44 protein-coding genes, 1 tRNA gene and 5 pseudogenes (1 of these 50 cut by a window edge) are annotated in these 57671 nt (G+C 47.5%); 21 read left to right on the plus strand and 29 right to left on the minus strand.

Annotated elements, in window-relative coordinates; all coding sequences use genetic code 11:
* Positions 1–340 precede the first annotated feature (340 nt).
* Complete coding sequence (locus tag ACIDITHRIX25_RS75580; RefSeq protein WP_349632152.1) at positions 341–1738, minus strand: MFS transporter; 1398 nt, start codon at positions 1736–1738, stop codon at positions 341–343.
* A gap of 1129 nt (positions 1739–2867) precedes the next feature.
* Here ACIDITHRIX25_RS75580 and ACIDITHRIX25_RS75585 point away from each other — a divergent pair.
* A pseudogene (locus tag ACIDITHRIX25_RS75585) lies at positions 2868–3967 on the plus strand (IS630 family transposase).
* Here the strand turns inward: ACIDITHRIX25_RS75585 and ACIDITHRIX25_RS000000104290 are convergent.
* The 3 genes and pseudogenes from ACIDITHRIX25_RS000000104290 to ACIDITHRIX25_RS000000104300 all read right to left on the minus strand — a co-directional run.
* The gene (locus tag ACIDITHRIX25_RS000000104290; protein ID WP_502756203.1) at positions 3906–4214 is read right to left on the minus strand and encodes a DDE-type integrase/transposase/recombinase; all 309 of its coding nucleotides are present in this window, start codon (positions 4212–4214) and stop codon (positions 3906–3908) included. The pseudogene ACIDITHRIX25_RS75585 and the gene ACIDITHRIX25_RS000000104290 overlap by 62 nt on opposite strands.
* A pseudogene (locus ACIDITHRIX25_RS000000104295) lies at positions 4188–4280 on the minus strand (IS3 family transposase); the annotation flags it as partial. The gene ACIDITHRIX25_RS000000104290 and the pseudogene ACIDITHRIX25_RS000000104295, both read right to left, overlap by 27 nt.
* 303 nt (positions 4281–4583) lie before the next feature.
* Positions 4584–4797: pseudogene (locus ACIDITHRIX25_RS000000104300) on the minus strand (transposase); the annotation flags it as partial.
* A 90-nt stretch (positions 4798–4887) separates the two neighbouring features.
* On the opposite strand from ACIDITHRIX25_RS000000104300, the gene ACIDITHRIX25_RS75595 reads away from it, so the two are divergent.
* Together ACIDITHRIX25_RS75595 and ACIDITHRIX25_RS75600 are read left to right on the plus strand one after the other, a co-directional pair.
* The gene (locus ACIDITHRIX25_RS75595) at positions 4888–5124 is read left to right on the plus strand and encodes a hypothetical protein (protein WP_201732899.1); all 237 of its coding nucleotides are present in this window, start codon (positions 4888–4890) and stop codon (positions 5122–5124) included.
* A 301-nt stretch (positions 5125–5425) separates the two neighbouring features.
* A complete protein-coding gene (locus tag ACIDITHRIX25_RS75600) occupies positions 5426–5821 on the plus strand; it encodes a hypothetical protein (protein ID WP_201732900.1) in 396 nt (131 codons plus the stop codon).
* Positions 5822–5834: 13 nt separating this feature from the next.
* On the opposite strand, the gene ACIDITHRIX25_RS75605 is transcribed toward ACIDITHRIX25_RS75600, so the two are convergent.
* The 5 genes from ACIDITHRIX25_RS75605 to ACIDITHRIX25_RS75625 all read right to left on the minus strand — a co-directional run bounded on the left by ACIDITHRIX25_RS75605 (position 5835) and on the right by ACIDITHRIX25_RS75625 (position 15104).
* Positions 5835–6170, minus strand: coding sequence for a transposase (locus ACIDITHRIX25_RS75605; RefSeq protein ID WP_201732901.1), 336 nt, complete (start codon positions 6168–6170; stop codon positions 5835–5837).
* A 288-nt stretch (positions 6171–6458) separates the two neighbouring features.
* Positions 6459–7688, minus strand: coding sequence for an MFS transporter (locus tag ACIDITHRIX25_RS75610; RefSeq protein WP_201732902.1), 1230 nt, complete (start codon positions 7686–7688; stop codon positions 6459–6461).
* Between the two features lie 360 nt (positions 7689–8048).
* Complete coding sequence (locus tag ACIDITHRIX25_RS75615) at positions 8049–9980, minus strand: alkyl/aryl-sulfatase (RefSeq protein ID WP_201732903.1); 1932 nt, start codon at positions 9978–9980, stop codon at positions 8049–8051.
* Positions 9981–10072: 92 nt separating this feature from the next.
* Positions 10073–11044: an alpha/beta hydrolase gene (locus ACIDITHRIX25_RS75620; protein ID WP_052606400.1), complete on the minus strand. Its 972-nt coding sequence runs from the start codon at positions 11042–11044 to the stop codon at positions 10073–10075.
* Between the two features lie 322 nt (positions 11045–11366).
* Positions 11367–15104: a bacteriohemerythrin gene (locus tag ACIDITHRIX25_RS75625; protein WP_201732904.1), complete on the minus strand. Its 3738-nt coding sequence runs from the start codon at positions 15102–15104 to the stop codon at positions 11367–11369.
* An 821-nt stretch (positions 15105–15925) separates the two neighbouring features.
* On the opposite strand from ACIDITHRIX25_RS75625, the gene ACIDITHRIX25_RS75630 reads away from it, so the two are divergent.
* On the plus strand, positions 15926–17518 hold the full coding sequence (locus ACIDITHRIX25_RS75630) for an FAD-binding oxidoreductase (protein ID WP_201732905.1): 1593 nt from the start codon (positions 15926–15928) through the stop codon (positions 17516–17518).
* A gap of 259 nt (positions 17519–17777) precedes the next feature.
* Here ACIDITHRIX25_RS75630 and ACIDITHRIX25_RS75635 read toward each other — a convergent pair whose 3' ends face one another.
* The 9 genes and pseudogenes from ACIDITHRIX25_RS75635 to ACIDITHRIX25_RS75675 form a co-directional block, all read right to left on the minus strand.
* Positions 17778–18290, minus strand: coding sequence for a hypothetical protein (locus ACIDITHRIX25_RS75635; protein WP_201732906.1), 513 nt, complete (start codon positions 18288–18290; stop codon positions 17778–17780).
* Between the two features lie 98 nt (positions 18291–18388).
* Entirely contained in the window at positions 18389–18706 is a 318-nt protein-coding gene (locus ACIDITHRIX25_RS75640; RefSeq protein ID WP_201732907.1) for a hypothetical protein, read from the minus strand.
* A 300-nt stretch (positions 18707–19006) separates the two neighbouring features.
* A pseudogene (locus tag ACIDITHRIX25_RS75645) lies at positions 19007–19090 on the minus strand (ATP-binding protein); the annotation flags it as partial.
* 237 nt (positions 19091–19327) lie between these two features.
* Positions 19328–19405: transfer RNA gene (locus ACIDITHRIX25_RS75650), tRNA-Pro, on the minus strand.
* A gap of 21 nt (positions 19406–19426) precedes the next feature.
* The gene (locus ACIDITHRIX25_RS75655) at positions 19427–20803 is read right to left on the minus strand and encodes a glycosyltransferase 87 family protein (protein WP_201732908.1); all 1377 of its coding nucleotides are present in this window, start codon (positions 20801–20803) and stop codon (positions 19427–19429) included.
* Positions 20804–21025: 222 nt separating this feature from the next.
* A complete protein-coding gene (locus ACIDITHRIX25_RS75660; RefSeq protein WP_201732909.1) occupies positions 21026–22222 on the minus strand; it encodes a methyl-accepting chemotaxis protein in 1197 nt (398 codons plus the stop codon).
* A gap of 835 nt (positions 22223–23057) precedes the next feature.
* On the minus strand, positions 23058–24566 hold the full coding sequence (locus ACIDITHRIX25_RS75665; protein WP_201732970.1) for an acyl-CoA carboxylase subunit beta: 1509 nt from the start codon (positions 24564–24566) through the stop codon (positions 23058–23060).
* Positions 24567–24680: 114 nt separating this feature from the next.
* The gene (gene der, locus ACIDITHRIX25_RS75670; RefSeq protein ID WP_052605680.1) at positions 24681–26000 is read right to left on the minus strand and encodes a ribosome biogenesis GTPase Der; all 1320 of its coding nucleotides are present in this window, start codon (positions 25998–26000) and stop codon (positions 24681–24683) included.
* 61 nt (positions 26001–26061) lie between these two features.
* Positions 26062–27474, minus strand: a complete 1413-nt coding sequence (locus ACIDITHRIX25_RS75675; protein WP_201732910.1) for a DUF512 domain-containing protein — start codon at positions 27472–27474, stop codon at positions 26062–26064.
* A gap of 37 nt (positions 27475–27511) precedes the next feature.
* Between ACIDITHRIX25_RS75675 and ispH the strand changes: the two genes are divergently transcribed.
* The 3 genes from ispH (at position 27512) to ACIDITHRIX25_RS75690 (ending at position 29982) form a co-directional block, all read left to right on the plus strand.
* The gene (gene ispH / locus ACIDITHRIX25_RS75680) at positions 27512–28537 is read left to right on the plus strand and encodes a 4-hydroxy-3-methylbut-2-enyl diphosphate reductase (RefSeq protein ID WP_052605678.1); all 1026 of its coding nucleotides are present in this window, start codon (positions 27512–27514) and stop codon (positions 28535–28537) included.
* A 225-nt stretch (positions 28538–28762) separates the two neighbouring features.
* Positions 28763–29377: an HD domain-containing protein gene (locus ACIDITHRIX25_RS75685; protein WP_201732911.1), complete on the plus strand. Its 615-nt coding sequence runs from the start codon at positions 28763–28765 to the stop codon at positions 29375–29377.
* Positions 29378–29550: 173 nt separating this feature from the next.
* Positions 29551–29982: a hypothetical protein gene (locus ACIDITHRIX25_RS75690; protein ID WP_052605676.1), complete on the plus strand. Its 432-nt coding sequence runs from the start codon at positions 29551–29553 to the stop codon at positions 29980–29982.
* 397 nt (positions 29983–30379) lie between these two features.
* Here ACIDITHRIX25_RS75690 and ACIDITHRIX25_RS75695 read toward each other — a convergent pair whose 3' ends face one another.
* Positions 30380–31081 carry a lysophospholipid acyltransferase family protein gene (locus ACIDITHRIX25_RS75695; protein WP_052605675.1) on the minus strand — a complete coding sequence of 234 codons (702 nt, stop codon included), beginning with the start codon at positions 31079–31081 and terminating at the stop codon, positions 30380–30382.
* A gap of 129 nt (positions 31082–31210) precedes the next feature.
* Complete coding sequence (cmk, locus tag ACIDITHRIX25_RS75700) at positions 31211–31855, minus strand: (d)CMP kinase (RefSeq protein ID WP_201732912.1); 645 nt, start codon at positions 31853–31855, stop codon at positions 31211–31213.
* 199 nt (positions 31856–32054) lie between these two features.
* Here cmk and htpX point away from each other — a divergent pair, with 199 nt between their 5' ends.
* Together htpX and pspAB are read left to right on the plus strand one after the other, a co-directional pair.
* Positions 32055–32969, plus strand: coding sequence for a zinc metalloprotease HtpX (htpX, locus tag ACIDITHRIX25_RS75705; RefSeq protein ID WP_249685664.1), 915 nt, complete (start codon positions 32055–32057; stop codon positions 32967–32969).
* Positions 32970–33469: 500 nt separating this feature from the next.
* Entirely contained in the window at positions 33470–34042 is a 573-nt protein-coding gene (pspAB, locus tag ACIDITHRIX25_RS75710; RefSeq protein WP_052605672.1) for a PspA-associated protein PspAB, read from the plus strand.
* A 253-nt stretch (positions 34043–34295) separates the two neighbouring features.
* On the opposite strand, the gene aroA is transcribed toward pspAB, so the two are convergent.
* The 6 genes from aroA to ACIDITHRIX25_RS75740 form a co-directional block, all read right to left on the minus strand.
* Positions 34296–35627, minus strand: a complete 1332-nt coding sequence (gene aroA / locus ACIDITHRIX25_RS75715) for a 3-phosphoshikimate 1-carboxyvinyltransferase (RefSeq protein ID WP_201732913.1) — start codon at positions 35625–35627, stop codon at positions 34296–34298.
* 217 nt (positions 35628–35844) lie between these two features.
* Positions 35845–36225 (minus strand): chorismate mutase, encoded by a 381-nt coding sequence (gene aroH / locus ACIDITHRIX25_RS75720; protein WP_235347737.1) that lies wholly within the window; start codon positions 36223–36225, stop codon positions 35845–35847.
* Positions 36218–36994 carry a pseudouridine synthase gene (locus ACIDITHRIX25_RS75725; RefSeq protein WP_201732914.1) on the minus strand — a complete coding sequence of 259 codons (777 nt, stop codon included), beginning with the start codon at positions 36992–36994 and terminating at the stop codon, positions 36218–36220. The genes aroH and ACIDITHRIX25_RS75725 overlap by 8 nt, the downstream gene beginning before the upstream one ends.
* Before the next feature lies 1 nt (position 36995).
* Positions 36996–37562, minus strand: a complete 567-nt coding sequence (gene scpB / locus ACIDITHRIX25_RS75730; protein WP_052605669.1) for an SMC-Scp complex subunit ScpB — start codon at positions 37560–37562, stop codon at positions 36996–36998.
* Positions 37563–37739: 177 nt separating this feature from the next.
* On the minus strand, positions 37740–38477 hold the full coding sequence (locus ACIDITHRIX25_RS75735) for a segregation and condensation protein A (protein ID WP_052605668.1): 738 nt from the start codon (positions 38475–38477) through the stop codon (positions 37740–37742).
* 236 nt (positions 38478–38713) lie between these two features.
* Positions 38714–38878, minus strand: coding sequence for a hypothetical protein (locus ACIDITHRIX25_RS75740; protein ID WP_201732915.1), 165 nt, complete (start codon positions 38876–38878; stop codon positions 38714–38716).
* A gap of 135 nt (positions 38879–39013) precedes the next feature.
* Here ACIDITHRIX25_RS75740 and ACIDITHRIX25_RS75745 point away from each other — a divergent pair, with 135 nt between their 5' ends.
* The 3 genes from ACIDITHRIX25_RS75745 (at position 39014) to ACIDITHRIX25_RS75755 (ending at position 41184) form a co-directional block, all read left to right on the plus strand.
* Positions 39014–39223, plus strand: coding sequence for an acyl-CoA carboxylase biotin carboxyl carrier protein subunit (locus tag ACIDITHRIX25_RS75745; RefSeq protein WP_052605667.1), 210 nt, complete (start codon positions 39014–39016; stop codon positions 39221–39223).
* 346 nt (positions 39224–39569) lie between these two features.
* The gene (locus ACIDITHRIX25_RS75750) at positions 39570–40031 is read left to right on the plus strand and encodes a SixA phosphatase family protein (protein ID WP_201732916.1); all 462 of its coding nucleotides are present in this window, start codon (positions 39570–39572) and stop codon (positions 40029–40031) included.
* 229 nt (positions 40032–40260) lie between these two features.
* A complete protein-coding gene (locus tag ACIDITHRIX25_RS75755) occupies positions 40261–41184 on the plus strand; it encodes a cytochrome c oxidase assembly protein (protein WP_201732917.1) in 924 nt (307 codons plus the stop codon).
* 971 nt (positions 41185–42155) lie between these two features.
* Here the strand turns inward: ACIDITHRIX25_RS75755 and mtnN are convergent.
* A complete protein-coding gene (mtnN, locus tag ACIDITHRIX25_RS75760) occupies positions 42156–42941 on the minus strand; it encodes a 5'-methylthioadenosine/S-adenosylhomocysteine nucleosidase (protein ID WP_052605663.1) in 786 nt (261 codons plus the stop codon).
* 221 nt (positions 42942–43162) lie between these two features.
* Between mtnN and trpS the strand changes: the two genes are divergently transcribed.
* The 7 genes and pseudogenes from trpS (at position 43163) to ACIDITHRIX25_RS75800 (ending at position 54759) form a co-directional block, all read left to right on the plus strand.
* Positions 43163–44146 (plus strand): tryptophan--tRNA ligase, encoded by a 984-nt coding sequence (trpS, locus tag ACIDITHRIX25_RS75765; protein ID WP_201732918.1) that lies wholly within the window; start codon positions 43163–43165, stop codon positions 44144–44146.
* An 815-nt stretch (positions 44147–44961) separates the two neighbouring features.
* Positions 44962–47889 carry a sensor domain-containing diguanylate cyclase gene (locus ACIDITHRIX25_RS75770; protein WP_201732919.1) on the plus strand — a complete coding sequence of 976 codons (2928 nt, stop codon included), beginning with the start codon at positions 44962–44964 and terminating at the stop codon, positions 47887–47889.
* Between the two features lie 115 nt (positions 47890–48004).
* Positions 48005–48538 (plus strand): hypothetical protein, encoded by a 534-nt coding sequence (locus ACIDITHRIX25_RS75775; RefSeq protein ID WP_052605660.1) that lies wholly within the window; start codon positions 48005–48007, stop codon positions 48536–48538.
* 153 nt (positions 48539–48691) lie between these two features.
* A complete protein-coding gene (locus tag ACIDITHRIX25_RS75780; RefSeq protein WP_201732920.1) occupies positions 48692–50995 on the plus strand; it encodes an HAD-IB family hydrolase in 2304 nt (767 codons plus the stop codon).
* On the plus strand, positions 50992–52197 hold the full coding sequence (locus ACIDITHRIX25_RS75785) for a zinc-dependent alcohol dehydrogenase (RefSeq protein WP_201732921.1): 1206 nt from the start codon (positions 50992–50994) through the stop codon (positions 52195–52197). The genes ACIDITHRIX25_RS75780 and ACIDITHRIX25_RS75785 overlap by 4 nt, the downstream gene beginning before the upstream one ends.
* Positions 52198–53786, plus strand: a pseudogene (larAH, locus tag ACIDITHRIX25_RS000000104305) (NPN-dependent hydroxyacid isomerase, LarAH14/15/16 family).
* Positions 53787–53823: 37 nt separating this feature from the next.
* On the plus strand, positions 53824–54759 hold the full coding sequence (locus tag ACIDITHRIX25_RS75800) for a lysophospholipid acyltransferase family protein (RefSeq protein ID WP_052605656.1): 936 nt from the start codon (positions 53824–53826) through the stop codon (positions 54757–54759).
* A gap of 374 nt (positions 54760–55133) precedes the next feature.
* Here the strand turns inward: ACIDITHRIX25_RS75800 and ACIDITHRIX25_RS75805 are convergent, their stop codons facing one another.
* Together ACIDITHRIX25_RS75805 and ACIDITHRIX25_RS75810 are read right to left on the minus strand one after the other, a co-directional pair.
* On the minus strand, positions 55134–55925 hold the full coding sequence (locus ACIDITHRIX25_RS75805) for a GntR family transcriptional regulator (protein WP_349632153.1): 792 nt from the start codon (positions 55923–55925) through the stop codon (positions 55134–55136).
* Positions 55926–56411: 486 nt separating this feature from the next.
* Positions 56412–56690, minus strand: a complete 279-nt coding sequence (locus tag ACIDITHRIX25_RS75810; protein ID WP_213333421.1) for a hypothetical protein — start codon at positions 56688–56690, stop codon at positions 56412–56414.
* Positions 56691–56696: 6 nt separating this feature from the next.
* Between ACIDITHRIX25_RS75810 and ACIDITHRIX25_RS75815 the strand changes: the two genes are divergently transcribed.
* Both ACIDITHRIX25_RS75815 and ACIDITHRIX25_RS75820 read left to right on the plus strand, forming a co-directional pair.
* Positions 56697–57077 carry a hypothetical protein gene (locus tag ACIDITHRIX25_RS75815; protein WP_201732923.1) on the plus strand — a complete coding sequence of 127 codons (381 nt, stop codon included), beginning with the start codon at positions 56697–56699 and terminating at the stop codon, positions 57075–57077.
* 36 nt (positions 57078–57113) lie between these two features.
* Positions 57114–57671: the 5' portion of a hypothetical protein gene (locus ACIDITHRIX25_RS75820; RefSeq protein ID WP_201732924.1), read on the plus strand. It continues 183 nt past the right edge of the window; the window shows 558 of its 741 coding nt (coding positions 1–558); its start codon is at positions 57114–57116; its stop codon lies off the right edge, out of view.

A 57671-nucleotide genomic window follows, 5' to 3' on the forward strand; every position in this document is an offset into this window, starting at 1 on the left:
TTTCGTTATTGCCCGCCTGTCAAGAATTTCCAAAAAAAACAAGGCTATTCAACCCCGCATAAAAATTGGCCAAACTCCCGAATAAGAAGCATCATCTTTTAGCTCGAGCTACAACGAGTCGCGTACCCCGACCTGTATCCCTGACTTGTATCATTTGAATACTGTCGTCCTTTCTTGCTCGACCGTAGGTGACCCTATAGGGGATGACCAAACGAGAAAGCAACTATAAAAGAGATCGGAGTTACACCCAAATCGGCCTAACAAGATCTCCTTTTTAAAAGAGTTCGTCCATCTCGCCTGATAGGTGATAGATCGCATAAAAGCTATTGGCCATTTGCGCTTACTCGCTTGAAAATGAAAAAATTGAGGCGACATTCGCTACGCTCGCCTTGGCAAATCCCGAAGTCATTATCAACCCCAAACAAAATATCGTGGTTCCAAAGCCAACCAAAAGCCACCAACTCGAATGGCTAGCACCTGCAAGGTTACCATTTAGGTTTCCACCCATTGCAACCGATAACATGGCCCCCACTATCGCGACACCAAGGGATTGGCCAACCTGACGACTTGTGGATGCAACGGCGGCGGCTACACCAGCCTGTTGCCTGGGCATTCCAGAGACAGCGGCATTAGTAATTGGGGCATTCACTAGCCCAAAGCCAATTCCAAAGACTAAATAGGCGCCAAAGAGCCACGAAAAGGGAGTAGTTGCGCTAAGACCAGTCAAGGCAAGGCTACTTAGCCCAATTCCGAGGCCACCAACTAGCAAAGGGACCCTCGGCCCATAGCTTCCCACTATTCGACCAGAGAGAGGGGCCGCAAAAATTGTCATTATCGCCATTGGAAGAGTGTCAATTCCGGCCGAAAGTGGAGATAATCCTCTAATATTTTGGAGATAGAGGGTATTCATAAATAAAAAACCACCCAAGGAACCAAAGGCTGCTATCGCAACGAGAGTTGCTCCTGAAAAGGGGATACTCCTAAAGTATCTAAGGTCTATCAATGGTTCATTTCTACGGGGTTCGTAGATCAAAAGCAAGACAAGAGCGATGGCCGCAACACTAAAGGTGGTTACGATCTTCACGGATCCCCACCCAGAGGCCGGCCCTTCAATAATTCCAAAGGTAGCCGATGCCAAAAAAGTCAATATCAGAAGCTGTCCAATTGGATCTAGCTTACGTGCGTGGTCGGCACGCGACTCCGGAATAAACTTCCCTGCTAAGACAAAAGCAGCAATTCCAATTGGTACGTTGATCCAAAAGATCGAACGCCAACCCACCGAATCCACTAGAGCACCTCCCAGGATTGGACCAAGTGCCATAGATACTCCAATCACGGCGCCCCAAATTCCAATGGCCTGGGCCCGCTCTTTGGGTTCAGTAAAGGTGTTGGTGATTATTGAGAGTGCTACAGGGTTCAACATAGAGCCACCAATGGCCTGCAACATTCTAAAGGCCACTAAAAACCCTAGATTTGGGGCGAGACTGCACAGCAATGATCCCATTGAAAAGACGGTCAACCCTATCTGGAAGGTCCTACGTCGTCCAATTCGGTCCCCAGTGGAACCAGAGAGCATCAAAAGACTGGCCAAGACTAGGGTATAGGCGTCTACGGTCCACTGTAACCCAGAAACACTCGCCCTTAAATCTCTCCCCATCGAAGGAAGTGCCACATTTATAATCGTGTTATCAATTCCAACGATAAACAGGCTCATTGAGCAGATAGCCAAAACGGCCATGCGACGCGACTTACCGAGATTGTTCAATGAAATTCCATTTGAAGCCAATAAAACCTCCTCAGAGTATTCAACGAGCCCATTACGCTCTCCTTTAAAACCAGCTGGAGTTCATACACAAAACTTCAACCTGGTCCAAAATATAAATGACCAGATCAAAGATAAAAAACTCAAACCTCTAGCTCTAGCCATGAAAAATCCACGTTGCCAAAAAAAACAAAACACAGACTGATGATCCAACCCACAAAGCCGCATTAACTAACTATCGAATCTTATTTAGCCATGATCAACTATAACTAGGTTGCGCTCTAAATAAAGTCCGGATCTTTAAATAAGTAGTTGAAGAGACTGCTCCAAAAACAAGGCTCCCCTAACATAGATATGGATCAAGCAACACTCTCATAGGCTTCATCGGGATTAAGCCGAGATTTTCATTAAGGCGAGAAATCGTGATTTGTGCACTTCACGTGGCTTAATTATCATTATTCCTCGGCTAACATTTCAGTACTAACGCCGCCTATACGGGACCAGAAGTCCATCCTAGGTGAGGATCTTCCCGGCGGGAATCTGGTTGCTGGAGTAGTCGTCTTCAAAGTGAGCACGGCGCCTGACGGTGGGAGTAGACACGTCCCTGTTTGTCGACGAACGCAGCCAGAGTCCTGATTATCTTTATCCACTTGCCAATTGTCGAGTTTCAAAAATGAGAATCGTGAAGTTCTGGAACGGTAGATTGCCAATTGGCACAACCTTGGCATCTATACCTGTCCCTTTCTATAAACATATAGATACAACGAATAATAACGATAATCAACTGAAACATTAAGCCGAAGAATTGTTCAGTAAGCCACGACTACGCTGGAATAACTATGATTTCTCGGCTTAATGAAAACCTCGGCTTAATCGCTATGATGGACAAGGCCTGGCTACACCGCCCTTTGGTGAATAGCCATCTCAAGGGCATCGGTTGCCAAGTTTGCCTTAAGCGATGGCGATACCTTCCATCCTAGTGTCCCCTCTCATAATTTCCCTGAAACTGAGGAATTAATCCCTTCGTAAGGTTGTTCTCCTTGGTAAGGACATAACCTTGCAAGGGAGAACGATGCTAAGTCACACCGTTTCAGAGGAGCCAAACATTGATGCCAACCAGAGCAAGCCGCCCAAGAAGAGATCTGGACGACAAGCTTCGGTGGTTCCGCTCAGTCCCAAAGAACGTAGCGAATTAGAAGCAGTGGTAAGAAAGTCCACAGCTCCCATAGGACAGGTGGCAAGGGCCAGCATTGCCCTATGGAGTAACGAAGGGGTTGGAACCAACGAGATCGCGCAAAGACTTCAGATATCTACAGAGACGGTATGCAAATGGAAGCGGCGTTTTATCAACTACGGAGTGGAACTTCTCGATGACGCACCGAGAAGTGGAAAACCGAGAAGCATTGATGACGAAAAGATCGCCGAGATTCTAAGGATCACTTTGGAAGAAGAGCCCCCGCTTGCTACCCAGTGGTCGACGTCTTCAATGTCCAAGCGGATCGGGGTATCACCAGCGAGCATCTCACGTATCTGGAGAACCTTTGGCCTCAAGCCCCATGTCTTGGGATACTTCAACATCAGTACCGATCCGGCCTTTACCGAAAAGTCCGCGACATAACTGGGATCTATCTCAATCCCCCTGATGCTGCACTGGTACTATGTATTGACGAAAAGACACAGATCCAGGCGTTGGATAGAACCCAGCCACTGCTTCCCATGAGACCTTTTGTTCCAGAGCGGCAAACACATGACTACAAACGCAACGGCACAACAAATCTCTTTGCAGCACTTGATGTTGCCTCTGGCAAGGTGATCACCAACACCACAAAGGCTCATCGGGCGATCGAGTTCATAGCCTTTTTGGATCAGGTGAAAAAAGAAGTTCCAAAAGAACTCGAAGTCCACGTCATCCTGGACAATTATGCAACGCATAAAACCGATGCTGTACGGGCCTGGCTCATAAAAAACCCCAGATTCCACTTCCATTTTACACCCACCTACTCCTCGTGGATGAACCTGGTTGAGAGATGGTTCTCGGAACTGACTACCAAAATGCTCCACACATCCACCCATAAGTCACAAAAGCAACTCGTTGCTTCGATCAACACCTGGGCAGAGCGCTGGAACCAAGACCCAACACCATTTAGGTGGGTAAAGACAGCTGACGAGATATTCGCATCGATGGCAAAGTATCTGGGGAACTAGAACTCAGGGAACTTATGAGAGGGGACACTAGGATCGTCCTTGAAAATACGTCTGTAACGAAGGCAACGTAGGCCCAGCCAATCTTTGTCTTGACGTAAGTGATATCCGCCACCCACAAGTTGTTTGGCTCATTAGACGTAAAGTTCCTGTTTGCCAGGTCTTTCGGGCGTTCTACGAGCTCATTCGCGACGGTGGTTACGACGTAAGTCTTACCACGTCTCACCCCAGAAATACCGAGCTCAGCCATCAAACGCTCTGTTGTGCAGCGCGCGATGTCGATACCTTCGCGCTTAAGCGCACACCAGAGCTTCCTAAGCCCATATACGAAAGTAGTTGTCCTTGTGAATTTTACTTATCTTCGTCTTGAGAGATTTATCACGAATAGATCTCACTGAGGCAACTCGTGATTTATTAGAGTAATAAGTCGAGGAAGCGAACTGTAAGACCCTACAGATCGGCTGGACTCCCCACTTTTGCTTATTGCAATCTATAAAAGCAATTACTTGCTTCGCTTCGCGCTTTGACCGTCCAACTCGGTCGCAAAGAAAATCGAGGCCGCACGTAAAATCTCATTAGCTCTACGAAGCTCTACGACTTCTCGCTCTAGTTGACGGGTGCGCTCTCTCTCATTGAGTAGTTGTTCCTTTAGTCTCACCGACATCTATCGAAGCCTGACGTACCCAAGTACGTAGCGTCTCGGGCGTCATTTACAGCTTCTGAGCAACAGATTGAATAGCTGCCCACTGTGGGGGATACTCACCTCGATGGTCCGTGACCATTCGTATTGCTCGATCACGAACTTCGGGTGAATACTTCTTTACTCTTGCCATAATGATGACTCCTTAACTGAAAGACTAGGAGTCTCCAAGATTTCCGGGGCGTATCACTGGTCTGGTTAGCTCTGGTCTGGTTAGTTATTGGTGCAATTGCACACAACCTGGCACGGTGCAACTGCACACGACCTGGCACGAATAGGTGCTATTGCAGAAACTGTTATCACCACACCAAAGCTTCGACGTTGTTACTTTCAGATCGCAGGACATATCACTCGTTCAGCTAGAAAAGTAATACTCCATCTTGAAGAACACTGGCACTATAAGGATAAGTTCTTAGAGGCTCTTGATCGGATCAGAAAGTTTGAGATCGCCATCACCTGAAGATCTGGTTACCTAACACACTGAATATTACTTGAAGGAACTGCTCTAGAAGACAAGGGATTAGGTCACTATGGCCAAAATGAGATTTCACAATCTCAAAAATGACCAAAAAGGCTCAATCACAAAGCGAATAGGTCATATTTGGCACTCTGAAACCAGATTTAAGCCATAGACCCTCCGTCAAACCTAAATCAGTTCCGAAAAACCGACTCAGAGTCACACCGAAGGGCTCAAGCTGGTCCATTTCTGTGGATTCGGGGTTAGTGAACTCGAAGGCCAGATTGGCGCGCTCACCGAGAAGGTGACGACTCTCGCAAAGCTCGTCTTTGGCACCTCGTCGGAGAAGAGTAAGTCAGTCGAGCCTAGAAGAGGCAAAGACGATATCACAGGTGAGAAACGCCCCCGTGGTCAACAACCAGAGAGTCCAGGGCATGGCCGACGGGACTACTCGGCCCTTGAAACCGTCGAAGTGATCCACGACGTACCAGACAACGAGCGAATCTGTTCGGGTTGCGGGGCACCTTATGCCGCCTTCGGCGAAGAGACCTCCTACCAGATCGACTGGCAAGTACACATCGTGCGACACCGACATCGCCGCCCTACCTACCGCCCTACCTACCGGCGCACCTGCAAGTGTCAGACTCGGGGCATGCTCGTCGCACCGGTCCCGGCCAAGCCAATCCCCACTTACGGTTAAGTCTCTTGACAGATTAGTCCCGTATAGCAAAGCCTTCATTTATCTCAGCCTTACGCCATGTTGGTCTCTTGAAGTGATCTGGTCTTCCCCACCAGTTTTGAAAAGCACGGTCTAAGTCTCTCAAGGCTTGTTGCTGGATAGCAGCAGAACCCTCTTCTAACCAAGTCTCCTTGCGGGATTGGGTGAGTTCCTTGGCTTGGGTATTGTAGGTTATCTTTTGTGATCTACCCGTAACCCATAAGTTGCGTTGTTCGAGACCAAGATTCCAAACAAAACGAGCATCAGAGCAGTGTTGTACCAGAATGGGTAGTTCTTCATCCCTTGGGTATAAGCGCTCTCGAATACTCATATCTATACCTATCCACTCAATACACGCTGGACTTTAGTTGGACTTGTCAACATACAGATTGAGTACTTTAAGAAAAGAGAACTGCGCCTATCCATCCCCGCCCTTACGGACGGGGTTTTCCGGCGCTCTGATAAATTCATAGGCAGAGATGGTCACTCCGTCCTTCATATTCCTAGCTTAAATCGTTGAAGTTAGGGTGTCAAGTATATAAATCCCAAAAGATACCACTACAGATGGTCTATTCGATCCCGAAACCTTCTTACATAGTTTCACCGAAGGTACCCAAAATTAAGCCAACCGGAGCGAGAGTGAAGCATGTCTACCTAAAAATGCCGCCACAAGCTGAAAGATTGCTGCCACACAGAGCACGACCAAGATTGAAGCCGTCACACTCAAAAACCACATGAGACCGATAAGAAGCGAGATGGCGACGATACGGCCTACGTTGGTCGCTATCTCTCGAGAGAGCACATACTCGCCCCTCAGTTGCGCTGCGGACGGATCGGAAGCTATAACGTCCAAGACAACACTCGACAAAGAGACCATAAGGCCCGGATAGGCAAAGCCTGAAACGAGTCCATAAACCAACAAAATGGCGAAGTTAGCCCCAAATAATAATAAGATCAGAGCCATCCCGTATCCAAGGGCTCCAATCCACATTGTCCTGCCTCTAACTAAGGGCGGCAAGCGCCCAGCAATAACTGAACTAGCAACTCCGGCTAGCGAAGCGATTGAGACATAGATACCCTGATCACTTGAGCTGTGTGTTGCAAGTTCGACCAAAACAATCATCCCCAGATCTGCACCGCCCTGTTTGAATCCGTGAAGGGCGATTGCGATCCAAATAAAGCTCCAGCCTCTTTGGCGGGGTGGGACGATTAGAGCATGACGCATTGAAACTGCTCCAACCCCGGTGCTAGTTTGCAACTTTCGCGAGGTCCACCATGCTAGACAAAAGCTCACTAATGAAACCCCAAAGACACAGACATAGCCAAGTTCACCGCCAACACGCGAGATTATCAATCCCCCAGCCAAGGGCATCGCCACATTGAGAATGCTCATAATTGCGAAGCTCAAACCATAGTAGTGGCTTCGCTCATCTGGACTAAGGACGTCAAAAGCCAATGTGTTATTGCCAAACCAGTAGATCCCAGCAGCAGCTCCATTGAATAACCCGAGTGGCACGACCAAACCAACCGCACTTGTCCTCAGTACGATAATGAGGAGATAGAAGGCTGCCGTCAAAATTAAGCCGATCCGAAAGAGCTGCCTGGGTGAACTTTGCGGAAAAACCTTAACGATTATCCCCGATATGATAATAAGGCCGACATATCGCCCCAGCCCATAGAGGGCCATCTCATCTACGCTTCCACTGGCCACATAAAAGAACAGCGAGACAAAGACCGTCGATGTCGCAAAACCACCAAAGACAAGACCAGAGCTAGCAAGCAGGCGCTGTGCCGGCCGGCCGATCTTTAACAATGACGCTAACTTCGAATCGCTATTCTTTCCAGTCAATCGTTCTCCGGACTATATTTGTCAAATCGCAGACCTATCTCATAGGAGACTTTATCGACAAAGTTGCACCACCTTGAACAAATCCGCCGAGGTGAGAGGCTAAAAATTCGACTCTTGCCCAAAGGGCAAACCAAATGAGTTGGCTTTCTCGAAGGCCTGCCAACTAAACACCTTAATTTTCAAGTTACAAAAACTACGATAATAAAGTGATCTTCAAAAGTGGCAACTGCGCCAAAGAGCTCTCTTCTGATTCTATCCTTGATAAACCTAACAAACCCGGAAAACGCCATTTATGAACAAAAGGCTGTTCACACACAGAGGCAGCCCCTAGTGGCACGAAGAGACTCTCTCAAGCGCCCGCTAAGGCAGTGCGATATTAAAGTCCACTTCGAAGTTGTCCAAAAGGCTAAAAAAGTCAATCAATGCGCCAACGTCGCCATCTATGATTACCTGCTTGGAACCTATAGCATCGATCATGGCAAGCTTTTGGCTAAGGACCAGATCCAGCACATGGCGATCTAATCGAATGGTAGCTGTAGCCTCGAGATCATGGCGGCCTAGGTAACTAAGCGCACTATTTTCTAACCACAGGACCCACTTCTCGCCGGTATCAGGAAAGTCCCAATTTATAGCCATATTGCGCCCCTGCGCATTTGGACCATTGAGACGGACTCCAAAAAGATCAAAGATCATATCGATAGACATCGAAGAGAGAACTTCAAAATTTGCCCCAGGTCGGGCCGTGGGAACAAATGAGACCTCCGAGCGAAGCTCTAGCGCTCCACAAAGGTAGAAGTTACGCCAGGGACCAGATTCAGCCTGATAAGCAAGCTGCTCATATGTCGAAGCAAGAAGTTGACGGGCAGCGATATTCTCTGGTTCGCTAAAGACCAAATGAGTCAAGACTTGGCTGACCCACCTATATTTTCCAAGGCCATAGTCGCGCTGTGCTCGTTCTAGTAGGGCCGCAGCTCCACCCATGTATTCAACATAGGCCTCACCGGCCTCGCTTGGCGGAAGAGGATTGAGATTGGAGGGATTGCCATCAAAAAATCCTAAATATTTCTGATAAACCGCCTTCGAGTTGTGACTTAGCGTGCCATAATATCCTCGATTAGAAAACTCCTTGGCAAGGCTGTCGGGTAGCTCAAGCTTCTCAGCAATCTCCAAAGGCGTAAATCCATGATTGGCTAGGCGCATGGTCTGATCATGAATAAAGCGATAGGTATCACGCTGACACTTTAGATATTCAACCAAATCGTCCTGCCCAAAATGGGGCCAATTGTGACTGTTGAAGAGCACGTTTACTCTTCGTCCAAAGAGTTCAAGGGCTTCGTTTATGTACTTCGACCAAGCTAGGCTGTCGCGCACCTGCGCCCCTCTAGGCGTATAGACGTTATGCATAACGCCACTACAGTTCTCGGCCATACAAAGGGCTTCGAGTTCTGGGAAAAAGAGAGCCATCTCTGCTGGAGCTTCAGAGTCGGGAGTGTACTGAAATACGATCCTCACACCATCGATGGAGAGCTCCTGCCCGGTCTGCGAGATAAGAACGCTAGGAGCTACCAGACTTATATTTCCGCTGGGAACGCTCTTGCCCAGCCCACAGTCGATCTGTCCATCGGGCCCTTTATCAAGGATGTTGCCATACATATATGAAGCACGTCGCAACATCGCGTTGCCTGCGATGACATTCTCAAAGACCGCTGCCTCCATGAAACCGATCGGAGCAATGATCGGAATAGATTCTTGCGCGATCTCTTGGCGAGATGCTACCCCGCAAACGCCCATAAAATGATCCGCATGACTATGGGTGTAGATGATTGCCTTTATCGGCTTGGCCCCTAGTTCGCTCTCGACCAAAGCCATTGCCGCTCGGGCAGTCTCACTTGAGGTCAACGGATCGATAACGATCCATCCCGAATCTCCTTCGATAAAACTAATATTCGAGATATCAAAGCCCCGGACCTGATAGATACGTTCCGTTACTTTAAAAAGCCCGTAAATCCCATTCAACTTGGCTTGACGCCAGAGACTCGGATTGACAGTATCTGGCGCTTCCCCTTCAACAAACCTGTATGCATCCATATCCCATACAATGCGTCCGATAGATTGATCGTGAAAGACCACCAACGAGTCAAGCGAGTCAATTCTTCCCCTAGTTGCCCTCTCAAAATCTCTTTGATCATCCAAACTGAGCTTGCTGGCAAATTCTTCATTTGCGCTGCGGGTAAAGTTTGACGCATAGGTTCTACCCGTCTCGCTATTTACGGACGGAACATTTGCACTCAAAATATCTCACATTCATTACTAAGTAGAAGGTAGAGCGCTTAGGACTACCCTCACAAACCTAAAACCACCAAAAATTAGGGAAAGATCTAGTTTCACCCCTTGAAAAGGTTCTCCAACCATCGAAGCCTTGATTGAATCATGAGTTTGGCGATTCGGGAGTCTGGAGCAAATCCATCACATGCATGAAAGCCACCAGGCCAAACGTGCAACTCAGCGACTCCTCCATGGGCCCAGATTCTCATTGCGTAATTGACGTCTTCGTCTCGGAAAACCTCAGCCGAGCCTACCTCGATGTAAGTTGCTGGTAAATTTCCCAAATCGCTTGCGCGTCCAGGTGCTGCATAGATCGAGACCTCATCACTACCCCTTCGATCGCCAAGAAGGGCATTCCACCCGGTATCGTTGCTACCTCGATCCCAAATCCCAATTCCGTCAATTTGGTGGCTCGAAATCGTCTCGTTCCGATCATCTAGCATCGGATAGAGCAGTAGCTGTCCACAAAGCTTCGGACCGGACCTATCGCGAGCCATAAGTGCGACACCAGCTGCCAATCCACCACCGGCGCTCCCACCAGCAACCAACAGTCGATCCGGGTCAAAACCCAGCTCAGAGGCGTTATGGGCCATCCAGGTTAACCCGGCATAGCAGTCATGAACAGGCGCTGGATCTGGGTTTTCCGGAGCAAGTCTGTATTCAACGGTTATGGCAATAGCATCGAAGTGCTCAACAAAATCCAAAACATTGCCTATTCCTACAAATCGATCTCCTATGACCATTCCGCCACCGTGAATATAAAAGATGCCAGGTCCTCCGGGGATGTGATCGCTCCTTGAAAAAATTGTCACAAGAACCTCTGGATCGCCGTTAAATCCGGGCACCAAAGTTTCAGTGAACACAACGCTTCGATCGACTAGAAGGTCTTCGATCGGAACAGACATTGGGTTTGCGCGAAAGATCGGAATCATTTCGGGAGTAATTGTGGATGGGATCAAATCACCTGCGGCTGCCAGTGCGGCTGCCAGCTCTGGATCAAAAGGTGGCGCCGGATGCGAGAGGTCACTCAAATTAGCCTGCTTTCTAAATACCCGTTAAATCAAATCAGCGACCACTATAGCCCTCGGAAATCCTTGAGTCATTTGATAATTGACTCTTGCGAAAAATTCTTTCCAAAAAGTAGAGGATTCGCTTGTACTATCCCTAGAGATCCTGACAAAAAGCTACTGCGTGCTATGTACCTACACCCAAGAATTAGGTATAGGTACATAGCAAATTTACCTGAAAAGCCTCAATGACAATTGAAGACTTGAATGTGCCCGACAAGATCGGCCATCAGGGTCTTTGGACAAAAAAGAATTTCCAAATTCGCTAACAAGAATCGTCGGAGTCCTAAGATTTAATCAGGTCGCCTTGGGTAACGGCGAGAACTCGTACCACCAAGGATTCAAGGAGAACCCGATGGGCATCTCCATTCAGGCCTTCGCCATGGACCCTTTTATGCAGATCCACCAAAGCCCCATCTCCATATAAGCGGCTCTCCAGATAAGGCACTAGCAGGCATTCAGAGAAGTCATCTTTGTCGAATTGACTCGCCTTATGAGCCTTACTTACAAAATATGCCAACGCTCCCAAGTCAGTCTGGATTGCGTTCTTTGATGGAGATCTGCGAGAATAGTCTTTAAACCAATTGCCTACCATGTCACCGGCCATCGGTCGCGCAAAGTAATACCCTTGTCCATAAGGAGCACCAAGGAATTTGGCAGCCTCAACCATACCAAGATCTTCCAACCCTTCCATAACTACGTCACGCCCGAAATCTCGCCCCAGATTGATCAACATCTCCATCAGGCTAAGTGTCTGTAGTGGCGACTTGTATAGCTGATTTAGGACCTCGCGATCCACCTTGATAGTTGCAAATGGCAATGTGGAAAGACGAAGCAAACTTCCATAACCAGATCCCAAGTCGTCGATTGCCAACTTCACGCCCATCTCGACCAGGCGCGCAATCGATTTATTTTGTGAATCCTCAGAGATCTCTTGAGTCTCAAGAAGCTCTAGATATAAACGACCAGCATCCACCCCCCTATGCTCTAGAGCACCTTGAACCCAGTTTGGACATTCCTCGTCCGATAGAACCGAAGGGGGAAGATTGACCGAAATGTCAAACTTCATACCCAAGCTGTCCCATTCCTTGAGGCGATCGAGGGTCTGGTCCAAACCTTGACGAAAGAGACGATCCAGTTCCACTCCACCTAGTAGCCCTAAAAAACCATCGGGATCGATAATCGTCCCGTCGTCGGTCTTCAACCTGGCGAGAGCCTCGAACTTCTCGACTTCGCCAGTAGCAAGATTCACAATTGGCTGCATATACATCTGCAGGCCACCGGAAAATAGCGTCTGACGGTATTTGAATCCAATCTCATGCCCAACGACTCGTAAAGCGTTTAAATTACATTTTCGATGTAACTCGCCGATTCGAACCTGGATGCCCTGGACGAATGGAGATAGTGCCTTGGAAGCAAACTGATTTGGAAAAGCTCCATAGATCTCCACAAGAGAGACTATCCGTTTATTTTCATCAAATATCGGAACAAATGTAACACACCTAATCGCCCCACCCCGAGCCTTTTTCGTACCCTCTCCTAATGGAACCAGAGCTTGAGCGTTCGAAGTCGTGACAATCGTCTCGGTATGCCAAGATCGAGACAGTAACTCTCTTTCGCCCATAAACCTAAATAGATTAGCGTGAAGGGATCCGCTATCGCCTTTGGATTCATCGTGATTTTGGGCAGAGGCTAGCACCTCAAGGCGAAACTCCCCTTCGGAGTCCAATTTCCAAAGCGCTACGCCAACTATTCCCGGAAGACCGCTTAGCCTTTCGAGTTCAGAATCACGAATAATATTCCATTCAGTGTAGTCATTGGAAATTTCCCTACTGAGGAATAGGCGGTACGAACCGATCGTCTCTTCCATCGAACGCAATTGCACCTGTGCATCTTCGTGAAGTCGCATCTCAGAGGCTAATAACAGACGATACCGATCACGTGAATCAAATGGAGCGACTCCTAAATGTCCATTAAGTAGGCTACGGTACATCGAAACTGACCTCATCAAGGTAGAGCTATCGCTTCCAATCAATGCATGGACCCCTCCAATCCTTTTGGCTGACTCTTCAATATCCAAACGTGTCGTCTTAGGTGAAAGCAAAAATTGAAGATGGCTAGCTTGGATCTTCTTTAGAGCATGCATCTCCTCGACGGTTAATGTAGAAAATATCGAATTCGCATCACTCTCTTGAAGCAAACCACCATAAAACTCTTCCACAAATTCAGTCGCTGCTACCTCAATATATCTGTGAGCTCTTTCTAAGAGTCCAACGATTTCACTGCCGTAAGTGGGGTCATCGTCGTTTTCATCATCTGTCCCCCCAGCCATTCGCCACCACGAGTGCCGCGAACCTTTTGCCTCTTTGGAACGATAGAGAGACAGATCGGCTTTGCGCATAAGCATATCGCCATCTCGAGCCTCAAATGGGTAGAGCGCAACCCCAAGGCTCATGGCAAGATTGACAAAGCACCCCGGCGATACCTCAAATGGAGCTTCTACGGCCTCATGTAGACGCGCCATAATAGCGTCCAAATTCTCCTTGAGTCGCGTACGATCAATACCTCGAAAAACGACTACAAACTCGTCACCACCGAGTCGTGCAACCAAATCATCATCGCGCAACCTCATCTGAATTCGACGGGCAAACTCCCTTAAAACGACATCTCCGGCATGATGGCCCCAGCAATCATTTACGAGCTTGAAATCATCGAGGTCAAGGATGCCAACACCGACCGTTGAATCAACTATTTCAGCCTTTTCGAGAGCATCTTCAAGAAATACTTCCAACCGCAGGCGATTAGCCAACCCGGTCAGTGGATCATGCAATGCTAGATGCTCAATTTGACGATGCATCCGATGTTCCCTATTCACCCTATCAACTCGCTCAAGGCCATTAGAGAGGCTCTTAGCAACTTCATTCAATAACTCACTAAATTGATCCTGTCTGAAGGTGCTAGGAGAATCCAGAATCAATAGCGACCCCCACTGTTGCCCATCACGGCTTATAGGCACACTGAAGGCATCTTGTTCGAATGGCTTTTGGCCATTTGAATGCTTTGGGTCGACCTCGATCTCCCAATTGGAGGTTCTATTGAGTTGCCCATCCCCAACGGTCAATTGGTAATCTAGAGAACTGCCTCTTTCGATGAACGTGGACGAAGCGAGGTCAAGAAATCTCAGATATTGCCCCGTTCCTGAAGATCCGGCCCTAGCGACGACCTCGACACCATTTTCATTGGCTTCAGCAACGATAAGAGCTGACTTCATGCCAACAATATCAACCACCAAATTACACACCTGACCTAGTAATTCCGCCTCGTCGTTGGCCCTTACCACGGCAGAATTCACCTCGGCTAAAAGGCGCGTTAGCAAAACCAGTCTCTTGCTCTTTTGAATCTCTTCTTCGAGTTTGAGGTTTAACTCCATCACCTCGAAGGTACGCCACCCCAAAGTGTCGTTTAGCGCACTTACAGAGTCTATGAGAAGGTCCTTGACGGAATTTTCCCGATCCGTTGAGAGGTCTCCCTCGCCATTGCCTTCTTGGCAATCGCGAATCTGGCGTGTCATACGGGAATCCACCTCCATAATATGATGCAGGAGCCATTGCGCTAAAAACGAGGTGAGATTCAGAATCACATCACGGGGATTAATTTGCGCGAAGTCTTGGGCCCGCTCTAGAAATTGAACAAAATTACGATGGGCCTGCATATGAGACCTGCAGTCTTCATCTGGCAAACGAAACCGGACCATAAGTTCTTCCTCAGCGCCAAAGTGGTACCGAGTGTATTCAACAAGCCGCACCAAAATCTCTTTTAGCTCCGCGTAATAGGAAGATCTCTCAAGGCATGCTGCAAGCTCATTGAAGATAGCCACCAACCGCATATGCTGATCATCAACTATATCTAGCCCGCATAACAGCTGTTTGCTCCAAAGAAGCTGACCAGATATGTATCCATCCCGAACATTTATTCCATCGGAGTTTGAGTCATCATTTGACCGGCTCCTACTATCCAAACTCAACGCACCCCTCCCTGCTAATTGGGGTTAAGGCAATCTCCGCTGACTTCATTTAAATCCAATTCAACGCCGCACCACTCTACTGCAAAGAACTTAACCAACAATGCCACTGCCTTCTCCTAAGTAACTATCGTCAACGAAGCACCCATACCTAAACCTATCTCATGCTTAGTAAGGCTAATTCTCGCACATAAATCATCTCAAGTCTTCAAAAGAAACTATTAACTATTGCGAAACCGACGATGTCAAAAAGATGGGCCCAGCTCCCCAGCTCCCCAGCTCCCCAGTGATCAAGGCGTACCAATTTTCAAGTCACCCAAGTTGACCTTGATGAAGAACCATAATTCTGCCCAAACAAGGTTTCAAATCCCACGACAAACACTGAGAAACCGCCCTATCACGAAGAAGAAAATTTCTCAGGTTTAGGACCAAATCCCTAACGGCTGACTCGTGCATGGCTCAAAGATCTACAACTAGGAGGTTTTAGCGCGAGAAAAATCCTATCAATTCCCCCAAAGCGCCTCAACCATAAATCTCCTACAACCACCAAGGCGACAGCACGGGGCAAATCAACACAATGTTCCTCAATACAAGCAAGGAATTTCTCAAGACTAATCATGAAGTGGATTTCTTATTATCTAATCTAATGTGGCGCGAGTGGGATTCTATATTTTTAGTATTCAATTAATTTTTATGAGTATTTCCGAAAGAGATACACCCATTCAAAGATATCTCTGACCAACCGACTCTGGCTTGGTAATGCAATTTTATATGGTGTTAGGTTTGACTCACTTTCAATATCCACGGTGGATTAGAATCATAAAATGAGCAATAGATCTTGGTGGGGATGGGGAAACAGTGACGAGGGTCTCTCCAAGGCAGCCCGAAACCAAGTCACCCAGATGCTCATTGCTTCCTTTGGCGCGGACTCGATGAATCGCCAAGATCCAACCGAGATTGGAGAGATCCATCTTCGCAAGCCCCAGGTTGAATTGGCCAGTTCAATTACGATACCTTCGCGAAACGACCCTATAAGTCGTATTACTCATTCATACGGAAAGAGCTACAAAGATCTCATACGAGGCTTCCGCGGCCAGTACGAAAATCCGCCCGATATAGTTTCATACCCACGAAACGAAAACGAGATTGTACAACTCCTCGATTGGGCTGAAAGCTGTGAGGTAGCCGTAATACCCTTTGGAGGAGGTAGCTCCGTCACAGGAGGCGTCGAACCCAGCACCGAGGGAAGGTTCAAACGCACCTTGGTTATTGACATGTCATCGATGAACAAAGTACTTGAGATCGACTTAGAATCCAGATCGGCAAAGATTCAAGCCGGCATCTTTGGTCCAAAGTTAGAAGACGAGTTGCGTCCAAACGGGCTAACATTACGGCACTTTCCCCAGTCATTTGAGTTTTCAACTTTAGGTGGATGGATTGCCACACGGGCGGGTGGCCACTATGCAACTCTTTACACCCACATAGATGACTTCGTAGAGGCCATCGACCTCATCACACCAGCCGGCCGACTCTCCACTCTAAGATTCCCTGCTAGTGGCGCGGGACCACAACCCGAAAGGCTCATACTGGGCTCTGAAGGCGCCTTTGGGATAATAACCCAGGCATGGATGCGCCTTCAAGATCGTCCCCAATTTAAATCGGTAGAGTCAGCATCATTCTCGCGCTTCGAAGACGCAATATCAGCGCTGAAACAACTTTCACAGAGCGGTTTAAATCCGTCGAATCTTCGACTGCTCGACCCAATCGAAGCTGCAATTTCAATCGGAGACTCCTCTGGAGATACAATTGTCTTAGTTGGATTCGAGTCAAAAGACCTACCGACACAAGGCTTAATGAGCCAAGCGACAGAGATTCTGGCATCTCACACCGGCAAATTCCAAAAGCCAACCTCTGCCTCATCAACCTCTGCGAATCTATGGAAGCAATCATTCCTAAAGGCACCTTACCTCAGGGATCATCTAATCTCACTCGGCATTATGGTTGAGACCTTTGAGACCGCATGCACATGGAGCAACTTCGACAACCTTCGCTCCAAAGTTACCATCGAAGTTAAAAAAGCATTGGATGCAATCTGTGGCGGAGGCTATGTTAGCATGCGCATCACCCACGTCTATCCAGATGGGCCAGCTCCATACTTCACCGTCATAGCCCCAGCAAAGACGAATAGCGAAATAGCACAATGGGAAGAGATAAAGTCGGTAGCCAGTGAAGCAATCCTTGCAAGTTGCGGTACTATCACTCACCACCACAGCGTTGGTCGCGACCATCAATCATACTATCTAAGACAGATACCGACCTTATTCGAACAGAGTTTACGGGCGATGAAAGATAGGCTCGATCCAAAAGGAATCATGAACCCTGGAGTGCTTATCCCTGATCATAGCCTCGCTATTTAGCCTGAATCCACAGAATTAAACCAGCTTGAGCCCTTCGGTGTGAATCCAAGTCGGTTTTTTGGAACTGATTTAGGTTTGACGGAGGGTCTATGGCTTAAATCTGGTTTCAGAGTGCCAAATATGACCTATTCCCTTTGTGATTGAGCCTGTTTGGTCATTTTTGAGATTCTGAAATCTCATTTTGGGTATAGTGACCTAATCACTTGTCTTCTAGAGCAATTCCTTCAAGTAATATTCAGTGTGTTAGGTAACCAGATTTTCAGGTGATGGCGATCTCAAACTTTCTGATCCGATCAAGAGCCTCTAAGAACTTATCCTTATAGTGCCAGTATTCTTCAAGATGGAGTATTACTTTTCTAGCTGAACGAGTGATATGTCCTGCGATCTGAAAGTAACACCGTCGAAGCTTTGGTGTGGTTATTACAGTTTCTGTAATAGCACCTATTCGTGCCAGGTTGTGTGCAGTTGCACCGTGCCAGGTTGTGCAGTTGCACCGTGCCAGGTTGTGTGCAGTTGCACCGTGCCAGGTTGTGCAGTTGCACCGTGCCAGGTTGTGCAGTTGCACCGTGCCAGGTTGTGCAGTTGCACCGTGCCAGGTTGTGCAGTTGCACCGTGCCAGGTTGTGCAGTTGCACCGTGCCAGGTTGTGCAGTTGCACCGTGCCAGGTTGTGCAGTTGCACCGTGCCAGGTTGTGCAGTTGCACCGTGCCAGGTTGTGCAGTTGCACCGTGCCAGGTTGTGCAGTTGTAAACAGCGACGTTTTTTTGACCCACATCAGCGGTTTAAAATTGACCCGCCCAATTGAGTTCAATAGTAGTTGTTGGTGTCAGTAAAAGTGTCTCATTTCTAAGACACCGTGGATCTGAAAATCTCAGTTGAGAAATTCGTTTAGCCGAGCAGTAAGACGCTCTGCATTATCTCTAGTTTGATCGAAGGTGACTATCACTTCTTCATTATCTCGAAGTAACTTGACCATCCAGGATCGCTCCTCTGGTCGACTCCGGGTAGTTGCAGAACCAAAATGTACCTCTGCTCTAATCGGGCCCCTTTTCCTCTGTCTATGAGCTGCCATACGACAAGCTGCTGAGCAGTACCTTTGTGGTCTTGCTATGCAATGTTCCGGAAGTATTTGATCACACCCCTGTCTCTCGCAGATCTTTGAGATAGGTAGTTCCGTAACGTTACGCAATGGGTTCTCCTCTCTGTTCAGTTCTCAGCTGAGATAGTTCCGTAACGTTATGAAATGGTTCTCGGGTTCGCTCTAGTGATCCCAGCTGAGATAATTCTGTAACGTTTTGAAATAGGTATTGGTTCTTCGGTATTTGTAACCCCCGAACCGATTGGAAATCATTTGAGACCGGATCAGGTTCGCTTAGGTATCGCTAGTGTTGACTTCGAGTTTTCATTTTTCCACCTCTTCACCTTTCTTCACGTTGTCACCAGTTTGTGGATTGGTATAGATTCCTTGTTTGATTCGATCCTTGAGCCGTTAGCTGTTGCCCTTGATGTTTATAACGTGGCAGTGATGTAACAGTCTGTCTAAAATTGCGGTACTTAGTACTTGTGAGGTCAACCAGAATTAGTAGACACCTAACAATTCAACATACGATGTTGAATGAAAGAATTTCACTATGGCAATCAATAAGAGGAACTTCACCTTGAAGTTCAAAACAGAGGCAGCCCATAGGGTAATTGATTCTGGTCGTAGCGTAAAAGATGTGGCTATATAGCTTTCGCCTAAAGAGGATTCGCTCAGAAGATGCGTCCGTGATGAAAGAGGAAAATTTATGCCATCTAACCTGGACATTTATGGTCGGGCTGAGAAGATTTGAACTTCCGACCTCTTGACCCCCAGTCAAGCGCGCTAACCAAGCTGCGCCACAGCCCGAACTCATTGAGTTACAACATCTTAGCCCGTAGGAAGGCCAGGACGGCGACGAGAAGACAAAAAACCACCCTTTACACTTTCGGAAAGATTGAAACCTGAACCTCGAAGCGAATCCAGTATTGCAATCACAAAGACGCTAAACACTCCAATTTGCACAAGCACATCCGGCATCAAGACCGGAGAAGCCACCATCAAAATTACTAATCCTAAAATGAGAAAGACCCCTGGCACCACCGACCGCAAAGGAAGTCGCTTCACGGCCAGAAATAAGCGCTTGCCAAAAGCCTCTCCCAATAAGTCGACTCTAGAATTAATGTAGATTCGAAAAGCCAAAACCAAAGAGGTAAATTCTATTAAGAATTGAAATCCATTGACTGCAAGGGTTCCGCGATCTGGGGTCACCAACAATGTACCAATTGTGCCTGCAACTACCAAAAAGAGCGGATCTCTCCTCTTGATCAAGATCGGAACAAGCAAAATAGGAAGATAACTGCTCCATAGAATCGGTGTCAAGACCAAAGATGCCGCAATCAAGGCGACAAAGAGGATGGAATCGTCCTTAGTCTTGCGATAAATTCCAAGCCCTACAAATATCACTCCACCAGCAACTGCTCCAACCGATAGATCGCGTAAAATATGGCTTGTTACGAGAGTTCCCATCAACCGAGTCAACGACCAACCCTGAAGCGTCTCATGGCCCGAAAGAAGTAACAACATCTTGGCAAATCCAAGAGGTGAGAGGGGCCCAACTACAAAGCCAATACCCAATAGAAGTATCGAGCTAGTCAATGACGAAATCGTCAAAGAATACCGTTTAGTCCAAATGGGAAAAAGCAAAAGAGGAGCCAGATAGAGCTTTGACATTGCGACGCCAGCCAATACAAAGCCACCGACTATCTTGAGCCGATCTCTAAAGTGCCAAACAAAAACCATCCCAAAGATCAGAATTGGAGTCAATGTACCCATCTGGATGGCAATCACGAACGGGCTAGAGACCATTAGGGCTACGGCGACCAAAGGTTTAGCCCCAACTGAAAAACGAATAGTGAGTGCATTTAACAAAATCGAGAGATAAACAAAGATCATTGAGGCTAGATAGTTGGAAAAATAACCCAATGGCTGTAGGAGATATGCGACAAAATAGGGATATACATAGCTAGATCCCGAATAAGTAACCGGCGATCCCACGGGCGGATATGGACTCCGACCCCTCGAAATCTCGCGTGCCGCATGCAGGAAGACAAGAAAATCAGATTGATTGACGCGCCGAACATAATAAAATAGGATGATCGATGTGAGAACGACGCTCAACCAAAAGATAAGTTCCGACCTAATCAAACTGCGATTTAAACTAAAAAATCTTCCCTTTTTCATCGATCCGCCGAGATAAATATTCATGAATATAATCTGTCAAACGCCAGCGCTCAGGGCGATTGTCGCCAGGCACTCTAAAGGCCTAGACCACAAAACAGAGGTATCGCGAGCCTTCATCAAGCAGACTACCAACCATGAGGATCAACAGAGGAAATTCGCATCCACTCTCGGAACGATCCCTAAAGCGCTAAGTTCGCCAGGTAACACCTTAGCAGAACTTAGCAACAACCAAACGTAGGCGAAACTTCAGTGTATGGAAGATTTAGAGGACCCTTTGTACCCAAAGCGATCAACTGGAGAGGTTGATTGAGTAGAATGTTCTATCTCTTCGTTCGAGGTACTACTTAGAATGTGATTTAGGTTTCGTGATATGTCTGAAGATGCAACGCTCTGCTCCTCGGCTGCCGCGGCGATCTGCGAGACCATATCACCAACGCTTGCCACGTCTTCAAATATCTCTAACAAAGCATTATCAGCCCGAGCAGACGACGCCTCGGATTCGGCAACCTTGCTTGTAAATGATTCGATCGACGTTACTGCGGCCGACGTGCCATTTCGGATCATCCTAATCTTTTCGGTAATTTCCGTAGCTGCGATTCTGGATCGTTCCGCCAACTGTCGCACTTCGTCAGCTACAACTGCAAATCCCTTGCCAGCGCTCCCCGCCCGGGCTGCCTCAATCGCGGCATTTAGGGCCAAGAGGTTCGTCTGTTCGGCAATGCTCTTGATGGAAGAGACGATAGAGTCAATCTCTTCAGATTGAGTACCCAGCTCAGAAATTATATGTGCTGTATCTTTAACTCTCAAAGCGACATCCCGCATCGCCGCACTTGCACTCTGTATTAAAACTTTAGATTCAGAGGTAACGCTTGACGCCTTTATCGAAGAATCACTAGCTACTTGAGAACTCCTAGCAATTTCAGCTACAGTAGCGCTCATCTCTTCCAACGCAGCAGCAATAGCTGAGACTTTATCGTTTATACTTCCGGTACGTTGAAGTTCAAGGGACCGCTGTGTGCGTTCAAGGGCACGCTGAGTTGAAATATCAGTCCAACAGGCCATGTAGCATAAAAGCTCACCCTTTTTCTGGGGATGCCATATGGGATAGGTTTTAGTCTGGAAGTAGATATCATTGCCCATTGGAATATCGGCAACGTGCTCTGAGCTTGATCCACTTCCCATCTCGCCCAGTATTCGCCGAACCCGCTCCGGATCCTTATGAAATTGATGAATCGAATTTCCCATCGCGTGCGCTAGATCCGAGTGTGGTAACGCCTCGGTGAGCTTGGAATGGTACTTTACCATGGTTGACGAAGCAGCCTTATTCATATAAATGATTGTATTTTCACGGCTTGAGTCACAGAGCATAACAATGTTATCTACCAAGTCCAAGACAGCTTCGAGCCGTCCGACATCTACAGTCTCTTTCGATTTACCAAACATATTTCGATAATCGGCATAGCACATCATCAAGTAAACGAATTTTTAATTATTCAATTAAATAAATATCCGAATTTGAATATGTTTGCCGATAGTATCAAGCAAATTACAACCATATCAGGCAATTAAAATCCACAAACCTACAATTCAGACGATCCATTAATTGCACAATTGCGTTCTAAGATTAACTAACTAAGCCTATTTAGCAGCCGACTTATTAATTCGAGCAGATCGATCCAGGATGTTTCAAGCCTACATCCTCTTTGCAAAGCTTCATAAAATATTCAAAAATGGTAGATTACGCTCTAAAATCAGGCGATCACTTTTGACAAAATAATTACAAACGCTATAACCAAGCTAATGACGCTTATACCTTCTATTGGTCAGCATGCCTAGCCGATCACCACCCAACAAATGGCTATTTTCTACCGACACAAAAATCAGTCGATACCGCAATCGAACTTCATGAGCTAAGCAAAAAATTACTGGAATGGAAAGTCCAGGGTAATTATCAGGCTAAATCAGGCGACCGTGCAATTAGAGGTGATGGGGCAACCAAATAATCAATTGAACCAAGCGATAGACCAAATATATCGCGGTGGCCACCACTAGTAATTTGAAGTGCCATGGAGCTTTCTTCGGCTTCACAATAGGAGTGTCGCAAACCGGACAGTGGCCATTACGCGGAATTCTGTCGTCCTCTTGAAACTTCGCACATGTTTCACACCAAGCCAAAAAACTCACCTACATAAATAATAACTTTGACAGTGATCCTACTTCCTCCGAGATCGGAACTACAAGAAAACCTTGTCAGGATGGTTTGGGCTGAGAGCAAATTCTATACCGGATGAACGCCGTGGTGCTTTGGCACATCTAACCTTGGCTTTCCAATGGCACAGTCAAATCTTCCAATCAACTCACTGCGCAGATCACTTGGACTGACTATGTCGTCAATCACCAAATCACTCGCAAGTCTATACAGATCGACGTCAGCGACATATTCGCTTCGCTTTTGTGCAATGAATTGCTCCCGCTCGACTGGGTCTACAATTCCAGCAATATGATTGGCATAGACTGCATTCACCGCAGCTTCAGGGCCCATGACCGCGATCTCTGCGCCCGGCAAAGCAATGGTTGCCTCGGGCGAAAAAGCGGGTCCGGCCATGGCATAGAGTCCAGCCCCGTAGGCCTTTCTTACAATGACGGTCACCTTCGGGACCTGAGCCTCTGATACCGCTGCGATCATCTTCGCGCCATGGCGAATAATGCCTTGTCTCTCGACTGCTGTACCAATCATAAACCCTGGCACATCAGCTAAAAATAAAAGAGGGATGTTGAAGGCGTCACACATCCAGATAAATCTTGCCGCCTTATCGGCGGAATCCACAAAGAGAACTCCACCACGGCTGGCGGGATTATTTGCAACAATCCCAATGCACTTGCCATCGAGTCGAGCCAAGCCTACGATCAATTCAGGCGCAAAAAGAGGCTTTACCTCAAAAAAGCTACCTTCATCGACCAATCGCTCGATCACATCCAGCATCTCATACCCAGCCGTGGATAGCTCCGGGAAGAAGTCATTCTCGAGCTCCAGCGTTGGGGGCTCACTCAAATAGGTTGGAGGAGTATCTCTAAAGTTGGTCGGAAAATAAGAAAGGTATTCTCTAGCAGCGGCAATCGCTGATTCGTCGGAATCAAACAGATTATCGCCACAGCCCGAGACACTTGCATGCATGCGAGCGCCACCCATCTCTTCTAATGTAGTCTTTTCTCCAATCACCATTTCAGCCATCCTTGGTGAACCGAGGTACATCGAAGCGTTGGCTTCCACCATAAAGACAACGTCACAAAAAGCAGGTATGTATGCACCTCCGGCCGCACTCGGGCCAAAAAGACAGCAGACCTGGGGTACCTTCCCACTAAGTTGCACCTGATTATAAAAGATCCGTCCAGCTCCACGTCGACCCGGGAAAAGCTCAACCTGATCAGTGATACGCGCACCAGCAGAATCGACCAGATAAACGATCGGTAGTTCCAAACGGAGCGCAGTCTCGGTAATTCGAATTATCTTCTCAACGGTACGTGCACCCCAAGATCCAGCTTTCACTGTAGAGTCATTCGCCATCACGCAAACTCTGCGCCCATCGATCTCACCTAGGCCGGTTACGACACCATCGGCAGGCAAAGAGTTGGATGAAACATTGGCAAAGAGGCCATCCTCGACAAAACTGCCCTGATCAAAAAGGAGCGCTGTACGGTCGCGCACGTAAAGGCGTCCGCTAGATTCGAGCTTGGCTTTGGATCGCTCGCTATTTCCGGTTCTAATCTCCGAGCGAACTTTATCCATATCAAGTGGTCTACTTGTCAAATCTTCCCCTTAGGTGAAAGCTCCATATGAAGTTATCAATGTAGCAGCCAACAAAGTTACAAAGCAATTGAAAACATTAATAGATCAAGTTAATCAGTCGGAACGACGACGAACCCTCATCTTTATAGGAGTTGGGCCGAGGCCAAATCTCTCTCGCAACTTACGCTCGAGATAGCGCATATAACCAGCATCTATCGGTCTCGACGAAAAGAGAGTAAAGGTAGGTGGGTCAGTCGCACCCTGGACAGCATAGAGGATCTTTGTTCCCTTAGGCGGATGTACAGTCTGAAACTCAGAGATAGCCACATTCAATTCACGAGTTGGAATTCGTCGACGATAGGCAACGATCGCATTTTGGACTGCAGGAAGAATTCGATGGACTCCCAAACCAGTTTTGGCACTAATCCTAATAAAAGGAGCATAGGTGAGGAATGCCAGCTTCTCTTCGGCCTCCTCGCCACGGATCAGCTTGTCTTCAGAGGAGAGGTCTTCCCACTTATTCAAAACGACCACCACGGGACTACCTGCAGCATCTACACGCTCAGCGAGTCTTTGATCTTGATGGGTAACACCTTCTTGGCCGTCAACCACCAAAATCGCTACGTCGGCTGAGTCTATAGCCTTTAGCGCACGCACCATAGAGTAATACTCGGTTCCACTTGCCTCTTTTGCTCGCCTACGCATTCCTGCAGTATCTAAGAACCGAAGTACTCCAATGTCGGTTTCGATGACCGTATCCACTGTGTCGGTGGTAGTACCTGGCATATCGTGGACTACGGCTCGATCATCACCAACCATCCGATTGAACAAAGTCGATTTACCCACATTTGGCCGTCCCACAATTGCCACCGAGAAGATTCCGTCATCGACATCGGTTTCGCTATTCTCGCCATCATCAAGATCGATAGAGCCCTCAGGCGCATTCTCAGTAAGTCGATCTATGAGCACATCAAGAAGGTCTCCCGTCATTACACCATGCAACGCAGATACTGGAATTAGATCGTCAAAGCCAAGCGCTGCAAATTCCCAAGAATTAAAGCGACGAGACTCAGACTCTGCCTTGTTAGCTACGACTATGACTGGCTTAGAGATACGACGAAGCAGTTCCGCGACATCAGCATCCTCGCTAGTTATGCCCACTGCAGCGTCCACCACAAAGAGCGCTATGTCGCAATCGGCCATAGCCGAGCGCGCCTGCTCTGAGATCTTTACCTCAAGGGCGTCGCCGGCTTCAAGCCATCCGCCTGTATCGATCAACTCGAAACTATGGCCCCGCCAAGCCGCAACATAAGATTTGCGATCTCTTGTAACGCCTGATCGTTCCTCAACGATGGCATCCTGTCTACCCACTATACGATTTACAAGCGTCGATTTACCGACGTTTGGCCGTCCCACGACTGCCACTTTAAACATTAACGCTCCTTGAAACTTCTCGCCTTGGAATTTATAACTTCCAATTAATAAAGCTCGATAACTATCGAGCTAAAAACTCACCCTTTGGTACACCTTTGTGCCCATAGATCTCCTCCAATACACCCCGAAGAGCAATGCCATCGGTCGCCACAACGCGAATAGGTGCGTCTATCTCATCCACGGAGGTGCCATCTAAAAAGATATCCTCAGAGAGAGCCACATCTGGAAGGAGATACAAATCATACTTTGACGCTTTTGAAATGGTTCGTTTGATGTCTTCTCCGACCATCAAACCCGCAACACCGATATTGCCTCCGAAAAAGTCGTTGCGTACCTCTAAGAATTCAACATTAGGAAATCTAGGCGAGACTACCTCTGGGAGGGTTGCCATACCATAAGTCGAAGTCAAAATCGCGATTCGACGGTCACTCCTTTTGCGCGGAACTCCCACCGAGACTCCGATCTGATCGGTGATCCTCTGTGCACGATAGCCACTCTTTGGGGCACCTTCTACCCAAGAGAAAAAGCCCGACTTCACAGAAAATGCTGCGTCACTATTTCCGTTGAAGGCTGCCTCAAATGCTCTAGCGATACCAATTCCATTCTCGTGTTGTGAAAAATCGTCATAATCTTCATACTTAGGAAGTGGCACCTGGGCGAGAATGTAATATTCATCAGAGGCGTAAACCATCCTTCGTCCAAGTAGTTCCAAAAAAACTTTCTGCATCGAATCGATAGCTTCAACCACCGAGAGCGCCTCTTGCTGGGTATGTGGGCGCATCCGCCCCTCGTTAGAAAAGCGTGACACGCCTAAGGGCACAACAGCTACATTCACCAATTTCGGGAAACGATCCAAAATCGATATAAGAGTCTCGTGCAAAAAAGCACCATCATTCACACCTGGGCAGATCACAAGCTGACCGTGAACCTCTATACCCGCCTCTAAAAGTGCCTCTAGCCAACGCAAAGAGGTGGCACCACGGCGGTTTCGCAAAAGCTCAGTCCGTAGCTTTGGATGCGTTGAATGGATCGAGACAAAGAGCGGTGAAAGCTTCTCAGTAATTACCCGTTCTAAATCAGCTTCTGTAAAACGGGTTAGCGTTGTAAAGTTTCCATAAAGGAACGAAAGTCGATAGTCATCGTCCTTCATATAGAGCGTCTTTCGCATTCCCTTTGGCAACTGATAGATAAAGCAGAACTCGCAATGGTTGTCACAGGTCCGAACCTGATCAAATATCGCGGAGGATACCTCAATTCCCAATGGATCTCCGGCAAGCTTTTCTATCTCAAAATCGAACTCAATACCACCTCGATCGATCAAAAGAGCTACATCTGACTCTTCTACTAGCATCTGATAGGCTATGACGTCGGTTGGAACCTGACCATTAATCGACACTAGCTCATCGCCAGGTATAACACCTGCCAATGCCGCCGGGGAATTCTTCGCTACTGAGAGCACTATTGGATTCGACAATTCGAGACACCTATTGCCTTGGGCTAGAATTTAGCGTATGGCCGTTGAAAAAGTTTTACTAGCAAAGCCTAGAGGTTTTTGCGCAGGAGTCGAGATGGCAATCAAAGCCCTCTCTTGGATGGTGCGCGTCTTCGACCCTCCAGTCTACTGCTACCACGAGATAGTACACAACAAAATTGTTGTAGATCGTTTCTTAGAACAAGGAGTTATCTTCGTGGATGACCCTAGCGATGTTCCAAATGGCGCACCAATAATGTTAAGCGCACATGGAAGTGCGCCTTCAATCGTTGAGTCTTCACGTTCGATCGCCAGCATCTCGATAAACGCAGTCTGCCCACTTGTAACAAAGGTACATCACGAAGTAAAAACGCGAGCAAACAAGGGGTTTGAGATAATCTATATCGGCCATCACGGCCACGATGAGGCACTTGGGACCAAGGCGGTAGCGCCTGAAAATGTGAAACTCATTGAAACCATCGCGGAACTCGAGGATTTGACGATCGAATCGGAGTCAGTCGCGCTCATCGCCCAAACAACGCTAGCTCTGGACGAATGGAGAGAGATGGCTGATCGCGCCAGCGAGCTTTACCCGAGTCTTTGGATGCCTGGCAAAAGTGATCTCTGTTTTGCAACCACAAATCGCCAAAGTGCCATTAGGCATCTTGCGCCGCTAGCACAAACAACAATTATTATCGGTTCGCAGAATTCCTCGAACACCATCGCACTTGAAAAGGTGGCCAAAAAGGTTACCGACGCTAGGGTGTTACGGGTCAATTCTGCAAGCGAGCTTCCAGATGATATTCATGGTGTCGTTGCGATTACAGCAGGCGCTTCAGCCCCAGAGGACCTTATCCAAAAGGTAATCGAACGACTAGCCCCAATTCAAGGAGTCGAAGAAGTTGCCGTGGTGGACGAAGATGAATATTTCCCGCCTCCACGAGAACTAAGAGAATTTCTACGAAGTCTCACATTGGTTAGCGCCTTTGTCTTCGGGGCTCCCAAGCCCGCTTACTTCCCCTTAGATAACGATTCATCAATCTCCGCGTCGTCTGTAATAAATTAATCGCTATCACCAAATTCACCCCAACTAACGGAAGCTACACTGTTTCGCCTTTTACCGCCTTAAAAAGGCGAAACAGTGAACCGATACCAGTAACTCATGATCGGAGCAATTCAATTTCTAAGATAAAGTCTCATCATTTCGAAGATCGAGTCTCATCGAGCCGAACAAATAAATGATTTCCGTGGTCAATAAGTAGCCAATGAGCCACATCGGATTAGACAGTTGATGCATAATTTACATATGCATGAAAAGACTACGACGGATGAAAAGACTACGACCAGTTCACTCAATAATACTTTCAGCGCCATGGATTCATCCAACAAAGACCAATGGATGGCGATAGGCCACGAAACCTCCAAAAATCAACCAAGGGTCGCTCAATCGATATTGACGATGTTAAATTCGCTAAAAGATATCGTCGATGGATTTTCTGTCGACCAACTTACCCACTCCCTGCAAACTGCAACGCGCGCTGAAGAGGATAAAGCAGAACCTCAAATGATTGTCGCTGCGCTCTGTCATGATATTGGTAAAGCAATTTCTGTGGCTAACCATGCTCAAATTGCGGCTGAAATCCTTCGTCCTTACGTAGACGAGGACGTATACAACGTAATTAGAACCCACCAAGAGTTCCAAGGCCGACACTATTTCGAATATTTCGGAGGCAATCCAGATGCTCGTGAAGGCTACCGCGACGAAGCATGGTTTTCAACTGGTGAAACTTTCGCGGATAAATGGGATCAAAATTCATTTGATCCTACCTACCCCACTCAACCTCTAAGCCACTTTGAGCCGCTAATTAGGCAAACCTTCGCAAAGCCAAAAAGGTCATTTGGTTAATACGAAGAAAACGTGATCCTTAAACTTCTTCCTTGAATCAACTAATGGTACCAAAGGCTATAGGATTCTAAAATAATAAAGATTAAAACCACGGTTGTCTCTAGGCGACCTAGTGGCTTTGTTGGATATTTTCAAATCAGCACGCTCTCAACCAACGGTTCAAGGAGGAAGTAGTGATTTCGATGCTCAAGGGCGAACGCAATCAAACGATAGCCCGAATCGTCTTTGCTTGGTGGGTTATCTTTTCACAGACGAACTACATGAGTCATTCGAACTCAGCCTATGAAATCTTCATATTACTCTCAAGCGTCACCGCAGGAGCTGCCCTGCTATTGTTATCCGGGGTAAGAGGTGAGCTCGATCTAGATCTTTATAACTTCATCCTACTCGCATCAACCTTTATCATGATTTCGAGCTACGTGATCTACACCTTGGTCCTACTTGGATTAGTCGTCCTACGCGACATCTCCATTCCGGGCGGTATCCTAGATATCTTTCACGTAATCGTCCTAGTCGGCGCAGGTATTGCTATCTCTGGTAAAAGATTTAGAGAAGATGGCACCTATTGGCGAACAATTGCACTTATAGGCAATCGTAGCCAATAACGATCGCCTTGTCGATTACCTAAAGATAAAGGCGATGAACACACCAAAAGATGCCAGCCATAGTAGCATTTAGAGCTTCGAATATGTCCCGACTCCCTAATCCTTGCTAGCTACTCCAGACTAAAATAGTCCCCCAAATACAGTCCTATCAAAGAACAGCATCCTTTGGAAGCCACGAGATAGTTCCTAATCGTTTGATCAACGCTCTCGCCTCATTTACCGTTTGGATTACTAAAACAACCACAACCGTAAAACAACCACAACCGCTCTAGGCGCGTCAGATTATCGGGTAGCCCAAAAGAAAAACCAATTGATGGGTCACTTTGAATTACAAATCTCAGCTATTACTCAATGAACTACCTCGCAATGGGAGTAAAATTTAGTCAAAATTCAATTGCTAAAGCTTTCCCGACTGCTGCCCAAGGGCCTCTAGCGCCATATCATATTGCGCTTGAAGATCATTCCTAAGTCTGTCTGTCAAGACACGAATACGAGATCGAGCTATGCGCTTTTGATCAGGGTCGCCCTCGACTCCATCTAAAATTGCTGGCCCAATAGACATGATGCACTTCACGGGACGAGGAAACTTGGCACCCTTAGACATTGCACCCTCACTGCCTGCAATTCCAATTGGGATAACTGGAACTCGGGCCTTAAGTGCAATATAGGCTGCTCCATCGAGCAGGTCGGTAACGATTGGCCCGTGGCGTCTAGTTCCTTCGGGAAATAAAACTAGCGACTGTCCAGCTTGTAATATCCGAATACTAGCCTCAACGGCATTGCGATCAGGAGTACCGCGACTGACTGGAATCCCTCCCATACTTCCCATCACCTTTGCTAGAAAAGGATACTTCCACAGTTCCTCCTTGCCCATATAGCGAAGACGCCTTCGCGTCAATGATGCCATCAAAATTGTGTCGAGATAGCTACGATGCGTTGGCGCTATTATGTAGGGTGGTTCTGGGAGTGGAAGATCACCTTTGATTTCTAATCGAAAGTAAAGACGATTGACGACATTCAAAATTGAGGTCGCTGTTGCATACAGACCGCTATCAACTGCACTCGTATGAAGTCGAACTTCAAAGTCGCCAACCTTCATCAAATCATCCAAAAGACAACCTCCCGAGATATGGGCAAATTTCCCAAACCTAGCAACACTCTAGCGCATGACCAGCACGTCATGGATGCGCACGAAGCTTATAAACAAAATCCGACAAGGGGCCGTTATCTAAACGAAACGGTTCCCATAGAGTGTGACCAATTCATCCAAAAGATCATCGATAGTTCGATTAGATGTATCGATCTCAATCGCATCGTCTCCAATAGCTAGGGGACTATGAACTCTCTTCGAATCGCGCAAATCGCGCTTGGAAAGCTGTTCAGACGTCAACTCTTGTCGCCTCGCGAGGCGGACCTCCGGGTTAGCCACTAGAAACACCTTGAATTTAGCCTTTGGAAGCACTTTGGTCCCAATATCTCGACCCTCTAGAACGGCCCCTCCATGACTTTGAGCGTAATCTGTCTGCCATCTACTCAAAAACTCCCGAACGCAAGGATGTACTGCTATCTGGCTTGCGGCCTCGGATACTTCAGGGGTGCGAATGGCTCCAGAGACATCGGACCCATTTAGAAACATCCTGCCATCGACGTAAGAAAGTACCACCGATTTAGCGAGTTCACAGACGGCGGCCCCATCATCTAAGTCCAGCCCATTTTGAATCGCCAAAAGGCCAATTGAGCGATAAGTTGCACCAGTATCCAAAAATGCGAGACCCACCTTTTGGGCGATCAATCGAGCTAAAGTGGACTTACCTGTACCCGCCATTCCATCAATCGCTATCGATCTTTCATGCCAGTCCTCAACATTTTCCACAATACGAAACTATTCGCTCATGAGGAAAATACCTCTGATTTATGATGGAAACAGGCGACCTTGACGGACCTAAGGTAAAACCACACAATCCCTTTGGACAGATAGAGCCAAGATGATGCCAATCTTCAAAAACAAACTATTCAGAAAGAACTCAGAAAACTCGATCGATTCCTGAAGAATTCGGGCTAAGAATATTGGTGTGGCAAAATCAAAATTTCCAAAAGACAGAGGCCTTACCGCAAGAATGGGATTGACTGTATTCCTTCTCGGGTTGGTTTACGTAATTTTTATCGCAGTGCTTTTAATGCTCAAGCTCTCACTCTCGCTTATAGCAGTCGTTGCCTTCGGGATTCTCTTCGTGCAGTACTTCTTTTCCGACAAGATTGCTTTAGCATCTATGAAAGGAAAGATAGTAACCAGGGAAGAAGAGCCTCAGTTGCACGCGTTAGTGGATCGCCTATGCGCGTTGGCCAATATGCCAAAGCCTAAAGTTGCAGTCGCTCGAAATGATATGCCAAATGCATTCGCCACCGGTCGCAACCCATCAAATTCAGTGGTGTGCGCAACTACTGGCCTCATGAGGAGATTAAACGAGCAGGAACTAGAGGCCGTGCTTGCTCATGAACTCTCGCATGTAGCCCACCGCGACGTCGCAGTCATGACCATTGCATCATTTTTGGGCATGGTAGCTGGTTTTCTTACTCGAATCGAACTCTGGACCGGTGGAGGTATAGGCGGAGGTGGCAACAGAAGGGGTAACGGAAACAATAACCAGGGAAATGCTGGAATGTTGATTCTGGTTGTCTCGGTAGTCGTCTATGCCGTTAGCTTTCTAATCACTCGGGCACTTTCTAGATACCGCGAACTCTCTGCAGATCGATCAGGAGCGATCCTGATCGGGCGCCCCTCAAATCTCAAGTCAGCACTGATCAAGATCACAGGAGAGATGGGCCGAATTCCAACTCGAGACCTAAGAAGCGCCTCTGCCTTCAACTCCTTTTATTTCGCTCCAGCGATTAGCCCTAATAGCATGAGCGGACTTTTCTCAACGCATCCGAGTCTAGAAAAGAGAATCGCTCAGTTGGACAAACTCGAACGCGATCTGATGCAATAGTTTTTCATTTTATAACTGCGTGGCAAGCAACTTTTGGAGCAAGGTTACATTGTCACCTTGCAAAACGCTGTCACCTCCAAATAGGTTAAAGCTGGCGTGATTTTTGGGATCAAAGGCTTCAAAGAGCCACTTGAACTTCGAACGCCATAATTTTTGATAATCGAGATTATGGCAAATCAGATTGGATAAACGCTAGCTCGAATTAGGTGAAAAGTCATCCGATCCTTGAAAATCTTTCCAAGTAGAGCCACAAAGTAGGCCCCAGATCGATGAAATAGGGATCGAAGAAATAGCGGGTTTACTTGGACCCATAGACAACCACAAACCAGCCGCACATCCGACTGCTTTGACACCTAGGGGGACCATGGGAAGATGCATCTCTAATCAGTTGGGAAAAACTATCCCATTTTGGCCACTCTTCATTAGAGAATGACATTTGCCCGAATGAAGATAAGGAATAGAATATCGATATAGCATCGGCTCTTTAGAAAGGCACCGGTTTGGGAAAACTTCGCGACATCATACTTGGGCGCACTGCTCCAGCTCAGGCTAACTTAGATAATCTTTTTGCACTGCCTGCGGCAGGGATTACGCTTGAAATTTCAGCTAATTTGATATCCACCAACAAAGCTTCGGTCTGTTTCAAACCAGCATCTGGAAGCGCATTCGCCAACACCACTTTGGACTTTAAAGCGATCCTTGAGATGGAAGATGACGGTCAGAAACCTCCGGTTGAGACAATCGATTCTATGGGCTATAAATGGGTAACGATTGAAGCCGACAACCTTGAAACTCTAACGACCGCAATCCATGCGGTCAATTCCACCTTAGAGTCAAACAACTTTGGGCCACAGCTGCTCTGTTCCGTCTTTGCCTTTACCGATCGCGATAGCGCACAGCGCGTTTATCTCATCTATCTATATAAACGCGGGACCTTCTACCCATTTGCACCACTTAGAGGCGAGCGACGAGACAATGAGCGCGAGCTTTCTCTTCAAGCGATAATCAAAGACGATATCGTCCTAGAAGCCGACCTTGAGAGGTGGTTTCCGATCTGGGACTTACCTCTGTGAGCTAATAGCACCGTTGTAGTTTAATGAGAGAACTAGTTTCAAATCCCCATCTCTTAGAGGTTAAGGTCACAAAACTACAGAGATCATCGATCTTGTCGCCTCGGCGCAATCTAATATGTGATTTCTTTTATTTGTATCCATAGTTGGAGATGGAACCCACGCAGTATCGCATAAAAAATTTAAAAAGGATACTCCGCTAAAGGCCAAATGGAGCCAATCGCTAAAACTTGTCAAAAGAGCAACGTAATGTCGCCTATCGCACTTCGATCTCAAAGCCACAAGATCTAAAGACCGAAACAAAGGTAGGGAAAGAGGTCTCAACCGATTCAAAACCCTCAATGTAAGTCTCCCCTTGAGTTAGGGCACCTAAAATAGCGCCAGACATCGCTATCCGATGGTCATAGTGACTTACAACGACACGTGGCTCTTGAACGAATCCATTGCTTTCTAAGACGCCTTTGGATGGATCATGGCCAATGCCATCGACATAAAACCCTCCATCTAACTCACCAGTATCTACCCCAAAAGAGGCGAGCATGTCGCAGGTGGTGGCTATTCGATCGCTCTCTTTATGTCGCAACTCCCCAACACCTAAAAACTCAGTTCTCCCGCGCGCCATGGCCGCAGCTACACCAAGAATGGGAACCTCATCGATAAGATCGGGGGTGCCATCTGGCCCAACTACTACTCCACTCAATTCACTAGGATAAGATTTAATATCACCCAAACCATTGCCCTTATCGCTAAGGTCAATCCGCCCACCCATAGAGATCAGAGTCTTTAAAAATCCATCGCGTTGCGGTCCCAAATATACGTCCGTAACCTCTATTGAGCATTGACCTATCAGTCCCAATACAACAAAAAAGGCAGCCGAAGAGGGATCACCTGGAACCTTGATGTCGATTGGGCGCAATTTAGATGGCTCAATCGAGATTTTATTTGCAGTTGGGGTCCTGGTCACTTCTAGATTTGCGCCAAATTGGCTGAGCATCTCTTCAGTATGGGCCCGTGTTGGAACCGTCTCTACCAAAGTGGTAGTCCCCGAAGAGTTCAATCCTGCAAATAAGATGGCAGACTTTACCTGAGCCGAAGCCACTGGCATCTCATAGTCAATACCGTGCAACTTAGTGCCAACTATTCCAAGAGGTGCAAGGGTTGAATAACCTCTACCAATAATCTTCGCCCCCATCTTTGTCAAAGGGTCGATCACGCGACCCATGGGACGCTTTCCAATCGAAGAATCACCCTTCAAAAAGAATGTATTACCCTCACTGCCCGCAAGAACTCCAGATATTAGGCGGATCAGTGTACCCGAATTGCCAACATCTAAGAAGTCATTGGGCTCAGATATATCAAAGCCAACCCCCCTAAGGATAATTCTGGAACCTTCTTGAGAGATATGAACGCCTAGGGTTTCGACAATATCCTTAGTTGCGAGGACATCGAGAGCACTAGATAGGCCATCTACTGAGTACGTCCCGCTCGCCAAGAGAGAGAGTAAAAGACTTCTATGTGAGATCGATTTGTCTCCAGGAACCGACACCGAGGCCTCGTTGCCAATCCCACCTCGTACAACAGCCTTCATAGGGACATCTCCTGACAAAAATTTATAAGTTATAAAAATCGATAGTGGCCCAATCTGGCCAAAAAACTAGCAAAACAGCACGTCAAATCCACGACCATATGGCTAATGGCAAAGCAAAAGTTATCTTCAATCGTTTCCAGAAGGAGGAAAGTAGACTACGAAGTAGCGACCCCGGATTCACCCTAGCTAGAAATTAAAGCCCAAAGGCTCATGATCTCTAGGCTGGAAGATCGTCGCGCAACCCTTTCGCGCCCCAAAGGTAGACATGTCGGAGCTCGTCTCGAGCCTTCGTAGTTTCAATATGGGCCATGACCCGAATGCAAAGGGGTGTTCCGCCATCAATCGAAAGTTCCTGAGCACACATTAGTGGCACGTCGCCATAGCCAAGCTCTCGCGCTGCAGCCGCTGGAAATGCGCCGTGTACGTCGGGAGTTCCAGTAAAGAGTATCGAAATCAACTGGTCCTTATCAACCTCATTGCGCAAAAACATCTCTCCCAATAACTCTTTGGTACGAGTGATGATCTCCTCACGGCTATCTCTATCTATTGTTGTTGCTCCACGAAGTGCTCTGACTGACATTCGAAAAATTTTAGTCACTTTCCAACGCAGCCGCCCACAGAGACCGAAGTTCAATCTCCTCCAATTTGCGAAAATCGCCCGGAATGAGTTTGGAGTCCGACAACGGACCAATGCGGGTGCGGATCAATCTCTCGACATCGTACCCCAAGACGGCTAGCATTCGCCTTATCTGTCTGTTTCGGCCCTCACGAATGGCAATACGGAGCGCACCATTTCCTAGATCATTCACTTGAGCTGGAAGGGTAATACCATCCTCCAATTCGACGCCTTTTCTTAGGCTCACCACATGTTCGCGACGAACCGGACGATCCAATACCACAAGGTATTCCTTTTCGATCTTGTATCTTGGATGTGTCAAGCGGTTGGTAAATTCCCCGTCGTTGGTCAGTATCAATAGCCCTTCGGAATCGGAATCCAAACGGCCAACGGGATAGACAGGCGGAGTCGAGGGCACCAAATCGATCACCACCGGTCGCTCATGAGTATCACGCACCGTCGAAACCACGCCCCTTGGCTTGTGAATCAAATAGTAAACTCTCGACGAATTCACCATAATTGGGACGCCATCAATCATTACAGTATCGCAATCAAGGTCAGCGCGATCTCCCAGACAGGCTACTTCACCATTGACCATGACGCGGCCCGCTACAATCAGTTCTTCGGCGTGACGGCGCGACCCAAGTCCAGCCTGGGAAATCACCTTCTGAAGACGTATGCGGCTACTAGAGTCGTCGATATTGTCCTTTGTAATCCCTAGATCTTTTAGTCCATCCCAAAAGTCTGACAAGTTACGCCTCCTCTCTCAAGGTAACTTCGAAGGCCTCAGCTATCTCAATTGGTGGGGTAAAGTCCGCCAGATGAGGAAGATCGCCCAAAGAGCCCAGACCAATTTTTTCTAAAAACAAGGTTGTCGTTCCAAATAGCACTGCCGATCCCGGACCAGAATCTCTTCCCACGCTAGCTATATAGCCCTTCACCCCCAATAGTCTCATGACTGCATCTGAGTTAACCCCTCGAATTGTGGATACGGCTCCTCGTGAAATGGGTTGCTGATATGCGACTATTGCCAAAGTTTCCAAAGCTGCACCCGAAAGTTTAGACTCATTGACGTCATCAGAGAAGTTCTTCAAATATTCGTTCAAAGTAGGCTTAGTATAAAGACGAAATCCTCCAGCTACCTCAACTAATTCCACGCCGGAAACGCTATCATCATACTTTTGCGTTAGTGTATCGATCGCATCGCGGATCTGGCTGGGGTCATAACGGCTAGCTCGACAGAGCTGATCGACGGTAACTGGTTCAGTTGCCACGAACAATATAGCCTCTACAATCGCGCATAATTCAAATTCCGACAATGTCTATACCTTCGAGGTTCCAGCAAATCTGGAGTGCTATTTAATCGTGAGTTCAACCAGCCAACTTCAAATTCATCATTTTTACATTTGCATGGCCCCGAGAACTCGGGTAATGGTACCACTTATCCTAGTTTGCACCCATTACATGAGACCACTTTGACCCAGAGAACCGCATGGCTAAACCAGTAGTCGAGCCGAAAGCAAAATTGGAGAACTGCTTCCCTCCTGCGATATCTCAATTTTGCCCAATTTGAAGAGCTCCAAAAGCCCAAGAAACATCACTACAATTTCAATTCGATGAGAAGAAAACTCAATCAATTCATCGAAAGGTACCTCTTTTTTGAGGGTCAATCGAGCCAAGATCTTATCTCTAGCTTGGGCTACTGAAACCTTGGGAAGCGGCGTTACATGGATCGGACCAAGACTCTCCTTGGGTTGTCTTGAAACCACTTCTCGATAGACGAGAGCTAGCTTGTCTGGAGAAACCTTACCCAAGGGATCGGCGACCAAGTGAGAGAGCTCGATCCCAAATCCAGCATCTCGAGATCGCCTTCTTCCCCCAACCTCCAAAAGCGACGCAATCACTAAAGAAACATCTCGATAGGTCTTGCATTCAAGCAGACGCGCCAGAAGAAGGTCACGCTCTTCAAAGAAAGCAATCTCTTCTTCATCATCTAAAGCGGTAAGGTTCGGGAATAACCGCCTACATTTAATCTCCAACAAAGTAGCAGCTACCAATAAAAACTCCGTGGCTACTTCAAGGTCTATCGCCTTGCGCCTCTCGATCTCCACAAGGTAGTCGCTCACCAACTTAGAGATAGACAATTGATAGACATCTAGGTCCTGCCCTTGGATCAAAGAGAGCAATAGGCCAATGGGTCCCTCATAAATATCCATCTTGACTTCAAAGGACATTTAAACCAACTTCACCCACATCGACCAAAAATTTTGAACAAATCACCAAATGTTTAGACCTCAACGTCACCATTAACACTACCAGGCACCTCTGAAGGCTCCATTAACTGTAGGCAAGATAGTCCAAGCCCAGATCTACCAAAGACCGATGTTCCCATAAAACCTCCCAATCGTCACGTAAAGTCCCAACACATCCGAACAAACTGTGTTCGCTAAAAGAGACACGAAAAACCGAGTCAGCCCAGATAACCATCAAGAACTATTCTCCATCCCAAGGTAAGATCACTTGTAGCATCTACCTCCCCCATCAAGAGGGCGCTAACTCTTTGTCCATGGATCTGAAAGTTTGAAATCGATAGGGATAAAATGATAACGAAGGCGACCTTTTTCAAGTCCAGCAATAATGGGTAGCCTCCAAAATTAGCCGCTACAGGTAGATCTCATTTCTAATTCGGATAGATATCAAGATGAAAATCAAACACAGACCGAGCTTTGATGTGGCATTATTTTGACAAGTCAATATCTCAAGGAAGACAATGAAAATAGTAAGTCCCATGTCTGGAACGCTAATTACCTTCAGCGTTGCAGTTGGATCATCAATCTCCAAAGGAGACGATGTAGCCATCATCGAATCGATGAAGATGGAGATACCTGTCTCAGCAGAGACTGACGGTGTTGTGGCAAAATTATCCCTAGCCCCGGGTGACTTCGTTGAAGAAGGACAAACAATAATAGAGCTCGCCTAACTGCGCCCAATTTGACCATTGCGACCTAGTCGCTCAGATAATCGTTCGCTTTCTTCACCAAATTTCGCTAACTCATGGGTGCTACCGTCAAATCGAGGTAGCAGATCACCCAAGTTGACCCTAGGGCTAAATAATTAACAAGTCAGTCACAATAAAAGATGCCTTTGCGTCTATAACATCATAAGTTATAGATAAAGCTCGCCACCGTTGAAGCTGGTTAATTGCCACCTTTACCTAAATTGTATTAGATCGGCTTGGGCGCTGTAGCTTCGCCAAGCTACCACGTATGTTCTGTTTATTTAGCCGCAACTACGCCAAATCAAGCCAAAAAGCTAAGGAGACAATAATGACAGCTTCGAATCTTTATCTGATCCGCCATGCAAAAGCAGGAGAACGCTTGCACGATTCAAAGGATGATCAAGATCGGAGTCTCTCTGCCAAAGGGAAGTTGCAGGCTGAGATGATCGCTCAACATCTTGGAAATCGACCAATAAATTTTCTGTGGGCATCTCCCTATGCCCGTGCTATCGAGACACTGACGCCTTTGTCCACCGTGACCCAAAAAAAGATCATGATTGATCGTCGAATCGGAGAAGATGCCTCGATCAAAGAGTTGGATGCCTTTATCGAAGAGGTGATCCATCTCGAAGGAGAACACGCGATCTGCAGCCATGGAAACATTATTCCCTTAATCCTACGACTGTTAGAACGCTATAGCCCTGACTCGATCAGATGCGCAAAGGGCTCAATCTACCGCGTCGACTTATCTAAGCTTGAGGTCGAATATCTCGAATTCAAGGTCGTATAGCCTAAAGAACCCCTCGCCAATTAGCCCAAGCACTCTAGTCATAGAACTGATCTAAAATAATCGATAGCGCGCATCAACAAGGTCCGTCACGCCTAAGAGACGAGACAATTGCCATACCGTAAAAAACTCATCACAAAGGAACTTGGAGAGGGTTGATCACCACTAATAATTATTCTTTGTTAGAATAAAGGGTGTTTAAACGGTACGACGAGACTAGTGCGGGGTAGCAATGACGTTTGTAGATAAATATCTGCTGAGCCATTGGGGGTTCGATCCGATATTTTTCATACTCACGGGAATACCTGTGGTCTTGTATGTGATCGGATACCGAAGACTCGAGGCCACAATTGCTCGGGGTTCAAAACGATCGCCCAAACGGCGGCGACTCAATGCGTTGATCTTCGGAAGTGGAATTGCCATCCTGGTTCTGGCTGTAATGTCACCTGTTGACTATTGGTCCGATACTTACTTCTGGGTCCACATGTTCCAGCATGTCATGTTGATGGTCTATGCACCAGCGCTAATAGTGATATCGGCTCCATGGTTAGTTATCTACAGAGGACTCCCTGTCAAATGGCGTCGATCCCTAGGTCGAACATTTCTTGTGAGCGAACAAACCTCAATTTTAAGGTCCATTGGAAACTTCTTCATGAACCCAGTTTTCGGATTCTTGTTTTTCAACGTCGACATGTACTTTTGGCACTTTCCAGCCCTACTTGACCTGGCGGAACGAAACCAGGTGGTCCACAACTTTATGCACTTTTTCTTTGTGGTCTCAGGAATGCTTCTTTGGATCCATTTAGTAGATTCCCATCCAATTCGACCTCGCATCTACCCCGAGATCAAGCGGATTGTCCCGATATTCTTCACAACGGTCCTCTCTTGGATCCTGGCCATGATAATGGGCTTCGCATCAGTTCCCTTCTACAGTGTCTACCTACATATACCAGGAAAGACCCTTTCGGGAATGGCCGATCAAGAACTTGGCTCTGCAGTTCTATGGGTCCTGTGCATGGAGCCATTTACCTACGCTGCGATCTACAACATTCGAAAGTGGATGTCTAGAGAGGCAGACTTTGACTACGAACTAGAAAAACTTACGACAAAGTCATCAAATAACAAGGTCAAGAAGAGGATACCCGGCCTCTCATAGAGTGTCATTATCGAAACTTGTTCTACGTCTAACAGCCAACTCGTGGCCGTTTTACCCAGAGGGGACTCCCCACTACTAGATAGCATGGGGTGCAAGGTTGAAACGAGAAAATGCTCAACCATATCGACTTTACCCATAGATAAGCATAAAGTTTGCAAAAAGTCAGACGTAGCAATCAATTTCGACCATCATCATTGAAGACCCATTTATGTTCGCTATAAATGCTCGATGCTTCGTTGAAGTGCATATTTTGCGCAGTTCCAAAGAATGTTAGTCCAACAAAGAATTAGACGGTTCAAAGATTTTGGCGGGATGGACCGAAGATTAAAGAAAGGTCAGGTCGACCCATCAACTCATATCTTGGCTACATCTCTTTCAGTTACGATTCTTAAATCTATCCAAAACGTCAAATCTTCTGGGAAAACTGCATCTAGTCAATCCGCGCCTTCGCGAACTGGAAAAGCTCGACCCAGAGGCGCTGTTTATGCGCTAGCTTGTATATATTTCGCCTTAGTCTTTGCGAACATCAACTCCCCATCGAATCCACCCAAGTGACACTCTTGAATCCTAAAGTGCCCACCAACCACATTTATCCGAGCAATGCTTTTTATGTTCTTATGTTCAATCTATTACCAAATCCATAAATCTCACCAGCCATAAATCTCACCAGAAAATCGCCCCTGCGACAAATACAAATTTATTTCGGTTCCCATCAAACCTTTGATCCACTCAAAGAAGCCCTAAACATAAATCAAAAAAGAACAGACATGGCGCCAACTCCCACAAAGCACTAGGCAGATCGGCCATGAAGCCTCCTTGGAAATCCCAATCTGACTAATTACCCGGGCCAACAAACCTTGATTGTGAATAGCACGACAAATGGTCAGATCAGATCTGTTCCAATTTGAAATCCCCAATAACACACCACAGAAAACTATCAGATAACAAAGGGTAACCAGGTAACTTGACGATCAGCCTCGATGAATCTTCTCGTCTCGAACTAGTGCGCTAATGACTTGCGCAATAGTTGAACTTGCCTCATTGACGCAAAAATTTACAACCATATTCATGTCAAAGGAGTCATCGGCGAAGTCCGAGATTACGCGAATAGCACCCCAGGGCACCCCTGCTGCAAGCGCCACCTGAGCAAGAGCAGCGCTTTCCATATCAACGCAGATCGCATCGGGGAAATTTTTCTTTATTGCAATCTTTTGCGCTTTTGTGCCTATTATCGCATCTCCGGAAGCCACTTCGCCTATCACACATTTAATCGATCGCGAGATTGCACCCGATCCAAAAGACGATTCGCTACCTACATTAGAAAGGCAATATCTATTGGCTATCTCCACCTCAAGCGCCAAAATCCCTGGATCGGCAGAGATTAGATGACAACTTGCTCCCGGAAGAATGCCAGGCGAATTCAAAATGGGACGAAGGTCAAAGTCATGGTGAAAGGCGCCACTTGCAAGCACTATGTCACCGATGTTTAACCGATCATCCAAAGATCCCGCTAATCCGGAGATTAAAAGTGCACTTACGGTGTACCTCTCTACCAGGGAGGCTGCGGCCATCGCAGCGTTAACTTTACCCATCCCCGAATAAGCCATCACAACGATTGAATCCCCGATTTGACTTTGAGACATCGGAACGAGCCCCTCAGTGATTTCAAAACCCTGGAAATGACGATTACGGAGCTCAAGGAGTTCCTCTTCCATAGCCACAACAAGTCCTATAACTTTGGACTTTTCCTTTGACACCGCAAAGCTCCTTATCTCAACCAATAGCAAAGCTAGCAAATCAATAAATTGCCAATGGCCATTGTAACCCTGATCGAGAAAGTAACTCGGCTCACAGAGACCATATGGGAGAAAGCCATGTCCCATTTGAAAAAAGAGGCTAGACACTGGGCTACTTCTACAGCGTTTAACTTTGAGGAGCTTGATGAAGATATCTCTCGAGCGGTTAGAATCTTGGCTTGATGAGGGTACTTTCAGGAATTCAACCAACGGGACAAGCACATATCGGTAACTACTTTGGAGCAATAAAGTCCTGGGTCGCCCAACAAGAGCTCCAAGACTCCTATTTCACAGTCGTAGATCTTCACGCCATAACGATAGAGCACGATCCGAAAGAACTCTATTTGGGCACATTGGAACTATTTGCAACTCTTTTGGCCGCCGGTCTTGACCAGGATAAATGCACACTCTTCGTCCAGAGCCACGTAGCAGCACATGCAAATTTAGCCTGGCTAATGGAGTGCACTGTCAGCATGGGCGAGCTTAACCGAATGACCCAATTCAAAGACAAGGGCCGTGGAAGCGAAAGTGTTAGGGCCGGTCTCTTTACTTATCCTGCGCTTATGGCAGCAGACGTCCTATTGTATCAAGCAGATAAAGTACCAGTTGGAGACGATCAAAAGCAACATCTAGAACTCACTAGAGACCTAGCGATGCGCTTCAACCGACTATACGGCGAGGTGTTCACGGTACCGGAACCATCGATTCCTACAATCGGTGCCCGAATAATGGATCTTTCAAATCCAACAAAAAAGATGTCTAAGTCCTCCTCCTCGCCTGCGGGTATAATCTATCTGCTTGAACCAGCTGATCAAATCAAAAAGAAGATCTCAAAGGCCGTAACCGATACCGACAATTGCGTGGAGTATGACCCTCAAAACCGTTCGGGAATCTCCAACCTCTTAGAGATATTTGGTGTAGCGACCGGCAAAGATCCAAGATCGATTGCTCAATCTTATTCGAGCTATGGAGCGCTCAAAAACGATCTAACGGAAGTGCTCGTTACAAATCTGGCACCGATAAGAGACAGATTAAATAACTTACTAGATGACAAAGCTGAACTAGCAAGATTAATGCGTATGGGCGCCGAAAAGGCTGAAATTACAGCCAACGAGACCCTGCAAAGAGCACAAGACGCGGTCGGGTTTGTTCCTAGAAGTCAATAGAGACGATCAGGCTTTACCTTGACATTTCATAAACCTTTAACCTAATATCAAAACCTCAAGTTGTAGTTACCCTAAAGAGCAACTTAGGAGACTTCGATAGCCGTGCACCAGGGGCGATTCTACGGGCAAACTACTTATATATAAGGAATCTTGTAGGTTATTCACTTAGGCAAGTACCAGAGCTAATCGGCCTTACTAATCGGCCTTACTAATCGGCCTTACTAATCGGCCTTACTAATCGGCCTTACTAATCGGCCTTACTAATCGGCCTTACTAATCGGCCTTACAAAGAATAGCCGTAATGCCAGATTTTGCGTTGTTGTACTGAACAACTAGATAGATGAAAGAACCCAAAATGAACGAACACCTATAAATTGAAGTAAATAAAAAATGCACACTCCCGCGACCTTGGCGCCTGAAAGTTATAGCTAGAGGAGCAAAATTATTGCATCTAGTTCATCAATTTCAATAACTTTAATAGAAGAATCACTCCGACCGAGTTCAGATTTTAAGTAAGATAATGAGCTGTATAGATTCATGCAAGCAAGTTGCGGGGTGATTTCCTTCCGATATGGACATAGTGAGCCGGCTTTCCTTACCAAAGGGTTACATCGGATTAGTAGAATCGTTTTCACACAAGAATGAATTGCATTTACTCGCGAACAAAAAATCGCTGACGGCATTTATTGTCACTAATTGTGCAAAATACCCTTACAGCCACAAACTAGTGCTATGATAAGTCACATAAAGTAGTTGGTCCACCACCCGCCCAGAGAATGCGGCTACACCAGAAAAAAGGAGCGCGAGCCAAATAAATGCTTACATCAAATCGCGTTCCTATCGAACATCTCGATCGAGCTATTACCGAATTCACCTTCGCTTCAAAGGCAACCTTCGTCATAGCCATCACCTTCAATGATGCTAACTCGATTATGGGACTTGTCGCCAAGAGAGCTTCGAAGACAAAGAACGAGACAATCACTCTTGAATTAGGCTCAACGGATTGGATGAAGTCCAAGGAAGTCATTCGCCACGTTAAAATGGCATTACCTTCGCATAAGCCACGTAGAGTCAAGATGACGACGCCTCTCAAGGAAGAACTGAGCCACTTCATCCCCGAAATTTTGACTCTAAACGACCACTCCTGGCAACTCATAGTCCCTATCTACAAGTCAAATCTTGCCTTAATTCTCATCGATGCCAAGGAGTGGAATACTCCATCAATCGCTGAATTATCCAGGCTCATCCCTAAAGACGTAACGGCATCCTTTGACCCAACCTCAGACGAAGCCTTAGACAGACTTATCCTTGAACTCTCCAGCGCCGCAGCTACCGCGGATTCTTGGGTTACAGGATTACGCAGCCTCTGTAGTTGTCTTGCAATACATCTAGGATTTTCTAATTCCACCTTATATGCGCTTGATCAAGGTCGACTAGTCCCAGTTGTAGCTTGCTCGAACGGGGAGGTAGTAAACTTCAATAGCTCCTATCCAACCAAAAAGACTCTAAGCGCACTTTCCAGCCTCTCTGATAGAGCATTTGAGTTACGGACACCTATTGACTTCGACTCAAACTATATCGATGCGATGCACTTTAAAGATTCGCGCTCCAACGCTGATGGAAGTCGCCATGGAATAGTCGTCCCACTTCGTCGCGGTGAGAGTAAATTGGGCGTAATCGTCCTTGAGAAACCGATAAACAGCAGCTGGAATAACCTCGTGGATTCCCCAAGTGTTACCCTTTTGCTGGCACATCTCGCGCTTTTATTTACTCAATTTCAAGAAGACCAGCAAAAAGAGCTCCGCCTTAGAGCAACCGATGGACTTGCACCCATGTTGGACGCCGCCACGCAGATTATCACCCGTGATGAAATGGCAAAGTTTCTTGCACGATCCCTCTCATTAACCCTTGGATCCGAATCCGCTCTATTTGTTCTATTTGAAAATCAAAGCAAGATCTCCGTCATTGCAAGCTTTGGATGTGACGAAAACAAAACGGAGCAAATTCGCAGTAATTGGATCGGAGTCGAAGCTTCCTACCTTCCTTTTTATCGCACTATTGCGGCTTCCCATGAGCCACTACTCATCGAATACACCGATTCCAGCTTCTACACAAACGAGATAGTAGATCTAGTCCAACAAAAGCCATATGCGATAGTCCCAATCTCCACTTCGGATGGCCTAATAGGTTTTGGAGCATCAACGATCTCAAAAGACAGGAAATTCTGGAGTTCTCAAGAGAAATCAATCGCACTGGATTGGAGTATTTCAGCAACACTGGTCGCCGATAACGTCGGCCTCCGCCTTTCTGAACAAAGGAGCCTCGAGAAATTTCGCGAGATGGCTTTCAAGGACTCCCTAACCGGCCTTCCAAATCGCGAATTATTCAACGATCGACTCGGCGTCGCCCTGGGGAAAGCACAGCGAACCAATGCGCGGACCGCAGTAATCTTCATCGACATCGACCTATTCAAGCATATTAACGACACCTACGGCCACCAAACAGGCGACCAAGTTCTAGTACAAATTGCCCGACGCCTCCTTGGGGTATTTAGGGATACGGATACCGTGGCACGCCTATCTGGAGACGAATTCGTAGTTCTTGTAGAAAATGCCCCTGAACGGGACGAATTGATCGAAATTGCTACCCGCGCCTTCAATAGACTCAATGACCTCTATTCAATCGGCCAACTCGAGTTAAATGTCTCGATATCCATGGGCATCGCACTCGGCGCGGCTGGCATAAGCGGCCTAGATCTTCTGGCGAATGCTGACAAGTCGATGTATCGATCCAAAGAGCGTGGTCGGGCGCGACTCTCATTTCACGATAATCGAGAACAATTTGGTGAAATCGACCTTCGCGAGACCTTTGAATTTTCAAAAAGAAAGATCGAAGACCAGGCAACAAATAAGTTGAGATCTGACCTAGTGCCCACTCTCTACCTACGCTTTAGTGCCGACTATGTGGAAATGGCAAAGTTGCGCCATGCCATAGAGTCGCTAACCGGCAGTCCTGCGCCACATTCATATGATCGCCGGATTCCAAACGACCTACAACCGACCACCTTTCTAGCAAGCCAAATAGGTGACGTACGACCTGAACTTGTCGCCTTTAGACCTGGCCTCGATGTGGCAAACTCCAACGATGGACACCACCTCTCTGTTCTTAGAAAATTGACAGAGATGGGTCCAACTTCCGAGATCTTCTCGTCGTCAATGACATATAGAGGAGCAAAGGTCTTAGTCGAATTGGGGCCGATCAGCGTGCAAGGGGTCGGAGACCTGGCATATTCTGTCGCTAACTTTGCCCGAACCTTTGAACGACATAGAAGGCTCGTCCTCTCAATCACCTCAGGAGAACTAGCAAAAGATCCAGACCTCCTCACCGCACTTTCGGCATTAGCAATTAGATTTCGATGCGAGCTAATGATCTCTTCGGTAGAGAATCGAGAACTACGCTTCCATGACATCTGCATGCCAATGGTAACATATCTCGCAATCAGCGCCAATGAAGCAGTTAGCGACGCTAACCGCGCAATTCCGAATTCCCTCTCTTCTCTCCTGGCAATTGCACATGACCGAGGAATTCGAATCGTAGCGCAACATCTAAATGACGAGCACAACGTGGATCCTCTTGTAATGGCCGGTGTTACAGTCATCTCAGGAGATGTAGTGAGCTTTGCCACCTCCAGAGATCCACATCCAAGACATCCCTTTGGCAATAGCATCTCTTTCGGCTACTAAGTAGCCCCATTAGACCCCTTCGAGGGGGCCAAAAAGCTATAACTGGCAGCATTTGAAGGATCATAAGTCAATTGATGTCGAAAACATCCCCCAAGCCGGCATAAACTAGACAACTGTGCGTTCGCTTCTAAATAAAAAAGAAAAGCTACTTGGCTTCGCCATAGCAATCTATGCAATAGTCGTCTATTTGATCTTGTGGATACCCCACCTTCACGATAAGGTCGTCAAAGGTCAATCATCTCCATACATATACGCGATTGAAGGTGTTGCGATTGCCCTCTTCTTTGCGCTTACAGTCTTTGTAGGCAAACGAATTTGGGTCGGGTTCGCAGGACTAGCACTCTCACTTGGACCTCTTGGCAAATATGTCGTTTTGATGATGCCTGCTGTTATCTTCGCGGCCTTTTCTGGCTTTAGATTTGTCATGCAACCCAAGAAGGATCGGATCAAAGCTAACGCAGAGGCGAAGCAGTCAGCAAAGGCCACATCGACTCAAAATCAAATTCAATTCGAATCACGACGCATTACACCACCAAAGCCCCGCAAAAAGAGACAACCAACTCCAGCACCTAGCAGTCAACTCTACGGAAGCTTGGGCCGATTGGGACCCAAGGGTGGTGCATCTTCAGAACATGATAACAAAAAATAGTTCCCACGGCCGAACTAATAGTGAACGTAGTAATTATTTGGGTTTAATCGTCAATCAAGGTGTGACAATGCAGTCCAAGCCCAAAACAAGCGAGTTCATTGCAGAAACGGTGAAAAATTGATATCTCAAACACTCGAAGGCAAAACATTTTTTGTGACCGGAGCAACCGGTTTTCTAGGAACTGCCCTAGCGGAACGAATCCTAAATGTTATTCCCGACGCAAAGCTGATCCTTTTGATTAGGGCGGGCCGTCGTGCATCTCCGATAGAGCGTGCCAAGCGAGAGATCATTAAAAATGATGCATTCAACCTCATGCGCGAACGCTTTGGCGATGACTTCGACCGTTACATAAATTCACATCTAAGTGCTGTCCCAGGCGATGTATCAAAGCCCCTTCTGGGCCTAGACGACTCTGGTCTTGACGCTCTTGCAAGTGCTGACATCGTGGTACACTCTGCAGCTACCGTTAGTTTCGACTCACCATTGACACAAGCGGTATCAGTAAACCTTCTTGGACCAACAAATGTCGGTGATGCAATCAAAGCGGCTGCCCAAAGAGCCGGGAAAGCCCCTACCGACACCCACTTTATTACAGTTTCAACCGCCTACGTGGCTGGCTATCGCAGAGGGTTAGCACCCGAAAAGCTTCTTCGAAATACCCCGTTCTCGCCGATGCCTGACTTTAAAACTGAAGTTAACGTAGCCTCTCAATTACGTGACGAGGTCGAACGAGACTCCCGAGTCCCAGAGCGCCTCGAGGACTTCAAAAAGAGCGCCCGTAAAGAACTAGGGGCGGTTGGTGGACCGCTTTTAGCTCAAAAACTCGAAAAGATTCGCGACGAATGGGTTAATGATCGTCTGGTTGAACTAGGAATTGCTAGAGCTCAGTCGCTTGGATGGCCCGATGCCTACACCTACACAAAGGCATTAGGCGAAGAGGCACTGGTCTCCAACCACTCCGACCTTGCCATCTCTGTCGTTCGACCTTCTATTATTGAATCTTCAATGATCCACCCATTTCCGGGGTGGATAAAGGGCTTTCGAATGGCAGAGCCTATCATCATCTCCTACGCTAGAGGTCTCCTCAAGGAGTTCCCCGGAGTACCTGAAGGCATAATCGACGTAATTCCCGTCGACTTTGTAACTGGTACCATCCTTGCTGTAGCTGCGGAAGATAAGCCAAAACCTTCGACAAATATTCCTGTCTATCAGGTTGCCTCGGGCTCTGCTAATCCTCTACGCTATAAGGTCCTTGTCGACCTAGTGCGAGAGTGGTTCCTAGAACACCCACTTTATGATTCACAGGGACAACCTATCCTGGTACCAGAGTGGAACTTCCCCGGCCGAGGTCGGGTCCAAAAACAACTCGCAAGGTTAGCTACCAATTTAGAATTCGCTGATTCGATAATTTCACATCTCCCCCTCAGAGGGGAACGAGCCGAACTCGTAACAGACTTAGAGGAGAAGAAGGAGGCTATAAATAGAGCCCTTTCATACGTCAAGCTCTATGGCTCCTACGCGGAGACCGAAGCTATCTTTGACGTAAAGAACCTCCTTGCGCTTTGGAATAAGCAAAGCGCCTCAGATCAATTAGATTTTGCATTCGATCCGCGACTGATCAATTGGGACTCTTTTGTAACAGAGATTCATCTACCTTCAGTAGTCAAACACGCAAGAGTAAAGACGACCCCAGATCGCAAGTCCACTAGCGCTCGAGTGGATCGTACCACCTCATCCATATTGAACGATGAATTCAAAGTGGCAGCTTTTGACCTAGAGAACACAGTTATAGCATCCAATGTCGTCGATGCATATGCCTGGTTTGCAACAAAAGATCTCCCTCTTGGTAAGAAAGCACTTTTTTCGCTCGCGCTAATGGCTGAAGGACCGTCGCTGATAGCCTCTGATCGAAGTGATAGAGGTGACTTTCTGCGCAACTTCTATCGACGCTATTCAAAGGCAGAAGCGGCTCATCTCAGTGAAGACGCCAACGAACTCTTCAACTCCTACCTCCTAAAGAAAGCATTTCCTCGGGCTATCGAACGGATTCGCCATCACCGCAGATTGGGTCACAAGACGATACTGATAACTGGAGCACTCGACTTTGTCATAGCACCATTAGCGCCACTCTTTGACGACATCGTCGCATGTACCATGACGACCGATAGCCGTGGACGCCTTACCGGAAACTTAGATCAAACCCCACCTACCGGGGAAGCGCGAGCCATTCTGCTCGGAGACTTTGCCGATAAATACGAGGTATCCCTCTCCAAATGCGTTGCATATGCGGACTCGTCATCCGATCTTCCAATGCTGGAGGCTGTTGGCTTCCCGGTGGCTGTAAATCCAGAACCGCGCCTACTAGCGATGGCAAAAAGACGGGGTTGGACGATAGAAAATTGGGAACGGCAACCAGGACATTCAAAACTACTCCTCCCGATTGGTAAAGCACGATGAAAGCTTTAGTATTCTCAAGATCTCCAACGAGGTACGCGGCGACGCGGACTCTTAGCGTGGTTAGTTCGCGTTTCAATGCGTCGGTCTCTCCCTTAGACTTCACAACTAACTTCGAACTACCAAATAGAAACCTTCCTTATCAACAATGCAAGGTACTTTTGAGCGGAATCTGTGGCTCTGACATATCCATGCTGGACTCATCTTCTTCTCGATACTTCGAAGATTTCACCAGCTTTCCTTTTGTCCCCGGCCATGAAATTGTTGCGCTTGCCCCCAATGACGATGGGACTAAAAGGCGAGTGGTAATTGAACCGGGATTAAGTTGCATCGTACGAGAAATCTCGCCCCTCTGTGACTACTGCAGCGTTGGCGCTACCGACAAATGCATAAACACCATCTCCGGATCACTAAATAGTGGAATTCAAACTGGCTACTGCCATTCAACTGGCGGAGGATGGTCTGAGAACTTTATCGCCCACCCGAGCCAAATCCATGACTTGCCAGAGTCGATCTCAAATGAAGCAGCCCTCATGATCGAACCACTTGCATGTGCCATGCATGGAGTTCTGCGAGCTAAGCCCAAGGCCGATTCTGAGGTAGCAGTTATTGGCGCTGGAACCGTCGGTCAGATGACGCTCGCAGCCCTCTTCACCTTGGCGCCTGAGGCCAAGGTAAGTGCCTTAGCCCGCTACTCAAACCAAGCCGAACTAGCTAGTTCGTTCGGTGCCTCGATTTTACGTTCCAACGACGAACTACGTCGAACTGCAAGGCGAAAGTCAAAGGGTATCATGGTTGCCAATAGGGTAATGGGCGGCTTCGATACCACATTTGATTGTGTTGGCACAAATGAAACCTTAAGCCATGCACTCGAAATAACTAGACCTGGTGGCACTGTAATTCTCTCCGGTCTTCCTTCTCCGATGCGAATAGATTTAACTCCGCTTTGGCACAAACAAATCTCTATCGTGGGCACCTACGCATATGGTAGCGAAATCTACGAAGATAAGACGATACGAACATTTGAACTCGCTATTCAAAGAGCCAACTCGCTTGGCTTGGAGCGATTTGTATCGACAATTTATCCCCTCGAAGATTTCGAAGAAGCAATTAATCACGCTAGAAATTCAGGGCGCAGAGGAGCGACCAAGATCGCATTTGACCCTGCATCCAAAGTTTCACACACACCTCGAAAGGCATCCTAATTGAGTCCTAGACCTGGATTTATCCTAAATGTAGACAAGTCGTATCCGGGAACTCTCTTTTGGCACGGCGAAGGCTATCGAATTGAAAAACTTCCCGAAGGTTCATCTGTCATCTATGCACCTGAATCGCTACCATCTTTATCTGACCCTCTCGGGGCCATCGAAGATGCTCTGGACAACCCAGTTGGCGATAGCGATCCGTTGGATACCCTTCTGACCTCAGGGATGCGCTTGACAATCGCCTTTGACGACGTGTCGCTTCCTCTTCCTCAAATGGTCTCACCCGACATTCGCTCCCTAATAATTGAAGCAGTATTAGAGCGTGCGGCTAGAGCAGGCGTCGAGGACGTGGTGCTGATAGCTGCTTTAGCTCTCCATCGCCGAATGACCGAATCCGAACTTCGCCATGCGGTCGGAGATCGAGTTTATGACTCGTTTTACCCACGCGGTCTCCTTTTGCAGCACGACGCCGAAGATCCCAAGGGGCTTAGCTTTATAGGCCTCACGCCACAGGGCGAAGAGGTCGAAATCTCCAAGCGCGCCGCTGAAAGCGACCTGATAGTCTATGTAAATGTCAATTTAGTCTCCATGGATGGCGGCCACAAGAGCGTAGCTACTGGTCTATCTAGCTATCGGAGCCTAAGACATCACCATAACGTAAAGACAATGGTCCACTCTAAGTCATTTATGGATCGTCACAATTCGCAGTTGCACTCGTCCAACTGGAGGATGGGAGCAGTCATAAAAGAGGCAGGCATCAAGATCTTCCAGATCGAAACCACTCTAAATAACGACACCTTTCCAAAGCAATTCGAATTCCTCCAAAAGCGCGAATGGGAGTGGAACCTAAAAGACCGCGCGAAATTCATCACCACATCTAAAGCTCTAGAGGCCACTCCCCATGGATGGCTCGTAATATCTTTCACTCCATAAGATCTCCCTATGGCCTTACTGGCGTGAACGCAGGTGAGGTAGACGCCGTCCATGAAAAGACGCTTGAGCGGGTCTACAAGCAACAACTGGTTCATGTCTCTGGACAATCCGACATATTGACTATGGGTTTGCCATTCATTGGTCCATACAATGTCAATTCGATCATGAACCCAATTCTGGTCTATTGTTTGGGACTTGGGTATTTCTTTAATATGTACAAAAACAAGCCTCTCGTGCGAAAGGGAGGTGTGTTGATAATGAGCCACCCCACGCGCAACGAATTTGACCCGGTCTTTCACCCTTCCTACATTGACTTTTACGAAAACGTCCTAAGTGAAACCACAGATCCAATTGAGATCGAGGCAAAGTACGAAAAGAGTTACGCTGAGGACCCCTGGTATATCCATCTCTATAGAACAGGTAACGCATACCATGGAGTTCATCCGTTCTATATGTGGTACTGGGGAGCCCACGCACTTGACCACCTCGGAGCAGTGATTATTCTTGGTGGCGACCCTAAGGTTGCAAAGCGACTGGGTTTCATGGCAGCAAGTACCCTTAATGACGCATTAGCAATGGCCTCGGCTTATGTTGGTACTTCTCCGTCGATTACACACTTGCACTCACCTCCTCTGTTGATGGCTCAAGTTGAATAATCTAGAATTCGAAAAGATCTAATACCAAGGACGAGCAATGGCAAAAATGCGTGGACTACTGGGCAAGATAACTATGCCCTTCCCACTTGGTCGGCCCACTTGGCCAGCCAATGTAGAAAGAACAATTCCCAAGTCAAAACTCGGTGCAAACTACGATACAGAATGGGCTAGAAGGTACTCAGTACGTCTTGTACGATCACTGATAACTGACTATGTCACTAAACCCGCGATAAATATAGTTGCTTCCCCAAAAGTGCTCGGTACCGATCGCCTAAAGGGTATCGACGTACCTGTTATCTTTGCCGCTAACCATGCCTCTCACTTAGATACTCCGCTTCTACTCTCGGTGCTTCCAGATGACTTTCGCCACAAGACGGCTGTTGGAGCCGGAGCAGACTACTTCTTTGACCGCAAATACAAGGCAGTCATCTGGTCATTCCTCTTAGGAGCAATTCCTATCGAGAGAACAAGGGTATCGAGAAGATCAACCGATTTAGCCTTAGAGATCCTGCGCGATGACTGGAACCTAATTCTCTTTCCTGAAGGCGGCAGAACCCCTGACGGTTTCGCAAGGGAGTTCAAAGGGGGCGTCGCGCAGCTAGCCCTAAAGACAGGCTCGACCATCGTACCCGTCTTCATAGGTGGCACCTATGAGGTCCTAGGTAAAAATAAAAAAGGCTTTAGCCCCGGTTCTACAGTTGTAAACTTTGGCAGGCCAATAAGTCCTAGCGGTTCAAATCCCCGTGATTTAACCAAAGAGTTACAAAGTGCGGTCAACCGTCTTGGAGATGAAGTCTACAGCGACTACTGGGACGCTGCGCTAAGAAGCGGAGCAAGTTCCACGCCGGACTTGGCCGACAATGGCGATAATTCCTGGATAGCAGAGTGGAATCGTCCCAGGTTTAGCGACACCTTTGAAGATTCAAAGAAAAGTCGTTGGCCAAGATTACCATTTATCGACAAGCCACTCTGATTTAAAAGCCTGCTAGAGAAAGACGAGCCGAGCCTTAAGGTCGACGTCGACATATTTATTATCCAATGTACTCCCAGGGAACGGCTTTCTCTCGGTTTAGGTAAGGCCAAATTACACGATGCCAGCTCGTTATTTATAAGGTCAGTTTTAAGGATAAAATCATCTACCCGTCGCTCTTTGGCTGTCTAGCGGTGGTTATCCCATCCACTTATAACCTAACTACCAATCGCTCCAAGGACTAACCCCTGGTTGATCCAAACTCTAGATACGAGGAGACTTATACTTGGACCTAACGCCTAATAAAACGAGGGACTGAGATAGCCTAAGGCAGTACTAATTGGTTAAAAATTGAAAAATCGGCGCCGAAAGAGCGGCTATGATTGCACTAGACGCAGACCCGAAGGAGCTATAGAATCTGGCTCACTAACCAACTCGGTAACAAATTCCGTTTTATGACCAGGAAAGACGGAGACTGAATAAAGTTTGGCCCCACCGTCTTCATCATAGGTAATCCTCTCACACCAAAGCGCCGGCGAGTCACGCGGTACTCCAAGCAACTTGGCATCGTCATGGTCGATTGCAATGGCCACAATTGTCTGCACCGCCCGACTCAGACGCTTAGCTAGATTACCCCGCTCCCCCAAAAGATCATACAAACTCGCCTCCTCCAGTTCAGGTATCGAAAACTGAGCACCAATTTGCGCCGGAACCCAAACTGTAACCCTAGCAAACGGATTACCATCGGCGAGGTTGATTCTCGTTATGACAAGCAACTCGCCCTCGCCGAGAATCTCCTTCAGCCGGCCCTCGGCGATCTCAACCCGTGCGGAGATAATCTTCCTGCCCGGTTTAACACCTCGTTCAGACATCTGGGCTTCAATGGTAGTGAAGCGCCCTAAGCTCTGACGTACCGGGTCTGAATTCGCGATCCAACCAAAACCCTGTCTTGAGTCAACAAGGCCCTCGCTTCTCAAGACATCGAGAGCTTTTCTTACAGTAATCCGACTAGCCCTATGAGTTCGTGAAAGGGCCGCCTCGCTCGGTAAGACCGAGCCACGACTCACCTGTCCGGACACAATTTGCGTACGGAGGCTGGATGCAATCTCTATATATCTGGGTGTTTTTTTGCTTTCTATATTCCCAAGATACCCAAAGTTGGATACAATTCCAAAACCGAGCCCTCAACAATCATTAAAAGCAAAAAAGTAAAAGCTAGGTTCTAATTTTAGCGTTACAACTTAGGCTAGGTACAAAAAGCGCCTAGGCGAGAGATTCTCTGGTTGGGTAGATTCTCTGGTTGGTATATATTCGCTCACCGACCTATAAGCAGCCAATCTCCTCTGTAGACATTAGTTAGCTGTTCAACTTCGAGATGCGCCAAAATCGTTTGGCTAATTTCCGAGAGCGCGATCAACTGTTGGCCACTCAACACATTCGCAAAGCAATGACAGACTGCTACGGCGTGGATAGGCTCCGCCATAGTGATTCGCTTCAGACCCTCTTCAGTGAGCACCTTAATCGATCCACGCCGATCGGTGCTACATATCCTTGCGAACAACGACGCCACGCACGCCATCCGGCTAAGCTGCTGAGAGGTACGACTGCGCTACCAGCCAAGACCGCTGGCGAGATCCATCGAACGCATCTGGTGGTCAGAAGACTTCGAGAACACAGCACTGGTCCTCATCGACCACCACGTCGGCACGATCAGCTGGGCGGGCGAACTCGTGGTCGAAGAGAAGGAGCAGTTTGTTGCTGGCAGCACAGCTCAAGATGTGAGTTACGGTCATCGCGCGCTTCGCTGAGGCGGCTGGTATACCTCTTGTCCTCACGAGCAGCCTCGAAACCGAAGCACAAGGACCGCTATTGCCCGAGTTCGAAAAGTTCCTTCCCGAAGAGTTCGTCGCGCGCATCAAGCGAGAGGGAGTCATCAATGCTTGGGAGGACCCGGCTTTCGCCGAGGCAGTGAGAGCCACTGGCAAGACGAACTTGCTGATAGGTGGTTTGACGACCGATGTCTGCTTGGTCCCCCAGCCCTATCGGCGAAAGAAGAGGGCTTCAACGTCGTAGCACTGATGGACACCTCGGCTGCTTGCACCAAAATCGGTGCCCAGAACAGCCGTGACCTCTTACTAGCCACGGAAATCGAGTTGATGACGGTGATACCCATGATCACCTCCATAATCTCAGGAACTACTAGAACCCTGCCTCTGGGGAGCTTTACGCCGCGTCCGGTGAAGAGGGTGTCTATCACGCCTTCGCCCAGGGCGACCTCCGCTAACATCGCCACCGGAACCCTCGTCGTATCTGCGGTGTGAGGGTTCCGGTGGCCCGAGATTCAAGAGGGTACAACTTTGCGTGATTGGCCCAGCGCATCACAAGAGCGAGGCTTCTTCTTGCCTGTAGCTGAAGCCCTGACAGTCGGCGTCGTGTTCGTCGCGGTATTGCTGATTGGTTATCACTCACCACGCCCGCGCGATGGCCGCGTCGACGTGGTTGGCAGTCCGGCATCCGTTCCGGCGCTAGTTCATCAATGTCAATCAAAGCAAACCGGGGGCTCTCGACCTTGTCCGGGCTCGCTCGAGCGAAATAGGCCTCGAGTCGCTACGCGAGGGACGGATATTCGGCGTCCTCACTCTAAGCAGCAATCCAACTCTCTACGTTGCCGGCGCCAACGGGCTGTCAGTGACATCTGGCCTCGAAACGAACTCTTACACTCGATGATCTCGCAGAGCGCTCCATTGCACACCGTCGACAAGTTGCCCCTACTGCCCAATGACACGTCGGGGCTACCCCTCTTCTATCCAGTCTTTGGCGTTGTAATTGCCAGCTACCTGTTCGGGATCGCGTCGGTGACTACGGGTCGGAGCCTCTCACCGACTGGTCGCTGGGCCCCGGCGTCCCTGCTTGCA

It is taken from the genome of Acidithrix sp. C25, from assembly GCF_904848545.2.

Bases quoted from the DNA above. Each gene is read 5' to 3' on its own strand.
- ACIDITHRIX25_RS75660 (WP_201732909.1), bottom strand. From the start codon at position 22,222: ATGTTTGGTAAATCGAAAGAGACTGTAGATGTCGGACGGCTCGAAGCT.
- ACIDITHRIX25_RS75785 (WP_201732921.1), top strand. From the start codon at position 50,992: ATGAAAGCTTTAGTATTCTCAAGATCTCCAACGAGGTACGCGGCGACG.
- ACIDITHRIX25_RS75655 (WP_201732908.1), bottom strand. From the start codon at position 20,803: ATGAATATTTATCTCGGCGGATCGATGAAAAAGGGAAGATTTTTTAGT.
- ispH (WP_052605678.1), top strand. From the start codon at position 27,512: ATGGCCGTTGAAAAAGTTTTACTAGCAAAGCCTAGAGGTTTTTGCGCA.
- ACIDITHRIX25_RS75755 (WP_201732917.1), top strand. From the start codon at position 40,261: ATGACGTTTGTAGATAAATATCTGCTGAGCCATTGGGGGTTCGATCCG.
- ACIDITHRIX25_RS75695 (WP_052605675.1), bottom strand. From the start codon at position 31,081: ATGAAGGTTGGCGACTTTGAAGTTCGACTTCATACGAGTGCAGTTGAT.
- ACIDITHRIX25_RS75810 (WP_213333421.1), bottom strand. From the start codon at position 56,690: ATGACTCCCTCTCGCTTGATGCGCGCGACGAACTCTTCGGGAAGGAAC.
- der (WP_052605680.1), bottom strand. From the start codon at position 26,000: ATGTTTAAAGTGGCAGTCGTGGGACGGCCAAACGTCGGTAAATCGACG.
- ACIDITHRIX25_RS75800 (WP_052605656.1), top strand. From the start codon at position 53,824: ATGGCAAAAATGCGTGGACTACTGGGCAAGATAACTATGCCCTTCCCA.
- ACIDITHRIX25_RS75665 (WP_201732970.1), bottom strand. From the start codon at position 24,566: ATGGATAAAGTTCGCTCGGAGATTAGAACCGGAAATAGCGAGCGATCC.
- ACIDITHRIX25_RS75735 (WP_052605668.1), bottom strand. From the start codon at position 38,477: ATGTCCTTTGAAGTCAAGATGGATATTTATGAGGGACCCATTGGCCTA.
- ACIDITHRIX25_RS000000104290 (WP_502756203.1), bottom strand. From the start codon at position 4,214: ATGGCTGAGCTCGGTATTTCTGGGGTGAGACGTGGTAAGACTTACGTC.
- ACIDITHRIX25_RS75745 (WP_052605667.1), top strand. From the start codon at position 39,014: ATGAAAATAGTAAGTCCCATGTCTGGAACGCTAATTACCTTCAGCGTT.
- ACIDITHRIX25_RS75770 (WP_201732919.1), top strand. From the start codon at position 44,962: ATGCTTACATCAAATCGCGTTCCTATCGAACATCTCGATCGAGCTATT.
- ACIDITHRIX25_RS75630 (WP_201732905.1), top strand. From the start codon at position 15,926: ATGAGCAATAGATCTTGGTGGGGATGGGGAAACAGTGACGAGGGTCTC.
- ACIDITHRIX25_RS75685 (WP_201732911.1), top strand. From the start codon at position 28,763: ATGCATAATTTACATATGCATGAAAAGACTACGACGGATGAAAAGACT.
- ACIDITHRIX25_RS75580 (WP_349632152.1), bottom strand. From the start codon at position 1,738: ATGGCCGTTTTGGCTATCTGCTCAATGAGCCTGTTTATCGTTGGAATT.
- aroA (WP_201732913.1), bottom strand. From the start codon at position 35,627: ATGAAGGCTGTTGTACGAGGTGGGATTGGCAACGAGGCCTCGGTGTCG.
- ACIDITHRIX25_RS75605 (WP_201732901.1), bottom strand. From the start codon at position 6,170: ATGAGTATTCGAGAGCGCTTATACCCAAGGGATGAAGAACTACCCATT.
- ACIDITHRIX25_RS75750 (WP_201732916.1), top strand. From the start codon at position 39,570: ATGACAGCTTCGAATCTTTATCTGATCCGCCATGCAAAAGCAGGAGAA.
- trpS (WP_201732918.1), top strand. From the start codon at position 43,163: ATGAGGGTACTTTCAGGAATTCAACCAACGGGACAAGCACATATCGGT.